At 62.2% G+C, this 57,671-nt stretch carries 45 protein-coding genes, 1 tRNA gene and 1 pseudogene (2 of these 47 running past the window's edge); 37 read left to right on the forward strand and 10 right to left on the reverse strand.

The features are described from left to right. From ACP7DE_RS14440 to ACP7DE_RS14455, 4 genes are all read right to left on the reverse strand, one after another. Positions 1 to 1,340, reverse strand: the 5' portion of a protein-coding gene (locus ACP7DE_RS14440) for an FUSC family protein (protein WP_426072743.1). 808 nt of this gene lie to the left of the window's left edge; the window shows 1,340 of its 2,148 coding nt (coding positions 1-1,340); the start codon lies at positions 1,338 to 1,340; its stop codon lies beyond the left edge, outside the window. 10 nt (positions 1,341 to 1,350) lie between these two features. Further along, entirely contained in the window at positions 1,351 to 1,857 is a 507-nt protein-coding gene (locus ACP7DE_RS14445; RefSeq protein WP_426072744.1) for a MarR family winged helix-turn-helix transcriptional regulator, read from the reverse strand. A 73-nt stretch (positions 1,858 to 1,930) separates the two neighbouring features. After that, positions 1,931 to 3,343, reverse strand: coding sequence for an efflux transporter outer membrane subunit (locus ACP7DE_RS14450; RefSeq protein WP_426072745.1), 1,413 nt, complete (start codon positions 3,341 to 3,343; stop codon positions 1,931 to 1,933). Between the two features lie 138 nt (positions 3,344 to 3,481). Next, entirely contained in the window at positions 3,482 to 3,799 is a 318-nt protein-coding gene (locus ACP7DE_RS14455) for a DUF4148 domain-containing protein (protein WP_426072746.1), read from the reverse strand. 285 nt (positions 3,800 to 4,084) lie between these two features. Here ACP7DE_RS14455 and ACP7DE_RS14460 point away from each other — a divergent pair, with 285 nt between their 5' ends. From ACP7DE_RS14460 to ACP7DE_RS14470, 3 genes are all read left to right on the forward strand, one after another. Continuing rightward, a complete protein-coding gene (locus ACP7DE_RS14460) occupies positions 4,085 to 4,414 on the forward strand; it encodes a hypothetical protein (RefSeq protein WP_426072747.1) in 330 nt (109 codons plus the stop codon). Between the two features lie 125 nt (positions 4,415 to 4,539). Beyond that, positions 4,540 to 4,857 (forward strand): hypothetical protein, encoded by a 318-nt coding sequence (locus tag ACP7DE_RS14465; protein ID WP_426072748.1) that lies wholly within the window; start codon positions 4,540 to 4,542, stop codon positions 4,855 to 4,857. An 85-nt stretch (positions 4,858 to 4,942) separates the two neighbouring features. Continuing rightward, the gene (locus ACP7DE_RS14470; RefSeq protein WP_426072749.1) at positions 4,943 to 5,431 is read left to right on the forward strand and encodes a DUF2244 domain-containing protein; all 489 of its coding nucleotides are present in this window, start codon (positions 4,943 to 4,945) and stop codon (positions 5,429 to 5,431) included. A 5-nt stretch (positions 5,432 to 5,436) separates the two neighbouring features. Here the strand turns inward: ACP7DE_RS14470 and mgrA are convergent, their stop codons facing one another. After that, positions 5,437 to 6,477 (reverse strand): L-glyceraldehyde 3-phosphate reductase, encoded by a 1,041-nt coding sequence (mgrA, locus tag ACP7DE_RS14475; protein WP_426072750.1) that lies wholly within the window; start codon positions 6,475 to 6,477, stop codon positions 5,437 to 5,439. A 123-nt stretch (positions 6,478 to 6,600) separates the two neighbouring features. Here mgrA and ACP7DE_RS14480 point away from each other — a divergent pair, with 123 nt between their 5' ends. Then, positions 6,601 to 8,145, forward strand: coding sequence for a CHAD domain-containing protein (locus ACP7DE_RS14480; RefSeq protein ID WP_426072751.1), 1,545 nt, complete (start codon positions 6,601 to 6,603; stop codon positions 8,143 to 8,145). A 102-nt stretch (positions 8,146 to 8,247) separates the two neighbouring features. On the opposite strand, the pseudogene ACP7DE_RS14485 reads toward ACP7DE_RS14480, so the two are convergent. From ACP7DE_RS14485 to ACP7DE_RS14495, 3 genes and pseudogenes are all read right to left on the reverse strand, one after another. Next, positions 8,248 to 9,606 (reverse strand): annotated as a pseudogene (locus ACP7DE_RS14485) (putative bifunctional diguanylate cyclase/phosphodiesterase); the annotation flags it as partial. A gap of 1,307 nt (positions 9,607 to 10,913) precedes the next feature. Next, positions 10,914 to 11,492, reverse strand: a complete 579-nt coding sequence (gene sodB, locus ACP7DE_RS14490; RefSeq protein ID WP_071078930.1) for a superoxide dismutase [Fe] — start codon at positions 11,490 to 11,492, stop codon at positions 10,914 to 10,916. Between the two features lie 211 nt (positions 11,493 to 11,703). Further along, positions 11,704 to 12,732 (reverse strand): LacI family DNA-binding transcriptional regulator, encoded by a 1,029-nt coding sequence (locus ACP7DE_RS14495; protein ID WP_426072752.1) that lies wholly within the window; start codon positions 12,730 to 12,732, stop codon positions 11,704 to 11,706. Positions 12,733 to 13,138: 406 nt separating this feature from the next. Between ACP7DE_RS14495 and ACP7DE_RS14500 the strand changes: the two genes are divergently transcribed. The 6 genes from ACP7DE_RS14500 (at position 13,139) to ACP7DE_RS14525 (ending at position 21,279) form a co-directional block, all read left to right on the forward strand. Then, positions 13,139 to 14,428, forward strand: coding sequence for an extracellular solute-binding protein (locus tag ACP7DE_RS14500; RefSeq protein ID WP_426072753.1), 1,290 nt, complete (start codon positions 13,139 to 13,141; stop codon positions 14,426 to 14,428). A 7-nt stretch (positions 14,429 to 14,435) separates the two neighbouring features. Continuing rightward, on the forward strand, positions 14,436 to 15,440 hold the full coding sequence (locus tag ACP7DE_RS14505; RefSeq protein WP_426072754.1) for a carbohydrate ABC transporter permease: 1,005 nt from the start codon (positions 14,436 to 14,438) through the stop codon (positions 15,438 to 15,440). Beyond that, complete coding sequence (locus ACP7DE_RS14510) at positions 15,437 to 16,255, forward strand: carbohydrate ABC transporter permease (RefSeq protein ID WP_070282696.1); 819 nt, start codon at positions 15,437 to 15,439, stop codon at positions 16,253 to 16,255. The genes ACP7DE_RS14505 and ACP7DE_RS14510 overlap by 4 nt, the downstream gene beginning before the upstream one ends. A gap of 26 nt (positions 16,256 to 16,281) precedes the next feature. Continuing rightward, positions 16,282 to 17,655 (forward strand): GH1 family beta-glucosidase, encoded by a 1,374-nt coding sequence (locus ACP7DE_RS14515; RefSeq protein ID WP_426072755.1) that lies wholly within the window; start codon positions 16,282 to 16,284, stop codon positions 17,653 to 17,655. Position 17,656: 1 nt separating this feature from the next. Then, a complete protein-coding gene (locus tag ACP7DE_RS14520; protein ID WP_426072756.1) occupies positions 17,657 to 18,709 on the forward strand; it encodes an ABC transporter ATP-binding protein in 1,053 nt (350 codons plus the stop codon). Between the two features lie 107 nt (positions 18,710 to 18,816). After that, complete coding sequence (locus ACP7DE_RS14525) at positions 18,817 to 21,279, forward strand: TonB-dependent receptor (RefSeq protein WP_426072757.1); 2,463 nt, start codon at positions 18,817 to 18,819, stop codon at positions 21,277 to 21,279. 93 nt (positions 21,280 to 21,372) lie between these two features. Here the strand turns inward: ACP7DE_RS14525 and xseA are convergent, their stop codons facing one another. Continuing rightward, complete coding sequence (gene xseA, locus ACP7DE_RS14530) at positions 21,373 to 22,734, reverse strand: exodeoxyribonuclease VII large subunit (protein WP_426072857.1); 1,362 nt, start codon at positions 22,732 to 22,734, stop codon at positions 21,373 to 21,375. Between the two features lie 1,328 nt (positions 22,735 to 24,062). Between xseA and ACP7DE_RS14535 the strand changes: the two genes are divergently transcribed. From ACP7DE_RS14535 to ACP7DE_RS14565, 7 genes are all read left to right on the forward strand, one after another. Beyond that, positions 24,063 to 24,668, forward strand: coding sequence for a MotA/TolQ/ExbB proton channel family protein (locus tag ACP7DE_RS14535; RefSeq protein ID WP_426072758.1), 606 nt, complete (start codon positions 24,063 to 24,065; stop codon positions 24,666 to 24,668). Continuing rightward, positions 24,665 to 25,105, forward strand: a complete 441-nt coding sequence (locus ACP7DE_RS14540) for an ExbD/TolR family protein (protein WP_426072759.1) — start codon at positions 24,665 to 24,667, stop codon at positions 25,103 to 25,105. The genes ACP7DE_RS14535 and ACP7DE_RS14540 overlap by 4 nt, the downstream gene beginning before the upstream one ends. A gap of 85 nt (positions 25,106 to 25,190) precedes the next feature. After that, complete coding sequence (gene lpxK / locus ACP7DE_RS14545; RefSeq protein ID WP_426072760.1) at positions 25,191 to 26,246, forward strand: tetraacyldisaccharide 4'-kinase; 1,056 nt, start codon at positions 25,191 to 25,193, stop codon at positions 26,244 to 26,246. Continuing rightward, complete coding sequence (locus ACP7DE_RS14550; RefSeq protein ID WP_010395789.1) at positions 26,227 to 26,403, forward strand: Trm112 family protein; 177 nt, start codon at positions 26,227 to 26,229, stop codon at positions 26,401 to 26,403. Before lpxK ends, ACP7DE_RS14550 begins: the two co-directional genes overlap by 20 nt. 2 nt (positions 26,404 to 26,405) lie before the next feature. Further along, positions 26,406 to 27,161: a 3-deoxy-manno-octulosonate cytidylyltransferase gene (kdsB, locus tag ACP7DE_RS14555; RefSeq protein WP_426072761.1), complete on the forward strand. Its 756-nt coding sequence runs from the start codon at positions 26,406 to 26,408 to the stop codon at positions 27,159 to 27,161. Positions 27,162 to 27,405: 244 nt separating this feature from the next. Next, on the forward strand, positions 27,406 to 28,062 hold the full coding sequence (adk, locus tag ACP7DE_RS14560) for an adenylate kinase (protein ID WP_426072762.1): 657 nt from the start codon (positions 27,406 to 27,408) through the stop codon (positions 28,060 to 28,062). A gap of 178 nt (positions 28,063 to 28,240) precedes the next feature. Continuing rightward, positions 28,241 to 30,364 carry a sodium-translocating pyrophosphatase gene (locus tag ACP7DE_RS14565; RefSeq protein ID WP_426072763.1) on the forward strand — a complete coding sequence of 708 codons (2,124 nt, stop codon included), beginning with the start codon at positions 28,241 to 28,243 and terminating at the stop codon, positions 30,362 to 30,364. 51 nt (positions 30,365 to 30,415) lie between these two features. On the opposite strand, the gene ACP7DE_RS14570 is transcribed toward ACP7DE_RS14565, so the two are convergent. Further along, a complete protein-coding gene (locus ACP7DE_RS14570; protein ID WP_426072764.1) occupies positions 30,416 to 32,473 on the reverse strand; it encodes a TonB-dependent receptor domain-containing protein in 2,058 nt (685 codons plus the stop codon). 290 nt (positions 32,474 to 32,763) lie between these two features. On the opposite strand from ACP7DE_RS14570, the gene ACP7DE_RS14575 reads away from it, so the two are divergent. The 20 genes from ACP7DE_RS14575 to ACP7DE_RS14670 form a co-directional block, all read left to right on the forward strand. Then, positions 32,764 to 33,198: a hypothetical protein gene (locus tag ACP7DE_RS14575; RefSeq protein ID WP_426072765.1), complete on the forward strand. Its 435-nt coding sequence runs from the start codon at positions 32,764 to 32,766 to the stop codon at positions 33,196 to 33,198. A gap of 177 nt (positions 33,199 to 33,375) precedes the next feature. Next, entirely contained in the window at positions 33,376 to 34,134 is a 759-nt protein-coding gene (locus ACP7DE_RS14580; RefSeq protein ID WP_426072766.1) for a 3-hydroxyacyl-CoA dehydrogenase, read from the forward strand. Between the two features lie 84 nt (positions 34,135 to 34,218). Further along, positions 34,219 to 36,003, forward strand: coding sequence for a gamma-glutamyltransferase (gene ggt / locus ACP7DE_RS14585; protein WP_426072767.1), 1,785 nt, complete (start codon positions 34,219 to 34,221; stop codon positions 36,001 to 36,003). Between the two features lie 51 nt (positions 36,004 to 36,054). Continuing rightward, a complete protein-coding gene (locus ACP7DE_RS14590) occupies positions 36,055 to 37,224 on the forward strand; it encodes a patatin-like phospholipase family protein (RefSeq protein WP_426072768.1) in 1,170 nt (389 codons plus the stop codon). 81 nt (positions 37,225 to 37,305) lie between these two features. Further along, a complete protein-coding gene (locus ACP7DE_RS14595; RefSeq protein ID WP_426072858.1) occupies positions 37,306 to 41,502 on the forward strand; it encodes a two-component regulator propeller domain-containing protein in 4,197 nt (1,398 codons plus the stop codon). 93 nt (positions 41,503 to 41,595) lie between these two features. Next, on the forward strand, positions 41,596 to 42,306 hold the full coding sequence (locus ACP7DE_RS14600) for a response regulator (protein ID WP_426072769.1): 711 nt from the start codon (positions 41,596 to 41,598) through the stop codon (positions 42,304 to 42,306). A 93-nt stretch (positions 42,307 to 42,399) separates the two neighbouring features. Next, complete coding sequence (locus ACP7DE_RS14605; protein WP_426072770.1) at positions 42,400 to 44,019, forward strand: AMP-binding protein; 1,620 nt, start codon at positions 42,400 to 42,402, stop codon at positions 44,017 to 44,019. Next, positions 44,016 to 46,412 carry a bifunctional salicylyl-CoA 5-hydroxylase/oxidoreductase gene (locus tag ACP7DE_RS14610; protein WP_426072771.1) on the forward strand — a complete coding sequence of 799 codons (2,397 nt, stop codon included), beginning with the start codon at positions 44,016 to 44,018 and terminating at the stop codon, positions 46,410 to 46,412. Before ACP7DE_RS14605 ends, ACP7DE_RS14610 begins: the two co-directional genes overlap by 4 nt. A gap of 1 nt (position 46,413) precedes the next feature. Beyond that, positions 46,414 to 47,214 (forward strand): SDR family NAD(P)-dependent oxidoreductase, encoded by an 801-nt coding sequence (locus ACP7DE_RS14615; RefSeq protein ID WP_426072772.1) that lies wholly within the window; start codon positions 46,414 to 46,416, stop codon positions 47,212 to 47,214. Positions 47,215 to 47,226: 12 nt separating this feature from the next. Next, positions 47,227 to 47,739, forward strand: coding sequence for a MarR family winged helix-turn-helix transcriptional regulator (locus ACP7DE_RS14620; protein WP_426072773.1), 513 nt, complete (start codon positions 47,227 to 47,229; stop codon positions 47,737 to 47,739). Between the two features lie 2 nt (positions 47,740 to 47,741). Next, positions 47,742 to 48,596 (forward strand): enoyl-CoA hydratase family protein, encoded by an 855-nt coding sequence (locus ACP7DE_RS14625; RefSeq protein WP_426072774.1) that lies wholly within the window; start codon positions 47,742 to 47,744, stop codon positions 48,594 to 48,596. A gap of 1 nt (position 48,597) precedes the next feature. Then, entirely contained in the window at positions 48,598 to 49,758 is a 1,161-nt protein-coding gene (locus ACP7DE_RS14630) for an acyl-CoA dehydrogenase family protein (RefSeq protein WP_426072775.1), read from the forward strand. Between the two features lie 17 nt (positions 49,759 to 49,775). Next, on the forward strand, positions 49,776 to 50,168 hold the full coding sequence (locus ACP7DE_RS14635; protein WP_426072776.1) for a RidA family protein: 393 nt from the start codon (positions 49,776 to 49,778) through the stop codon (positions 50,166 to 50,168). A 122-nt stretch (positions 50,169 to 50,290) separates the two neighbouring features. Continuing rightward, the gene (locus tag ACP7DE_RS14640; protein ID WP_426072777.1) at positions 50,291 to 51,025 is read left to right on the forward strand and encodes a PEP_CTERM-anchored TLD domain-containing protein; all 735 of its coding nucleotides are present in this window, start codon (positions 50,291 to 50,293) and stop codon (positions 51,023 to 51,025) included. 65 nt (positions 51,026 to 51,090) lie between these two features. Further along, a tRNA-Arg gene (locus tag ACP7DE_RS14645) sits at positions 51,091 to 51,165 on the forward strand. A gap of 172 nt (positions 51,166 to 51,337) precedes the next feature. Continuing rightward, positions 51,338 to 53,230, forward strand: a complete 1,893-nt coding sequence (locus ACP7DE_RS14650; RefSeq protein ID WP_426072778.1) for an ATP-binding cassette domain-containing protein — start codon at positions 51,338 to 51,340, stop codon at positions 53,228 to 53,230. 147 nt (positions 53,231 to 53,377) lie between these two features. Continuing rightward, positions 53,378 to 54,067, forward strand: coding sequence for a CAAX prenyl protease-related protein (locus ACP7DE_RS14655; RefSeq protein WP_426072779.1), 690 nt, complete (start codon positions 53,378 to 53,380; stop codon positions 54,065 to 54,067). 115 nt (positions 54,068 to 54,182) lie between these two features. After that, on the forward strand, positions 54,183 to 55,379 hold the full coding sequence (gene epsL / locus ACP7DE_RS14660) for an XrtB/PEP-CTERM-associated polysaccharide biosynthesis outer membrane protein EpsL (RefSeq protein ID WP_426072780.1): 1,197 nt from the start codon (positions 54,183 to 54,185) through the stop codon (positions 55,377 to 55,379). Positions 55,380 to 55,387: 8 nt separating this feature from the next. Further along, entirely contained in the window at positions 55,388 to 56,770 is a 1,383-nt protein-coding gene (locus ACP7DE_RS14665; protein WP_426072781.1) for an undecaprenyl-phosphate glucose phosphotransferase, read from the forward strand. Between the two features lie 621 nt (positions 56,771 to 57,391). Continuing rightward, on the forward strand, positions 57,392 to 57,671 hold the beginning of the coding sequence (locus tag ACP7DE_RS14670; protein WP_426072782.1) for an EpsD family peptidyl-prolyl cis-trans isomerase. It continues 707 nt past the right edge of the window; the window shows 280 of its 987 coding nt (coding positions 1-280); it begins with the start codon at positions 57,392 to 57,394; its stop codon lies off the right edge, out of view.

Below are 57,671 nucleotides of genomic sequence, written 5' to 3' on the forward strand. Positions count from 1 at the left end.
AGCACTTGCCGGATCATCAGGATGGGGCGCGGCGAGGACGAGGCCAGCGCGCAGAACACGGCCGCCATCAACACCGCCGTGCTGGCATAGGGCCAGGCCAGGAAGTAGGCGCCCACGGCCAGCAGGGCCAGGCTGATGGCCGCGCGCGCGCCGCTGGCGATCACCAGCGCGGGCGGCGTCTTCGGCGCATACGCCTGCGGCGTGCTGATGGCCAAAGGCGTGTCGTGCGCCAGGCTGAAATACACTTCGTGAAAGCGGCTCACGTCGCGCGCGAAGCGTTCCAGCAGTTCGCACACGGTGTCGAAATCGATGCGCTGCGCATGTACGATGGTCGCGCTATCGATGTCCGTGCGCGCCTGCGCCAAGGCCGTTTGCAAATGCCGCTGCATGGTGTCGAGCGAGTCTTGCGAAGGCGTCGCTTGCAGCGCTTCGGCGACGATGGCGTACAGGGGCGCGCAGGCTTGCATAACCTGGGTCTCGCCATCGCGCTGCAGGCGGTCGAACAAGCGGTGGAAGGTATAGAAGGTGGTCAGCGCCGTCATGAAGGTGGCGTTGAAGGCGTGCAGCTTGCGGTTTTGCGCGCGCACGTGGCTCACCTTGCTGGTGACTTCAAACAGGGCGGCCGAGCGGCCCAGTTCCAACGCCGCCACGTCGGCGGCAAACTGCAAATGCGTCAGTTCCACCTGCGCCGGCGTGAGTTTTTGCTGCAGCACGTCCTGGCAAAAGGTGAGGAATTTGCCGTAACGCGCCTGCACCGTGCGCATCACCTGCGTGCCCTGGTGGCGCGGCAGCAGCACGCTGGACACGGCTGCCGAGCAGATGATGCCCAGGCTCACTTCAGCCACGCGCGTGACGGCCAGCGCGAACACCTGCATCGGCTGCTCGATGGCGGGCAAGACGATCATGCAGGCCGTGTAGCCAGCCAGCACATACACATACGACTGGGCGTTGCGGCGCAGGGCCGAGCCGCTCGTGCACAGGCCCACCCACAGGGCCAGGCCGGCGAACAGCAGCACCGGCTGCTGCGGGAACAGGCCGATCAGGGTCAGCGCTGCCGTGCATCCCAGCAGGGTGCCGCAAAGGCGGTAAAAGCTTTTTTCCAGCACCATGCCGCTGCTGGGCAGGGCCAGGATGATGGTGGTGGTCATCGCCGTGCTGGGCGAATCGAGTCCCAGCCGGTAGGCCAGCCACAGGGCGCAGAACGCGGCGATCAGGGTCTTGCCGACGTAGATCCAGCGTTCGCCTTCCGTCGTGCGCCAGTCCTGCAGCGCCAGCGCCAGCCAGTGGGCCGCCCGGGACAGGGGGCCTTGCGTGAATGTTGTTGCTGTGGCTGGCGTCATCGATAGGCTATCAGTTCTGGTGCTGAAGATTGTTGAGGTTGCGCAGCTGGCGCATGTACAGCTTGTCGAGCACTTGCAGCTCTTCTTCCGTAAAGCCTTCGTACAGGGCCGAGGTTTCCTGGTACACGTCGGGTAGCGCCGTTTCGATCAGGGCGCGGCCCTTGTCGGTCAGCGAGATCATCACGGAGCGGCGGTCGCCGGGGCGCGTGCCGCGGTGGATCAGGCCGCGCGTTTCCAGGTCGTTGCACACGCGCGTCAGGTTGGCCGGCTTTTCATGACACGCCATGCCCAGGGTGCAGGCGTTCGAGGTTTCGTCGTCCGTGCCGTACAGCACGGCGAGCACCATGTAGCTGGCATCGACCAGGTCGTGTTTTTTCAGCGCCGCATTGGTCAGATCCTTCATGCCTTTTTGAATGTGGTACGTCATGCGCAACAGGCGCATCAGTTCCATGGGGAAGCCTGGCATGCGCGTGCGGATGTTTTGCAGCCGCTTGGAGGTGGCGTCAAAAGCGGTCATGTCATATTCCTTCATGTGTGAATAAAGTTCCGATTGTATCTTGTTGAGCTAGTGCAATACCAGGATTGCAACACTAGATGCCGCCTCCTAATGCATTCATCAAGGAAACGTACAGATCCAGTTCGCGCGCGCCATTTTGCGCCTGCTGTTGTTCTTCCGCCAGCAGCGCCACTTGCGTGTTGAGCATGGCGATGGCGTCGCTCATGCCCGCCTGGTAAGCCTTTTCCGCCAGGTCGCGCGCACGCTGCGCCGTGGCCAGCGCCTGCACGGTGAGCTGGTGCTGCCTGGCCAGCGACTGGGCGCGGGTGACGGCGTTGGCCACGTCGGACATGGCACTGATGACGGTGGCGTTGTACTGCTCCACGGCGCCGTCGTACACGGCCGTCTGGCTGCCCAGCTGGGCGCGCAGGCGGGCGCCGGCAAAGATGGGCAGGCTCAGCGCGGGCGAGGCGCCGCGCACCTGCGAATTGGCATCGAGAAAATGGCTGAAGCCGAAGGCCTGAAAGCCGGCAAAGGCCACCAGGTTGACGTTCGGGTAAAACTCGGCCTTGGCTGCGTCGATGCGCTGGGCCGCCGCTTCCACGCGCCAGCGCTGGGCGGCGATGTCGGGCCGGCGGCCGATCAGGTCGGCGGGCAGCGCTTGCGGGATGGCCAGCGGCTGGTCCAGGCGCAGCACGGGGCGCGTGAGCGCCGCACCGGCTGCCGGCCCCTTGCCCGCCAGGGCTGCCAGCTGGTTGCGCAGCAGGGCCAGTGACTCGGCCGACTGTTCCAGCTGGCGGCGGCCCGCCGGCAAGGTGGTTTCGATTTGCGCCACGTCAATGTCGGTACCGATGCCGGCCGCCTTGCGCTGGCGCGTGATGTCGAGGATGCGGGCGCGCTGCGCCAGGCTGCATTCGATCACATCCTGCAGCTGGAATTCATACGACAGCTGGATGTAGGTGCGCACCAGCGCCGTTTCCAGGGCCAGGCGGGCCATCTGCGATTCGGCAGAGGCCATCTGCACGTCGCCCAGGGCGGCGGACAGGGCGGCGCGGTTGCGGCCCCACAGGTCCAGGTCGTACGAAGCCGTCACGCTGGCCTGATTGCGCCAGGCGTAATTGCCGGCCAGCGGCGCCGGCGTGCTGCCGTGCTGCGAATACAGTTCGCGGTTGATGGAGACATTTGCGTCCGCCTGCGGGCGGGTCTTGTCTTCAAACGCGCCTGCCAGCGCCTCGGCCTGGCGCACGCGCGCCTGGGTGCCGCGCAGGGTGGGGCTGTCGGCCAGCGCCTGCTCCATCAAGCGGTTCAATTGGGGGTCATGCAAGTCTTGCCACCATTGCGTGCGCGGCCATTGTATGACGGCACTGGCGGCGGCATCCATAGCCTTGCTCGCTTGCAGGACATTGGCGTCGAGCATGGCCGATTGCGGCGCGATATGGCCCATGTCGGCGCAAGCGCTCAAGGCAAGGATCAGGCTGGCGGCAAGCAAACGGCGGTGCAGAGACATGCAGGGACTCCGGGGGCGATAGTGTGGGGGGTGTTGCTGGAGCATCACAGCTCGCCGCGGTGAGCGCCGGGAGTGGCCCGGTATGCTGCGCCGCAACTGAGGTGTTTTACTGACTACTGAAACCGGCTGACTGGTTTCTTATTTCACGACGTGCTTGGTGGTTTGCGCGACATCGAAGTCCGCTTCCGTTTGCGGGATCAGGCCAGCCTTGCGGGCGGCGTAGAACTCGGCCATGACTTGTTCGCGCGTCACCTTGCTGGCGGCGGTGGCCGGCGTTTTCGGGTAGTCGACTTCGCTGGTGGCAATTTCGCCGGCGTTGCGGGCACGGATGTATTCGGCCGTGACGTCGGCGCGCGTCAGTTGCTGGCTGGTGGCGGCTGGGGCGGCGCTTTGTGCGAAAGCCGAGGTAGCGGTGGTGATGGCAAACAATGCTGCGATGAGTGATTTGGCTTGCATGATAAGACTCCAATATGTGCATGATGGCTGGGTGGATGGGCCGGCTCGCCACGTACCGGTCGGTTCGGCGGCAGGGCGCTGGTGGGCGCCGTGCCGCCGATGAAGCAGTTTCTGGATGAGAAGATGCTTACTTGAATTAACTATAGCAATGAATAGTACATTTGTGAAGTAAATTCTGAAAATATTTGTGCGATGCCGCATTTTCCCTGCAGAAAATGCCGTGCAGACGTGCGCCGCTGGCCAAGCCAGGGGAGTAAGCTGGTTTTTTATGAATGGGAGATCGCCATGAGCAGCAGCACACTCGATCCGGATAATTTGCCCGTCACGCCCGACCGCGTACTGGGCAGCGGCCATGGCAAGGGCGCGCTGGGGCCTAGCGACAGTTCCGACAGCGGCAGCGACATGCAGGGCGTGCCTGGCCAGGATGCGGAAGAGCTCGATAATGACAGCGATGCGGCCGGCACGGGCGAGCGGGCCGGGGTGGAGCCCCACAACGCGGCACCCGATGGCGGCGACATCGACGTCCATCATGTGGAGCGCCTGGTGCCCGTGGCGCCGGCAGAGGATAGCGAGGACGCACCGCGCGCTGGGCAGGCGCCGGTGCCGCGTCCCTGATGCCGGGTGGTGGCGAATTGCCGCCACGAATTACTGTTTCTCCTGCGCCATCAGCGTAAAATGCGGGCAAGGCGGCGTACGCGTCGCCATGGCCAGCCGGCCGGCACACGATAGGATGTCAGAGGATGCAAACGCAGATGTCGGAAGAGAAAGAAAAAGACTTGATGTTGATGTACCGCGAGACGCGGCCACGCGAGTTTTTTGGCGAAAAAAGTAACACCAATCACCTGGCCTGGAGTTTGCTGGTGGTGTTGCTGGCGCTGGCGTTCTGGCTGGTCGTGGCGCTGGCGGCGGCGGAAAACCAGCGCTACGCCCTGGCAACGAAGGCTTGCCAAGACCGTGTGTTCCCTGCGGAAATCGACGCGTCTTGCCTGAAGCAAGTCAGGTCGCGCGACCACTGGTGGCAGCATGTGGGCCATGCGCTGGTGCGGATGGGCGCCTGAGCCGGGCGCGATATGGCTGAACTTGGCCGGCGCCGCGAGGGCCGCTGCGGTGATACGGTGATGGAACGATAGTGCGGGAGGTGCCATGCCACGCGATCACTCGCGCGAGCAGCCGCAATGGCTGCTCGCGCGCCGCAGTGCCTTGACGGCGCGCCAGTTGCTGCGCGCCTATGGTTTGCTATGCCTGTTTTCCCTGGCGATCGCCGCCGCCTTTGCGCTGCGCGGGCTCTGGACCATTCTCGTCTTTTCGTTCGCCGAACTTGGCCTGGTGGCCCTCGCCCTGCTGTGTTACCTGCGCCATGCGCGCGACTATGAACATATCGCCCTGCGCGACGGCGAGCTTATCGTCGAACAGGTCAGCGCCGGCCACTGCCGGCGCCACCACTTTTCCCCATGGCGCACGCGCGTCGCGGTGCCGCACTGGCCGCGTCAGTTGATACACATCCATGAGTTCGGCGTTGGCGGCGCGCAGGTGGATGTGGGCGTGTTCGCCACGCCCGAACGGCGCCGGCAAGTGGCGCAGGAATTGCTGGCCCTGTTGCCACCGCCAATATCGCCGCCAGCGCCGCCCTGAACGCCTTACACGGCCCGCGACGGGCCTTCCCACAGATTGATATGACCTTCACGCGCCTGCACGTCGATGGCCGCCAGTTCCTCGGCCGTAAAACTCAGTTGCTGCAGCGCGGCCACGTTTTCGCGGATCTGCGCGCTGCTGCTGGCACCGATCAGGGTCGAGGTGACGCGCGCATCACGCAGCACCCAGGCCAGCGCCATCTGCGCCAGAGTCTGGCCGCGCTGCGCGGCGAGCTGGTTCAGCGCGCGTACCCTGGCCAGGTTTTCCGCGCTCAGATGGTTCTGCGTCAGCGAACCGCCGCCGGGACGGTTGACGCGTGCATCCTGCGGCACGCCATCGAGGTACTTGTCGCTGAGCAAACCCTGCGCCAGCGCCGTGAAGGTGATGCAGCCCATGCCTTGCTCTTGCAGCGTATCGAGCAAGCCGTCTTCCTCGATCCAGCGGTTGAGCATGTTGTAGGCAGGCTGGTGGATCAGGCACGGCACTTTCCACTCTTTCAGCAGCGCTGCCGCCTCGGCCGTCTTTTGCGGCGAGTAGGACGACAGGCCCACGTACAGCGCCTTGCCCTGCTGCACGGCGCTGGCCAGCGCGCCCATGGTTTCTTCCAGCGGCGTGTCGGCGTCGTAGCGGTGCGAGTAAAAGATGTCGACGTAGTCCAGGCCCAGGCGCTGCAAGCTCTGGTCCAGGCTGGCCAGCACATACTTGCGCGAACCGCCGCCCTGGCCGTACGGGCCTGGCCACATGTCCCAGCCTGCCTTGGTGGAAATGATCAGCTCATCGCGGTAAGGCAGGAAATCGTCGCGCAGCAGCTTGCCAAAATTGCTTTCCGCGCTGCCATACGGCGGGCCGTAGTTGTTGGCCAGGTCGAAATGCGTGATGCCCAGGTCGAAGGCCGTGCGCAGCATGTCGCGCTGCGAGGCCAAGTTGTTGCTGTCGCCAAAGTTGTGCCACAGGCCCAGGGACAGCAAGGGCAGTTTCAAGCCGCTGCGCCCGCAGTTGCGGTATGGCATGCTGTCGTAGCGGTTCTCGGCGGCGTGGTAAGTCATGGCATCTCCCGGTTGAATGAATCGCTTATTTTCGCGCAAAATCAAGCTGGGCGTGCGTGCGCCATGCATTGTTGTGGCGATGCGTCTTACAATGCAATGTCCCCTTATTGAGATGGCAAGGCCATGGAAGTCGAACTGAAATTGTTGCTGGACCCCGAGCATGCCCCGGCCTTGCGTGGTCACCCCTTGCTGGCGCAGTACGCCACGGGCGCGCCGGTCGTGCTGTCCATGCACGATATTTACTTTGATACGTCCGATTTGCGCTTGTGTCGCCAGCAGGCGGGCTTGCGCGTGCGCCGGGTGGATGACGACTGGATACAAACCATGAAGGCGGGCGGCACGATCGCCGGGGGCTTGCATAGCCGCAATGAATGGGAGGGGCCGGTCGATGGCCCGGAACCTGACCTGGATGCCTTGCGCAAGCGCATGCGCGGCAAGAATCCCTGGCGCGCGCTGCTGCGCGAGCCCGAGATCCGCGATGGCTTGCGGCCCGTGTTCAGCACCCGCATCGAGCGTAGCGTCTGGCAATTGCGTCTGCCCCAGGGCGATGCCATCGAATGCGTGCTGGACCAGGGGAGCATCATTAGCGGCGAACACAGCATTGCCATCAGCGAAGTGGAACTGGAATTGAAGGCGGGGCGCGCGGACAGCCTGTTCGAGCTGGCGCTGGCGCTGCTGCAAGACCTGCCCTTGCAGGTCGGCCAGATGAGCAAGGCCGAGCGCGGTTACCGGCTGGCGGCCGGCATGCCGCTGGCAGCAGTCAAGGCGCCGGCGCTGGCGCTTGATGCTTTCATGACGGCGCAGCAGGCATTCCAGGCCATCGCCACGCATTGCCTGCAGCACATGCTGGATAACCAGGCGGGCGTGACGGCCGGCGATGTGGAAAGCCTGCACCAGATGCGCGTGGGCTTGCGGCGACTGCGTTCGGCCTTGCAGATGTTCAAGGCCTTGCTGGCGCTGCCCGATGAACTGCGGCGCGAACTCGACTGGCTGGCGCAGGCGCTGAGCGCGGCGCGCGACTGGGATGTGCTGGCCGGCGACACGCTGGCCCGGCTGGAGGAAGGCGAGGGCTGCCTGGCGCCGCTGCAGCAGGCCGCCAGGGTGCTGGCACAAGACTATCATGGGCAGGCTGGGCGGGCCGTCGCGTCGCCGCGGGCCACGCGTCTGTTCCTGTCCTTGACCCGCTGGCTGCAGGCCGCCGGTTGGCGCGACACCATCACTTCCCGGCAGCGGCGCCGGCTCGATGTGCGTGTGCCCCGCTTTGCGCGCCAGGCCTTGCTGCGCAGCCAGCGCCGTTTGTTAACACGCGGAAAATACTTGCTGCGGCTGGCGCCGCCGGCACGCCACCGGGTGCGCATCGCGGCCAAGAAAGCCCGTTATGCCACTGAATTTTTTGCCTCGCTATATGACGCGGACGAGGTCAAGTCCTACGTGAAATGGCTGTCCGTCTTGCAGGACGAGTTGGGGTGGCGCAACGATAACGAGGTAGCGGATGGTTTGCTGCGGGCGCTGGCTGAAATGCAGCCGGACCTGCTGCCCCAGGCCGCCTATGCGCGCGGCTTCCTGGCGGCACAATTGCAGGGCGGCGCAGGCAAGGCGCTGGCGCGGCCGTGGCGGCGCTACGCGGCCGCCCTTTTGCCATCGCATGTCAGCATCGCCGATGCTTGAACCCCGGGCATGGCGCGCTGCGCTGCCGAATGGACGCTTCAGCTCATAATTTGCTGTTCAGGCAAGCGGAACTGGCGCAGTCGCGGATGCGATCCTACGCGACTACAACGGCGCCGTTGCCGCAGTCAGACAACGGCTCTGCACAAATTTTTCCAGGTCCGGTAGTGTCAATGGCTGGCTGAAGAAGTATCCCTGATAGGCGCGGCAGCCATGGCGCGCCAGGAAATCACGCTGCGCCAGCGTCTCGACGCCCTCCGCAATGACCGCAATGTTCAGGCTACGCGCCAGGGCGATGATGGTTTTGGCGATCGATGCATCGCTAGGATCATGGATCACGTCGCGGACAAAAGACTTGTCTATCTTTAACTGATCCAGCGGCAGTCGCTTGAGATAGGCCAACGAGGAATATCCTGTGCCAAAATCGTCGAGCGAAAAACCGACGCCGTGCCCTTTGATCGAGGACATCTTTGCAATCACGCCACCGACGTCGGACACCAGCAGGCTCTCGGTCAGCTCCAGCTTGAGACGATGTGGATCGGCACCGCTGCAGGCCAGGGCGAACAGCACCTGATCGACAAAATCGTCTTGGTTGAACTGGCGCACGCTGACGTTGACCGCGATGGTCAGATGGCGCATGTCGGGGCACCCGGCCCAGGCGACCAATTGCGCGCAGGCCGTTTCAAGCACCCATTGCCCCAGCGGCAAGATCACGCCGATTTCTTCGGCCAAGGGAATGAAGTCGCCCGGCGACACCAGTCCGCGTATCGGATGTTGCCAGCGCACCAGTGCTTCGACTCCGGTAACGCGTCCATCGTGGTCGATTTGAGGCTGGTAATGGAGTATCAACTGGTGGCATAGAACGGCGTCGCGCAAGTCCGTTTCCAGCGCGGCCCGTTCGAGCATGGCTATCTCCATGGCGGGATCGAAGAAGCGCAAGGCATTGCGTCCCACCGCCTTGGATTTGTACATGGCCAGGTCCGCCTGCTTGAGCAGATCGTCGATGCTCGTCAGATTACCCATGAATAGGGTAGCGCCTATACTCGACGTGCTGCGATGGGTAAGCTGGTTGAGCCAGTAGGTCTGGCTCAATTCATGCAGTATCTTGTTGCCGACGATGTCGACCTGTGCCGCCGCCTGTTCCGCATTCACATGCAGGTCCGTTAGCATGACGACGAACTCATCGCCCCCCAGGCGGGCCACGGTGTCGCCCGCGCGTACGCACCCGACCAGGCGCCGCGCGACTTGATTGAGCAACAAGTCGCCCATGTCGTGCCCGAGGGTATCATTGAGCGTCTTAAAGTTGTCGAGATCGATGAACAGTACCGCGCCATAGTTGCCGCTGCGTAGACTGGTCTTCATTGCCTGCTTCAGGCGATCCAGCAGCAAGATGCGGTTTGGCAGCTTGGTGAGTTGATCGAAGAAGGCCAGTTGCTGTATTTGCTTCTCTGTCTTCTTACGCTCTACCCGTCGCAGCCGGTGCCGTTTTTGTATGATCAGTAGCCCGAGCGTGCTGAATATGGCGACCAAACCGAATAGTACGCTTTGCACATACAAGCTGTGGCGCCATGGCGCGAACAAGACCTCGGTATCGCGGCTGACGGCGATGCGTAGCGTCGTCCCGAAGATAGCCGCGCTCGATGGCACCTGGCGCTCGGCGACCATGCGTTTCTTTTTGGTGCCATGCGCCATGCCGGGCAGTAGTCCAGGCGTTTGGGTGCCGCTCTGGCGTGACGAAACCATGTATAACTGGCCGTCTTCGCGTGAGATCGAGCTATGGACATCGCGTGCATAACGCACCGAATCGAGCAGGTCGGAGAAGTATGCCGGCGCCAGGCTGACCATGACTATGCCGCCAAAGCCGCCTTGAAACCCGCTTATGCGGCGGCACAGGCTGATCGCGCCGGGAGCGCCGGTGTTGCCGGGCGGCGCGCTAACGTGCAGCAATCGCGGATCGGCGAGCCGCATGGCTTTCTGGAAGCAATCGTTTTGGTGAAAATTTTCGCCGGCCATGCCGGTGTCGCTGCCGGCCACCACACGCCCTTCAGGATCAATGACCAGGATGGGACGGATGCCGATCAGCGCATTGTTGATCACCTTGAGCGAGTGATTTGCCCGCCGCAGGTGGTCGCCTTGCGCTTGCCAAGCCGCTAGTTCATCGATGACACTGTCGATCACCCGCTTGGTCAAATTCAATTGCGGCGTTAAATTTTTCTCCACGATCTCCGCCTGCATCGTCAGTCGCTCGTGTTCCTGAGTATCGATCCGGTGATATTCCTCGTACTGGGTGAATGCAATGAAGCCGGCCAGTGCGGACAGCACCATGGCGTGGATCAGCCATTGTTGGAAAAAGTGTTCATTTTTAATGTGCTGCGGTGCGGACATGGAAGGTAGGGAAGGTTCTGGCGCGGCAGCCCGTTGCCACTGGCTTGCTTCGGCCCGGATGGCCAAATGCTTTTGTTGCAAATGAGAAAGTGTAGCGGGGCATGCGTAAGCAAAATGTAAATTGCTTAGTCGGGCACGTAAATGTTTCGTAAATTCCGAACATATCGTCCCGCTGCCATTTGCATGAGCAGTGCCAGAAGGAGGGGATTGGTCTGCTGGCCAGGTGCGCCAACTTGGCCAGCGTCACGCGTTGATGTGGATCATGCGTTCACATGTAAAAAAGGAAGTTATTACCTTTCAGTAAAAACTTCCTTTGGGAAAATATGACAATTTTCATGTCATATTTTTATGTCAAAATGTCGTTGACGTTGACAAGAAAAACGCGTTTAAGCGAAGTTCTTGGCAACGAATTCCCAGTTGACCAGGCCCCAGAACGTTTCCACGTACTTGGCGCGCAGGTTGCGGTAATCGATATAGTAAGCGTGTTCCCAGACGTCGCAGGTCAGCAGTGGCTTGTCGCCGGTGGTCAGCGGGCAGCCGGCGTTCGAGGTGTTGACGATGTCGACGGAGCCGTCGGCTTTTTGCACCAGCCAGGTCCAGCCCGAACCGAAGTTGCCCACGCACGACTTGGTGAATTCTTCCTTGAACTTGTCGAACGACGACCATTTGGCGTTGATCGCGTCAGCCACGGCACCGGTAGGCGCGCCGCCGCCGGCCGGCTTCATGCCGTTCCAGTAGAAGGTGTGGTTCCATACTTGCGCTGCATTGTTGAAAATGCCGCCCGACGATTTCTTGATGATCTCTTCCAGCGACAGGTTCTCGAACTCGGTGCCCTTGATCAGGTTGTTCAAGTTGGTGACATACGCCTGGTGATGCTTGGCATAGTGGTATTCCAGGGTTTCTTTCGAAATATGCGGCGCCAGAGCGTCCATTTCATACGGCAGTGGTGGCAGAGTATGTTCCATGTGATGTCCCTTTGTGGTGAGTGTTCGGAGTCTTCCGGCCCGGGGCCGGAGGGTTGAGCCTGCGTGCTTGAACTAAGCATTCTTGCTGATCGAGCCACTATTGTAAAGCGGATGCGCCATTGCTGCAGATTCCCGCATGCGTCGCGGATGTTGGTGGCGTAGTGATTCTCGTTTAGCCTGAATCGGGCGGAAAAGTTCCCAGCCGCAAGCTTCAGCGGATGCGGCGGGTGGTCTCGCGCACGATCAATTCCAGCGGCGGAATGGCCGCCTGCACGGCCTCGCCATTGATCAGGCCCAGCAGCGCTTCGGTGGCGATGCGGCCGATGTCGTACAGGGGCTGGTGGATGGTCGTCAGTGGCGGCGTCGTGTAGGACGAGCCGGGCAAGTCATCGAAACCGACGAGCGAGATATCGTCGGGCACGCGGATGCCCTTGCGGTACAGGCACAGGCGCACGCCATAGGCGGACAGATCGTTGGCGGCGAAGACGGCGCTGAATTGTTGCTGCGTATCGAACAGATGGTTCATGGCCAGCATGCCGCTTGCTTCGTGGAAATCGCCTTCCACCATCAGTTTCGGGTCGATGGCGATATCCGCTTCGCGCAGGGCGCGCTGGTAGCCCGTCAGGCGCTCGGCCGCATCCGTATTGTTGGCCGGGCCGGCCACAAAGGCGATGCGGCGGTGGCCCAGTTCCACCAGGTGACGCACGGCCAGGTAGGCGCCGTATTCGTTGTCGAGCTTGAAGCCGATGGCGCTCTTGGTCGCCAGCGCGCGGCCCGTCGAAACGATGGGCCGCTGCTGCGAGAAATCTAGCACGCTCTGGTCCGAGATGCGCCCCGACAGCAGGATGATGCCGTCGACCTTCCTCGCCAACAGCAAACGGATGCGATCGGCCTCTTCCTGCGCATTCCAGTGCCCGCTGACGATGACGGACGCATAGCCCGTGTCTTTCAAGCCGTCGTCCACGCCGCGCAGGCTTTCGTCGAAGAAGGGGCTGGAAATATCCTGCACCACGATGCCGATGGTCATCGAGCGGCCCTTTTTCAAGCCCTGCGCCATCTGGTTCGGCGCGAATTTCATGTGCGCGATGGCCGCCAGCACGGCGTCGCGTTTGTCGTCGGAGACCCTGGCCGTGCCGTTCAGGATGCGCGAGACGGTGCTGGGCGAGACGCCAGCCTGGCGGGCCACGTCGAGCAGCGTGGAAGGGGGAGCAGCGTGGACGCTATTGTCGCTATCGTTCAAGGTGATTCCTGGGTATCAAGATGGCTGGTTGTCGGTGCTCTGAAAACCTTTTCATCGAAAGATTACCATAAATGCCCACCGGGGCCGTAGGTCGGCTTAGCCCAAGGGACGCAAGCCGACATATTGTTGGCCATGCACGTCGGCTTACGCGCTGGCGCACCTCGGCGGCCCCGCTAACCCGAGGTATGTGTGAAAACGTTTTCATAAAAAACAACAGCCAGCTTGGCAGCCTGTATTTTCTCCTTTCTCATAGTAGAACACGCGCCACGGGGCCCATCTCGCCACGCTGGTCTCAATAAAAATGACAACTTTTTCGGTTGACTTGCATTTCTTTGCGGTGTTAAATGGAGTCATGGTGTGAAAACGTTTTCAAGATAGAAGACGCTCAATAAACGGAGATGAAATAATGAAGTCAAGCATTCTTGTCGCGGCCCCGCTGGCAGCGCTGACCCTGGCCTTTGGCGTGGCCGCCGTGCCCACCGCCGTCCCGCCGGCTGCAGCCCTGCAGGCGCTGGCCCCCGCCACGCTGACCGTCGCCTCGTTCCCCGACCTGGACCGCGCCGTCAAGACGGCCTTGCCCCTGTGGGAAAAGCTGTACCCGCAAGTGAAGGTCAAGCTGGTCAGCCTGCAGATCGATGACCACCATAACTCGATGACGACGGCGCTGGCGGCCGGTGCGCGCCTGCCTGACGTGATGGCCATCGACTTCCGCTATGTCGGCAGTTTCGCCGAATCGAAGGGTATGGAAGACTTGCTGCAGGCGCCTTACGGGGCCGGGCAGTACCGCGCTCAGTTCGTGCCGTTCACCTTTGTGCAGGCCACCAGTTCGCGCGGCACCCTGGGCGCCATGCCGGCCGATCTGGGACCGGGCACCCTGTTCTATCGCAAGGACTTGATGGACAAGGCGGGCATCAAGGAGGCCGACCTGACGCAGTCGTGGGAGTCGTACATTGCCGCCGGCAAGAAGCTCAAGGCGGCCACGGGCACCTATCTGCTGGCCGGCGCCAGCGACCTGGCCGACATCGTTATCCGCGCCAACCTGAAAGACGGCGAAGGCATTTATTTTGGCGACAAGGGGCAAGTGCTGGTCGACTCGCCCCGCTTCGTGAAAGCGTTCGAACTGGCCAAGGCGGCGCGCGTGGCCGGCATCGATGCGCGCACCGTGGCCTGGACGGGCGAGTGGGCTGAAGGCTTCAAGCGCGACAAGGTCGCCAGCCAGATGATGGGATCGTGGCTCAGCGGCCACCTGGCCAAGTGGCTGGCGCCGGCTTCCTCCGGCCAGTGGCGCGCGGCGAACCTGCCGGCCGGCGCGCTGGCATCGTATGGCGGCTCCTTCTACGGCATCCCGAAAAAGGCGGCGAACAAGGCGCAGGCGTGGGAATTCATCAAGTTCATGACCGTGAACAAGGATATCCAGCTGCATTCGCTCAAAGAAATCGGCGCCTTTCCCGCCCTCAAGGCGGCGTATGCGGACCCCATGATGGACGAGCCGCAGCCGTATTTCGGCGGCCAGAAGACGCGCTTGCTGGCGCGCGACACGGCAGCGAAAATTCCCGTCATCCGCGTCGACAAGTTTGACGCCGTGGCGCGCGACATCGTCAACATGGAACTGGAAAGCGTGCTGGCGCAAAACAAGGATATCAAGACGGCGCTGGCCGACGCCAAGGCCCTGATCACCCACCGCGCGCGGCGCTAGGATCAGCATGAGCCACTTGAATCTCCCATCGGCATCGCTGGCGCACGAGGCGCCCGCGTCGGCGCGGTCATCACGCAAACGCTACACCATGAAGCAATGGGCGCCGTATATTTTCATCAGCCCCTTCTTTATCCTGTTCGCCGTCTTCAGCCTGTTCCCGCTGCTGTTTTCCATCTACCTGTCGTTCAACCAGTGGGAAGCGGCCAGCGGCGTGGAAGCCATGCAGTGGGTGGGCCTGGATAACTACAAGTACGCCCTGAGCGATCCGTGGTTTTTGCGTTCGCTGGGCAATACCATCTGGCTGGCGCTGGCCTCGGGCGTGCCGCAGCACCTGGTGGCCATTCCGCTGGCGGCCTTCATCCACAACAGCTTCAAGCGCTCGCGCAACCTGGTGATCGGGATTTACTTTTTACCGTTCATTACCTCCAGCGTGGCTATCGCCATGGTCTTCAACACCCTGTTCTCGCGCGACTATGGCCAGATCAATGTGCTGATCCAATGGTGCGCCGGCCTGCCGCTGGTGGGCGGCCTGTTCCCCGTTGAGTCGATCGACTGGCTGGGCAGCTCGCTGTTCATCAAGCCGGCCGTTGCCTTCGTCATCTTCTGGCGCTACCTGGGCTGGAACCTGGTGTTGTATCTGTCGGCGCTGCAGGTCATCCCGAAAGATTTGTATGAAGCGGCGACCATCGACGGCGCCTCGAAGCGCCAGCAATTCTGGTACATCACGCTGCCGCAGCTGCGCCCCATGATCTATCTGGCCGTCACGCTCACCATCATGGGCAATTTGCAGTTGTTCGAGGAGCCGTTTGTGCTGGTGGCCGAATCGAGTGGCGTGAGCCAATCGGTGATGACGACGGCCATCTTCGTCTACAAGACGGCGTTTTCCTCGGGTGACTTCGGCACGGCGTCAGCCATTTCCTGGCTGCTGTTCCTCATCATCGCCAGCACCACCTGGGTGAACAACCGCATCTTCAGCCGCAATGAACGTCATGAACGCAAGGAGGCCCGATGAAAACTACCCGCTGGACGGCTTACGCCATGGTGGCCATCGGCGCCCTGATCATGGTCGCGCCGTTCTACTTCATGTTCGTCTTCGCCACACATACGAGCGCCGAGATCTACAGCCTGCCGCCGCCGCGCTGGTTTGGCACAGCCCTGCTGAACAACATCGAGCTGCTGCAGGAACGCCTGCCGTTCTGGCGCAATATCGGCATCAGCCTGTACGTGGCCCTGATGACCACCGCCCTGACGTTGTTCTTTTGCTCGCTGGGCGGCTATGCGTTTGCCATGTACGAGTTCCGTTTCAAGCGGCCCTTGTTTACCCTGGTGATGGCATCGATGATCATCCCGTCGTTCATGAACATGATTCCGACCTTCATGTTGATGGATTTCCTCGGATGGCTGGACCAGCCGCGCGCCCTGTACGTGCCGGGAGCGGCCGGCGCGCTGGGCATTTTCCTGATGCGCCAGTACATCGGCACGGCGATTCCGAAAGACTTGATCGAGGCGGCGCGCATCGACGGCTGCGGCGAATTCGCCATCTACTGGCGCGTCGTGCTGCCGCTGATCGGCCCCGCCATGGGCACCCTGGGCCTGATCACCTTCATTAACTCGTGGAACAATTTCATCACGCCGCTGGTCGTCATGCGCTCGGTCGAGAACTACACGATCCCGCTGGCCCTGCGCAGCATGCAGGCGCCGAACAACACGGAGTGGGGCGCACTGATGACGGGTGCCGCCATCGCCGTGCTGCCGCTGCTGCTGATGTTTTTTGTCGCCTCGAAGCGCCTCATAGAAGGCCTCACGCAAGGCGCCGTCAAAGGCTAGCACTCTCTTAATCCACTCACACTGACATGACCACCATGCATAACGACGATACCGACATCAACTTTCCCGCCACCTTTACCTGGGGCGTGGCCACCAGCGCCTACCAGATCGAAGGCGCCGCCGCCATCGACGGCCGCGGCCCGTCCATCTGGGATACCTTCAGCCACGCGGACGGCAAGATCATCGACGGCAGCAATGGCGACGTGGCCTGCGACCATTACCACCGCTACTTTGATGACGTGGAGCTGATCGCCAACCTGGGCGTGAACGCCTACCGTTTTTCCATGTCCTGGTCGAGGGTGCAGCCGACCGGTTCCGGCGCCTGGAACGAAGCCGGCTTCGATTTCTATGCGCGCCTGCTCGACGCCCTGGCCGCCAAGGGACTCGATGCCCATCTGACCCTGTACCACTGGGACTTGCCGCAAGCCTTGCAGGATGAGGGGGGCTGGCTCAATCGCGCCACTTGCTATCACTTCGCCGCCTATGCGGCCGAGGTGGCGCGCCGCTTCGGCCACAAGGTCGCCAGCATCGCCACGCACAATGAGCCGTGGTGCACGGCCGTGCTGGGCCATGGCACGGGCCAATTCGCCCCTGGCATGGCCGACCCGGCCGCCGCCGTGCAAGTGTCGCACCACTTGCTGTTGTCGCACGGGCTGGCCATGCAAGCCATGCGCGCCGTGAATGCGCCGGCCAAACTGGGCATCGTGCTCAATCAATGGACGGCGACGCCGGCCACCGACAGCGCGCAAGACCGCGAGCTGGCCGAACTTGAATATGCGCGCTCGGTGCAGTGGTATATGGATGCCATCTTCAAGGGACGCTACCCGGCCCTGGCCTTGAAACACGTCGACGCTTCTATTTTATCTATTTTTGAAAACGATTTCACAGATATTAAACAGCCCATCGATTTCCTCGGCGTGAATTACTACACGCGCGCTTTCATGAGCGCCGAGACGCCGCCGCGCAAGCCCGAGTGCAAGCTGGGCGTCAACGACATGGGTTGGGAAACCTATCCGCAGGGCTTGACGGAGCTGCTGGTGGGCCTGCACCGCGAATACCGGCTGCCGCCCGTCTACATCACGGAAAATGGCATGGCCGTCGCCGACAAGCCCGTTGACGGCAAGATCCATGACCAGGCGCGCATCGAGTACGTGCGGCTGCACCTGGATGCCTTGCGCGCCGTGATCGCGCAGGGCATCGACGTGCGCGGTTACTTCTACTGGAGCCTGATGGATAACTTCGAGTGGAATTCCGGCTACGCCAAGCGCTTCGGCATGCTGTACGTCGATTACGCCACGCAGCAGCGCAGCTTCAAGGACAGCGCCCTGTGGTACCGCGACTTCATCGCCGCGCAGCGGGCCGCGCATGCCGATGCGCCGGTTTTGGCAGGGGAGCACTGACATGGCCGCCATTTCCCTGCGCGGCATCCGCAAGACCTACGGCGATGGCCCGGAAATCGTCAAGGGCCTCGACCTCGATATCCATGACGGCGAATTCATGGTCTTCGTCGGGCCGTCCGGCTGCGGCAAGTCGACGCTGCTGCGCATGATCGCCGGACTGGAAGACATCAGCGCGGGCCAGCTGCGCATCGGCGATCTGTTGGCCAACGACGTGGCGCCGGCCGAGCGGGGCATCGCCATGGTCTTCCAGAGCTACGCCCTGTATCCGCACATGACGGCGCGCGACAACATGGGCTTTGCCCTCAAATTGGCGGGCAAGCCCGACGCCGAGGTGCGCGCCGCCGTGGGCAAGGTGGCCGAGATTTTGCAGATCACGCACCTGCTTGACCGCAAGCCCAAGGCCCTGTCCGGCGGCGAGCGCCAGCGCGTGGCCATCGGCCGCTCCATCGTGCGCCAGCCCAAGGTATTCCTGTTTGACGAGCCGCTGTCCAACCTCGACGCATCGCTGCGCGTGCAGACGCGCATCGAGCTGGCCAAGCTGCACCAGGAGCTGGGCACCACGATGATCTACGTCACCCATGACCAGGTAGAGGCCATGACTCTGGGCGACCGGGTGGCCGTCTTCCACGGCGGCCACCTGGAGCAGGTGGGCGCGCCCTTGGACCTGTACCGCCATCCGGCCAGCCAGTTCGTGGCCGGTTTCATCGGCGCGCTGCGCATGAATTTCCTGCCGTGCGCCGCTGTGCCTGCCCTGGCCAGCCAGCTCGGTGGCGAGGCCGGCATGCTGGTCGGCATACGCCCCGAACACCTGCGCCTGGTGCCGCGCAATGAAGGCTACGGCGCTACCGTCACCCTGATCGAGCAGCTGGGTGATGCGCAGATCATCCACGCGACGCTTGACGGCCGCATCGATGGCGACACGCATGCGGTGGCCATCAAGCTGCATGGCGAGGCGCGCCACGCGCTGGCGCAGGGCAGCACCATCGGCTTCGCGCCGGAAGAAGGCCATGCCTTTCTGTTTGACACGGCCGGGCGCGCCGTGGCCACCCATTGACCCCGCACGGAGGCGACATGACTTCAGATTGACACTCAAAAAATGTGCAGCAGTAGCCAAAGAGCTATGTGATCATCATTCAACCAGCGGTACAGGAGACAACAACAATGCAACAGCTCAAACGCAATACCATCGCCCTCAGCCTGGCGCATGCGACATTCGCCCAGTGCATTTTGCTCGGCAGCGGTGCCGCCGTGGCGCAGGAGGCGGCCAGTAGCACGACCACCACTGACACGGCAAAACCGGCAGCCGAGCAGATGGACCGCATCGTCGTCACGGCCACGCGGCGCAACACCTTCGTGCAGGAGACGCCACTGGCCGTCACCGCCTTCAACCAGGACACCCTGCAAAACAATCAAGTGAAAGACCTGGCCTCGCTGGCCACCATGGTGCCGAGCCTGGTCGTCGAGCAGCATGGCGATTCGGGCGGCGTGCACGTCTACATGCGCGGCGTCGGTTCGGCCAACCACACGGAGCTGGGCGACCCGGCCGTCGCCTTTTATGTCGATGGCGTGTATTCGCCGCGTCCGCAGGGCGCCACGGCGCTGATGTATGACCTGTCCCACGTCGAGGTGGCGCGCGGACCGCAGGGCACCCTGAATGGCCGCAATTCGACGGCCGGCGCCGTCAACCTGGTATCGGCCGCGCCGAGCACGGCCAAGTTCATGGGTTCGGCCGGCATCACCGTGGGCGACAAGCGCCATCTGCAGACGCAGGGCATGCTCAATATTCCGTTGTCCGACGACGTGGCGCTGCGCATTGCCGCCATCAAGGATAGCCACGACGGCACGGTGGACTTCCGCCGCGGCTCGAACGTCATGCCGGGCACGGCCAAGTATGGCGCCGGCGACCAGATGGGCGTGCGCGCCTCGCTGCTGTGGAAATTCACGCCGCAGCTGCGCGGCACTTTCATCGCCGACTACTTCCTCGACCAGGGCGCCGGCAACGTCTACCTGGCAGCCGAGCCGAAAGGGGGCGAGAAGCTGCGCTCGGCCCTGATCGATACGCCGGGCACCCTGGACCAGTCGATTTTGACCTACAAGGGCAAGCTCAATTACAAGCCGACGGACGCGCTGGACTTTACTTACCTGGGCAGCTGGAGTCGCTACAAGCGCCAGAACAGCAACGATGCCGATGCGGGCCTGTTCCCCGGCTTCAAGTCGGAAAACCGCACCGACTGGGCGCAGTTCGACAGCTATTCGCACGAGCTGCAGGCGCGCTCGGACGACGATGCGCCGTTCCAGTGGGTGGCCGGCCTGTTCCTCTTCAATGAAAAGAACAAGGTGCGCTTCGATATCGACCGCAGCCAGATTTCGCAGGCGGCCGTGCAGCAGGATATCGCCAACGGCGCCGTGATTTTCGTGCAGCCCACCGTCGGCCAGTACGCCTCGTCGATGTCTTTCATCCAGGGCGACCGCCAGCTCAAATCAAAGGCCGTATTCGGCCAGGTCAGCCAGCAGGTGACGGACCAGATCAAGCTGACGGCCGGCGCGCGCTACACGAAAGACCATAAATTCGACATCGGCGGCAAGAATTGGGCATGCCCGAACTGGCCCGCGAACACGCCGCTGGGCACGACCGTGCTCACTGCCGACCAGCTGCGCCAGTTGGTCACGCCGGGCACGGGCCTGGCCAACACGCACAATATCGGGCCGGGCGGCGCCATCACGGCCGCCACCTGCGGCAATACGCCGGGCGACAATACGGCCGACCTGAAATATGGCCAGGCCACCTGGCTGGGACGCATCGAGTACAAGCTGCGCTCCGATATTTTACTGTTCGGTTCCGTGACCACGGGCTTCCATTCGCCGGCCATCGGCGACGGCGGCGCCACCACCAAGCCGGAAAAACTGACCAGCTATGAAATCGGCTTCAAGTCGGACTTGCTGAACCGCGAACTGACCCTGAACCTCGATGCCTTCCTGATGAAGTACAAGGACAAGCTCGAATCGCAGGTGGTCAACAGCGTGCTGGCCAACTTCAATGCGGCCGGCGCCACCGTCAAGGGGCTGGAAGCGGAATGGGTGTGGCGGCCAACATCGGTCGACCGCCTGACGGGCAATGCCACCTGGCTGAAAGCCGTGTACGATGATTTCATGTCGTGCGACGTCGATGCGGCGCGCGCGAATGGCCAGTCCTGCGGCTCGACGGCGCCCTTGGTGAACGTGGGCGGCAGCACCATGAAGCATGCGCCGAAGTTTTCCACGACCGTCCAGTACGAGCATGATTTCGCTGTCGCAGGCGGCCAGCTCACGCCGCGCGCCTCGGTGCATTATGAAACCATGTCGTACGTGGGAGCGGGGGCCTTCAATGGCGACGTGCCTGGCCACGCAGGTGTCAAGCGCCAGGAAGCCTACACCACCCTGGACCTGAGCTTGCGCTTCCAGCCGGCGAACAAGGCCTATACGGTGGAAGCGTTCGTGCAGAACGCCACCGACAAAGCGGTCAAGCTTGACGTCAATGAAATCTGCACGGACGTGGGCATGCCATGCCAGCCCACGCAGCAGATCTACGGCGCCTTCTACAACGCGCCACGCACGTTTGGCGCGCGCGTGTCGATGAAGTTCTGATGGCGTAAGGTGCAGTTGCAATAGCAGTAGCAGTTCACTCAGTAGGGCAGGTGTTGGGCCGGGGAGTTTCCCCGGCCTTTTTTACTCTAACGCTTATTCCAAAGTGGCCTGCACGCTGGCGATGCCGATCTGCGCGCTGCCTTCGGCCAGGCGCACATTGACATTCTGGCGTGCCTGCAACTGCGCCGGCGAGCGCACGATGGCGCCTTTTTCGTCGCGCAGGATGGCATAGCCGCGTTCCAGGGTGCGCTGCGGGTTGAGCAGTTCCAGCTGCGCTGCCAGGCCGTCGAGGCGGTGGCGTCGCTGGCCTAGCTGCTGCGCCATGGCCGCGCCGCCGCGGCGCTGGGCTTCCAGCAGGCGCACGCGCGGCGCCGTGACGTCGGGCCGCAAAGCCGCCCAGCGCGAACGCAGGCGTTCCAGCGCGTACTGCGACTGGTTCACCGGCGCGCGCGCCGCATGCGTCATGGCCGTCGACAGGGCCAGCAGCTGGAAGCGCTGCTGCTGCAGCTGCGCCTTCGGGTTGAGCAGGCGGCGGCTGTGGCGGTCCAGGGTTTGCGCTGCATCATCGAGGCTGCGGCGCATGGCGCGGCGCAAGTCGGCCGCATCGGCGCGCAGGGAGGCCAACCAGTCGGCGCGCGGCGTGGCCGCCAGTTCGGCGGCGGCCGTCGGCGTGGCAGCGCGCAGGTCGGCCGCGAAGTCGGCGATGGTGAAATCCGTCTCGTGACCGACGCCGCTGATCACCGGCATGGAACAATCGGCGATCGCGTATGCCACGGCTTCATCATTGAACGACCATAAATCCTCGATGCTGCCGCCGCCACGGCATACCAGCAGCACATCGCACTCGGCCCTTGTTGATGCCGTGCGGATGGCGTGCGCGATTTTTTCCGCTGCCTGCTGGCCCTGCACTTGTGTGGGATACAGGATGATGGACACATGCGGCGCGCGGCGCTTGAGCGCGATCAAGACGTCGCGCAGGGCGGCGGCCTGCGGGCTGGTGACGATGCCGATGCTGCGCGCGAACATGGGAATGGCGCGCTTGCGCTCCTGGTCGAAGAGGCCCTGCGCGGCCAGCTTTTCCTTCAGGCGTTGGAACGCTTCATACAGGGCGCCCACGCCGGCGCGGCGGATGGCTTCCACGTTGATCTGGTAATCGCCGCGCGCGCCGTACAGGGTGACGAGGGCGCGCACTTCCACCTTGTCGCCTTCGCGCGGCGTGAAGCCGGCAAACTGGGCGCGTCCACGGAACATCACGGCGCGCACCTGGGCAGCATCGTCCTTCAAGGTGAAATACCAGTGGCCGGAAGTGGCGCGCGTGAAGTTGGAAATCTCGCCAGCGATCCAGGTCAGGGGGAACGAGCGTTCGAGCAGGCGCGCGACAGCCTGGTTCAGGGCGCTGACGGTGAGCACGGGTGGGGCGGCAAAGCCGCTGTCAGTGGGGCTGTCGATCATCATCAAGCTGGGGGAGGGGAGGAACTGTCCACATATTATCGGCGAGGTCATGCTTATGTCATATATCGCGCAAAACAACAAGTTTTATTTCTAAGTATTTGATTTCATGCAGAATTCCCGTATGCCTGATTTGCGTGCACAGGTAAAAAAACCTTTAATATCAAGTACATCAGTGCAGCCCCTGCCACTTACGCACAAAGTTATCCACAGAAAGTGTGCGAAACTTTTTGCCTTGGACAACAATTGCCCTGTAAGCCAATTTGACCAATAAAAATGCCTTGCTACATTTTTGCGCATGGAAATAAAGTCCATAGGAATCAAGCGCTTAGTATGCCATGCCTGCCCTTGCACACAATCTTATCCACAAAAAATGTGCAGAACTCTGGCGCGGCGCCGGATTTATCCACTGAAACGTCGATGGCATGGCTTGCCTGAATTTTGCGCAGTAAAAAAATAGCCATATAAATCAATGGTATAGCGTTTAAGTATGGGGCTTGCTCACAATCTTATCCACAGAATGTGTGCAAAACTGCATAAACCGTTGCGTGGTTTGTTCCCGTTTTCCACTGCATGCACAGGCCGCATCGCTGCCTTAATTTTCAGCAGTGAAAGAAATCCCTTTAAAATCAATGCTCTTGCCTGGAGTCAATCGGCTTGCTCACAATCTTATCCACAATTTATGTGTGGAACTGCACTTGGGGTGGAAAAGTGTTGTTTGAGGATGCTTTTTGGCATGAAAAACCCGGCCTTTCCCACCTTGCTACATTTTTATGCAGGGTAATAAAAACGATATAAATCAATGCACTTGGTGCCTATTCTTGCGCTTGCACACAATCTTGTCCACAGATTGTGTGCAGAACTTCGACGGTCATAATGCCACTTGCTTCGCTCCAGCTGCCACTTATTTATGCATTGAGTTAATTTTCTTTAAAATCAATGACTTAATTGAATTCCTCGGCTTTGCGCACAATCTTGTCCACAGTAAATGTGCAGAACTCTTCAAGTATTAATTTATTGACATTGACTACTGTCGATAAGCTGCTATGCCTGTATTTTGCGCAGCACGATAATCTCCATGTGAATCAATGACTTGCGTGCTGGACTTCATGCTTGCTCACAATCTTATCCACACAAAGTGTGCAAAACTGTGTGCTGGCCGCGCCCGCCCGCTGCACCGTGTGGGCAAGTGCGCATGCAGGCGCCACTTGCCGCCGGCGCGGCAACGCGCTACATTGCGCCATTCCTGCGCCGACATGCCATCGGACGCCGGCGCTCGGTACAATACAGGCTGTCCGGGCGGTCCATCGCCTTCCCTTTTCCAGGAGTTTCTTTTGCTCGCTATATTTCAAGCCGCTGGCTGGCCCATCTGGCTGTTGTTGATCGCTTCCATCGTCGCCCTGGCCTTGATCATTGAGCGCCTGCTGTATTTGCGCCGTGCCAAGATCCTGCCCCGCAAGCTGTTTGATGAAGTGGTGCAGGTGTATCGCAGCGGTAAGATCACGCCGGACACGCTGGCCAAGCTGGAAGACAATTCGCCGCTGGGCGTGGTGCTCGCCGCCGCCCTACGCAATGTCGACGCGCCGCGCGAGGTGATGAAGGAATCGATCGAAGAGGCGGGCAGCGGCGTGGCCCACACGCTGGAGCGTTTCCTGACGACCCTGGGCACCATCGCCACTCTCGCGCCGCTGATGGGGTTGTTTGGCACGGTGGTTGGCATGATCGAAATCTTCGGTTCGCAAAACGCCAGCGGCTCGAATCCCGCACAATTGGCCCACGGCATCTCGGTAGCCTTGTATAACACGGGCTTCGGCTTGGCCATCGCCATGCCGGCCCTGATCTTCTACCGCCACTTCCGCGCCCTCGTCGACAGCTTCGTCATTGACATGGAGCAGCAAGCGGTCAAGTTCGTCGATATCGTCCACAGTGGCCGCAAATGAACTTCCGCAAAGGCAAGGGGCGTGAAGACCCCGAAATCAACCTGATCCCGTTCATCGACGTGCTGCTGGTGATCCTGATTTTTTTGATGGTCAGCACCACCTACAGCAAGTTTACGGAATTGCAGATCACCCTGCCGACCGCCGATGCCGAGCAAGCCAAGGACAAGCCGCAGCAGATCGACGTCACCATCGATGCCAAGGGCAACTACACGGTCAACCGCGAACCGGTCTCGTTCCGCGACGTGGCCGGCCTGGCCGACGCCCTGCAGAACGCAGCCAAGGCGGCCAATAGCGGCAAGGCGCCCGCGCAGACACCCGTGGTGGTGGTCAACGCCGACCAGTTCGCCATGCATCAGATGGTCATCCACGTGATGGAAGCGGCACGCCTGGCCGGCTATGAAAAGTTGACGTTCGCGGCGCAGGCTGGCGGCAGATAGTGCTCTAACCCAGGCAACACCGGGGCCGCATCCTCAGGGGCGACCTCGGATGTTTCTTGGGGTTTCCAACTTTACCCCTCACCGCATGCCCACATCCTCCCCCGCCAAGCTTGAATCGACTCTCACCCGCGCCTGGCTGGCGCGCGGCCCGCTGGCGTGCGCGCTGTGGCCCGTTTCCCTGTTGTTCGGCGCCCTGAGTTCCGTGCGGCGCGGCCTGTACCGCGCTGGCGTGCTGCAGTCAAGCCGGCTGCCCGTGCCCGTCGTCGTCGTCGGTAACATTTTTATCGGCGGCACGGGCAAGACGCCGCTGACGATCTGGCTGGTGCAAGCCTTGCGCGACGCGGGCATGCGCCCTGGCGTCATTTCGCGCGGGCATGGCAGCGCCGACCGTTCGCCGCGCGCCGTCACCGCTGCTTCCACGCCGCAGCAGGTGGGCGACGAGCCGCTGCTGATCTTCCAGCGCGGCGGTTGCCCCGTGATGGTGGGGTGCGACCGCGCGCAAGCGGGCAGGGCGCTGCTGGCGGCGCACCCGGACGTCGACGTGTTGGTGACGGACGACGGCTTGCAGCATTACGCCTTGCAGCGCGACGTGGAAATCGTGCTGTTCGACGGTCGCGGCGCCGGCAATGGCTGGCTGCTGCCGGCCGGTCCCTTGCGCGAATCGCCGCGCCGCCGGCGCGATGTGACGGTGATCAATGCGCCTGAGCTGGCGCCGGATCTCGTTGCCGGGGTCGCGCCCGCGGGTTCCTTGGTCGTGCAGATGCTGCTCGATGGCGGCGTGGCCGAGCGCCTGGTCGACCGCAGCGAGCGGCTGCCTTTGGCAACACTGGCAGCTGGCGGCCAGCGCATCGTGGCGGCGGCCGGCATCGGCAACCCGCAGCGTTTCTTTGCCATGCTGCGCGGGGCCGGATTGGACTTCATGGAACTGCCCCTGCCCGATCATCACGACTTCCTCGACCAGCCATTTGCGGCACTGGACACGGATGTGATCTTGATCACCGAGAAGGATGCAGTAAAATGTGCGCAAATTGAACATCTCAAAGATGACCCGAGACTGTGGGTCGTCCCCGTCAGTGCGCGCATCGATAGCGCGCTGGCCCAACAAATTGTGGAGAAATGTCGTGGACGCTCGACTGCTTGATATCCTGGTCTGCCCTGTTTGCAAGGGTCCGCTTGAACACGATAAGAAGGCGCAGGAACTGATTTGCCGCGCCGACCGCCTGGCCTATCCTATCCGCGATGGCATCCCCATCATGTGGGCGGATGAAGCGCGCACCCTGCAAGACGCAGTGGAATAACGATGGCCTTCATCGTCATCATCCCGGCCCGCCTGGCCTCGACGCGCCTGCCGGGCAAGCCGCTGGCTGACCTGGGCGGCAAACCGATGGTGGTGCGCGTGGCCGAGCAGGCGCGGCTCTCGGGCGCCGCGCGCGTCATCGTCGCCACCGATCATGACAGCATCCGCGCCGCCTGCGCCGCGCATGGCGTGGAAGTGTGCATGACGCGTGCCGACCATCCGTCGGGCACGGACCGCATCGCCGAAGTGGCGCGCACGCTCGATTTGCCACCCGACGCCGTCGTCGTCAACCTGCAGGGTGACGAACCCCTGATCGATCCGTCCTTGCTGGCCGCCTGCGCTGCGCTGATCAGCGCCGCCGTTCCCATGGCCACCTGCGCGCATCCGCTGCACGAGGTGGCAGATGCATTCAACCCCAACGTGGTCAAGGTCGTGCTGGACAAGAATGGCCGTGCTTTGTATTTCTCGCGCGCCACGATCCCCTGGCACCGCGACGGCTTCGCGCAGTCCCGTGAAAACTTGCCGCAAGATTATGTGCCGCTGCGCCACATCGGCTTGTATGCGTACAGCAATGCGTTTTTGCAGGAATATCCGCAATTGTCCGCTTCGCCGCTGGAAGCCATCGAGGCGCTGGAGCAGTTGCGCGTGCTGTGGCACGGTGTTGCCATCGCCGTGCATGTCACGGACTCGGCCCCTGCTGCCGGTGTCGACACGCCGCAAGATCTCGAACGCGTGCAAGCGCATTACGGCGCCCTGTAAGCGCTACCCGCAAAACGGCAGGTGTGCAAATATAGTTTTGTGCGTCTGCAGTAAAAACCACATTTTGAAACGTCCGTCTCGCCAATTGCTGGCTTTGATCAATCAGGGCATAGCAAATCGACAGCAAACTGGCGTTTCAGGGATTTTTTGTGGTAAGTTTCGTAGGGAAAGATAGCCATAGCAACATCATCTAAAAATAATTACACATACCACCATCCAAAATCTGCTTTTTAGGAAATTTTCAATGCGTCTGATACTTTTAGGAGCACCCGGTGCCGGCAAGGGCACCCAAGCTAATTTCATCAAAGAAAAATACAACATTCCACAAATCTCCACGGGCGACATGTTGCGCGCGGCGATCAAGGAAGGCACGGAACTGGGCATGGCGGCGAAAAAAGTCATGGATGCGGGCGGCCTCGTGTCGGACGACATCATGATCGGCCTGGTCAAGAACCGCCTGAAGGAAGCCGATTGCGCCAATGGCTACCTGTTCGACGGTTTCCCGCGCACCATCGCGCAAGCGGACGCCATGAAAGATGCTGGCATCAATGTCGACTACGTGCTGGAAATCGATGTGCCTGACGCTTCGATCATCGAGCGCATGGATGGCCGCCGCAGCCATCCCGGTTCGGGCCGTGTGTACCACGTCAAATTCAACCCGCCCAAAGTCGATGGCGTCGATGACATCACGGGCGAACCGCTGATCCAGCGCGACGACGACAAGGCGGAAACCGTCAAGAAACGCCTGGATGTGTACCATAACCAGACCAAGGTCTTGCTCGGTTACTACAACGACTGGGCCAAGTCCGGCTTGCCAGGCGCACCGAAATACCGCCGCATCGCCGGCGTCGGTCCGGTCGAGCAAATCCGCGACAGCGCATTTGCTGCCCTGGCGGAATAAGCAGTTTTTGAAAAGCGGACCTCGGTGTCCGCTTTTTTTGTGCCCGCGTTTCAGCCGGGCGCCGTATCGTTTTCGAGTAGAAGTTTTTTGCAGGTCGTGTTTTCCTGGCTGCGCGTGCCTACCCGGTGCGGTCTGCAGCTGTTGGCAATGACGTCGGATAAAAACAGAAGGGGACGATATGGCAGCCAGTTTGTGGTTTGCGGTAGCCTGCGGCGTGGTCGCAGTCATTTACGGTTTGGTCTCGCGTAGCTGGATACTGAGGCAGGATCCCGGCAACGCGCGCATGCAGGAAATCGCTCTGGCCATCCAGCAAGGCGCGGCCGCCTACCTGGCGCGCCAGTACCGTACCATCGCCATCGTCGGCGTGGTACTGCTGATCGCCATCTATGTGCTGCTTGGCCTGCACACGGCGCTGGGCTTTTTGATCGGCGCCGTGCTGTCGGGCGCCTGCGGTTTCATCGGCATGAATGTCTCTGTGCGGGCCAATGTGCGCACGGCGCAGGCGGCCACCCTGGGCATCAACCAGGCGCTGAACGTGGCCTTCAAGGGCGGGGCGATTACCGGCATGCTGGTGGTGGGATTGGGCTTGCTGGGCGTGACCCTGTTTTACTGGCTGCTGGTGACGACGGGCGCGCCTGGCCTGACGCAGCATGACTTGATCAAGCCCCTGATTGGCCTGGCCTTCGGCGCCTCGCTCATTTCCATCTTCGCGCGGCTCGGTGGCGGCATCTTCACCAAGGGCGCCGACGTGGGTGCGGACCTGGTGGGCAAGGTCGAGGCGGGCATTCCCGAGGATGATCCGCGCAACCCGGCCGTCATCGCCGACAACGTGGGCGACAACGTGGGCGACTGCGCCGGCATGGCGGCCGACCTGTTCGAAACCTATGTCGTGACCTTGATCGCCACCATGCTGCTGGGCGCACTGCTGATGGCCGAAGCCAGCGGCACGGCTATCATCTATCCGCTGCTGCTGGGCGCCGTCTCCATCCTCGCTTCCATCGTCGGCTGCTCGATGGTGAAGACCAAGCCGGGCGCGAAGATCATGTCGGCCTTGTACACGGGGCTGTGGTGGGCGGCCGGCCTCTCCTTGGTCGGCTTTGCCGTGGTGACGTGGCTGCTGTGGCCCGACGACGCCATGCGCTACAAGATGCTGGGCGCCACCGTCGTCGGCATTGTGCTCACGGGCCTGATGGTGTACATCACCGAGTACTACACGGGCACGGATTTCAAGCCCGTGCGCCATATCGCCGAAGCGTCGACGACGGGCCACGGCACTAATATCATCGCCGGCTTGGGGGTGTCGATGAAGTCCACCGCCTACCCGGTGCTGGCCGTCTGCGTCGCCATCCTTGTCTCATACCAGCTGGCCGGCTTGTACGGCATCGCCATTGCCGCCACGGCCATGCTATCGATGGCGGGCATCATCGTCGCACTCGATGCGTATGGCCCGATCACGGATAACGCGGGCGGCATCGCGGAAATGTCGGGCTTGCCCGATTCCGTGCGCGCCATCACCGACCCGCTCGACGCCGTCGGCAACACCACCAAGGCCGTCACCAAGGGCTATGCCATCGGCTCGGCCGGCCTGGCCGCGCTGGTGCTGTTTGCAGACTACACGCATGCGCTCGAATCCGTGGGACAGCACATCACCTTTGATTTGTCGAACCCCATGGTCATCGTCGGCCTCTTCATCGGTGGCCTGATACCGTATCTGTTCGGCGCCATGGCGATGGAGGCAGTCGGCCGCGCGGCCGGTGCCGTGGTGGTCGAGGTGCGGCGCCAGTTCCGCGACATCAAGGGCATCATGGAAGGCACGGCGCGGCCTGAATACGACAAGGCCGTCGACATGCTGACGGCGTCCGCCATCCGTGAAATGATCGTGCCGTCCCTGCTGCCCGTGGTGGTGCCCATCGTCGTCGGCATGCTGCTGGGGCCTGCGGCGCTCGGTGGCCTCTTGATGGGAACCATCGTCACGGGCCTGTTCGTGGCCATTTCCATGACCACGGGTGGCGGCGCCTGGGACAATGCGAAGAAATACATCGAGGATGGCCATTTCGGCGGCAAGGGTTCCGAGGCGCACAAGGCGGCCGTCACGGGCGACACGGTAGGCGACCCGTACAAGGATACGGCCGGTCCGGCCGTCAATCCCTTGATCAAGATCATCAATATCGTGGCCCTGCTGCTGGTGCCGCTGTTGCCGGCTACAGGCTGGCTGGCCGTCAAGGCACCGGCGCCCATCCACGCGCCCGCACCGGCCATTCTGGCGCCAGCGACGCCGGCGCAAGTGTTGCCGGCCCAGTAAGGCCAGGCACTCCCGACAGCCCCGCGGCACATGCTGCGGGGCTGTGTCAGGTCAGAAGCGCGACGTCAGACCGACAAACATACGGCGTCCCGGCACGTAATAGTCGACCAGGCCATCGGCCATCGGCCCTTTCTTGAACAGGTTTTGCACGCCGCCACGCACGGTCCACTGTGGCGTGACCTTGTACGACACGACCGTGTCGACGATGGTGTAGGCTTTGTCGGCCAGCTTGCCCGCATCGAGTTCCTTGCCCGTGTACTGGGCCGATACTTCGCCGAACAGCTGGTCGTTGACTTGCCAGCCCAGCGCCGAGTACCACGACAGTTTTGGCGTCGACAGCAGGTTGGCGCCCGTGGTCAGGTTTTTCGCTTCCGCCATGTAGGTCACGTTGTTACGCCAGTTCAGGTTTTTGCTCAAAGGGATGGTCAGCGTGCCTTCCAGGCCGCTGGTGCGCGCCTTCTGGATATTCGTCATCTTGGTCCACCAGCGCTGTTGGTAAAAGCCCAGCGGCGCATAGTCGATCTTGTTCTTGAAATCCGTGTGGAAATAGGTCAGGCCCACGTCCCAGCCATTCTGTTCCCACGCCACGCCGATCTCGCCTGCCGTGCTCGTTTCCGGCTTCAAGTCCGCATTGCCCGCCATGTAGCAGCCGCCCGTGATGTAGCCCAAGGGGCGCAGGCCATTGCAGCCACCGCCGCGCGACTGGGTGGCGGCACCCGGTGCATTTTCCTTCAGGCTGGGGGCGCGGAAGCCTTGCGAGATGCCGCCCTTGATGGTCCAGGCCGGCGCCGGGTGGTACACCAGGTACAGGCGCGGGCTGTAGTGGTTGCCGAACTTGCTGTGGTGGTCCAGGCGCAGGCCCGCCGTGGCCGTCAAGTTGTCGCGCAGGAACAGCTGATCTTCCGCAAACAGGGCCGAGGTGGTGCCGGACAAGGTCGCGCCGCTCACGGGATTGCCCAGGTAATCGGTGGGAATGGTGCCGATGGTGTCGGTATTCGTCAATTCCTGGTGCTTCCACTGGCCGCCCATCACCAGCATCTGCTCGATGCCGCCCCAGCCGACCCGTTTTTCCAGGTTCGCGTCCAGCGTGCTGTCCTTGGACTTGGCCACCGTGCCGATGAACTGGTTGTCGAAATCATTGTGGTACAGATTGACCTTGGCCTTGCCGAAATCAAAACGGCCTTCATAGCCGAGGCCGATGCTCTTGCGTATCAGCTTGCTGGCGCCCCAGCCGGAGATCACTGCCTCGCCATCCGCATCGCGTGCGGCCGAATCCATCGCTTGCTGCTTGCCATAGCTGGCATCGAGCGACAGGTTTTGTTTCTTGTCCAGCGCCCAGGTCAGCTGGCCCGAGACAGTCTGGTTGCGTTCGCCGCCGATGCCACCCGCTTTGTCGAATTTTTCATCGGGATTCTGACGCGACTGGCTCACGCCCAGGCGCATGCCGACCGTGTCCGACAGGGGGCCGGCCAGGTTCACGCCCAACTGGTGCGCCGTGCCGCGGTCGCTGTCTTGCGGTTGCGTGTAGTTGGCCGTGGCCGAACCGTTCCACTTGCCCGGCACCTTGCGCGTGATGATGTTGATCACGCCGCCCATGGCGTCCGATCCATACAGCGAGGACATGGGTCCCCGCACCACTTCGATGCGCTCGATCATGTCGGGCGAGATCCAATTCAAGTCCTGGCGGCCCAGGTCCGGGCGGTAAGCCGTGTCGGCCGAGCTGCCCACGCGCTTGCCGTCGACCAGGATCAAGGTGTATTTGTCGGGCAGGCCGCGCAGCTTGATCTTCGATTCCTCGCCCACGGGGCTGGTACCGCCCGTCACGCCGGGGATGCGGCGCAGCAGGGTATTCAAGTCATACACGGGCTGGCGTTCGATTTCCTCGCGCGTGATGACGCTGATACTGGCCGGTGCATCCTTGATGTCGATGGCCGTGCCGGACGCGGTGACGACCACCGTGTTCATGGTGGGATCGGCGGCCACATTGCCTTCGGCCCAGGCGTTGCTGACGGCCAGCGAGAGCAGGCAGGGCAGGAGCAGGGCGGCGGAATGCATGGCGCGGGAGGGAGTGGACACGGGGGCTACGAAGGCGGGACTACGCTTGGTCATGGTGAACTTTCCGGATGTTGTTATTTCCTGGCTGCCTTCCGGGTGGCTCGGGTATAAATGAATGAAAAGAAAATAAACTGCGCTCGAATTCTGGCAATGAGAATAAGAATCGTTCTTATTGTAATGCCATACTAGCAAGAAGGAAAGTGCTGAAAGGAAATAAAACACCGTTGCAGTGTCCGCACCTGCGATGTGTATCACGTGCAAACGTGAAAGTGTTACCCCCGCTGGCATCTGGGCCGGCGTGTGCCAATAATGAAAGCTGTGCGATGGATACTGGAGGAAGCGGCATGCTCGAGATGATAAAAACGATACCGGCGCTGGCCTGTGCCCTGCTGCTACTGGCTGGTGGTCATGCCGGCGCGCAGCGGCAGGCGGCTCCCGAGCCATTGCCCGTCTGTCAGCTCGACCCGCGCGACAGCGGCAAGCTGGCCGTGGAGCCATGCCGCCCGGCGCCACCCGTGCAGCCGCGCCGTTCCGTGGCGCAGGTGATTGGCCGCATGCCGGCCCAGCCCGCGCCGCCTATTGTGCCTATTGTGCCTATGGCGCCGTTGCCGCCCAGCCAGGCCGTGCCGATGCCGCGCGCGCCGCAGCCCATCGGTGCCTGCGATACAGGCGGTTGCCGCGATGCGGCCGGCGCGCGCTATAACGGCGCGGGCAATGCCACGCTCGATGCCAACGGCCGCATCTGCCACCGCAACGGCGCTTTCATGCAGTGTTTTTAGCCCTGCCATTCGCTGCCGCTGCAAGTTTTCGCTCGGTGGCTACAAAAGTGGCTACAATTGTCGCCGACATTACGTTTACGTAAACGTAATGATGCGTAATGATGCGTAATGCATGACACCATGCACCATGCAAGCAACGGGCGCCGGGAACACGGCTCTTATCACTCAGGAGATTTCATGCAGATTCAGGACAATGTATTCATCATCACGGGCGGCGCATCGGGTTTGGGCGCGGCCACGGCGCGCATGCTGACGGCGGCGGGCGGCAAGGTCGTGCTGGCCGACGTGCAGACCGAGGCGGGCCAGGCGCTGGCCGCTGAATTGAACGGCGTATTCGTGCAGTGCGACGTCACCTCGGAAGAAGACGGCATGGCCGTGGTGGCCGCGGCGACCAAGCTCGGTCCCTTGCGCGGCCTGGTGAACTGCGCCGGCGTGGCGCCTGCCGTGAAAACAGTGGGCAAGGATGGCCCGCATCCGCTGGCGCTGTTCCAGAAAGTCGTCAACATCAACCTGGTAGGCACTTTCAATATGTGCCGTCTGGCGGCCGATGCCATGGCCAAGCAGGAAGCCACCGCTGAAGGCGAGCGCGGTATTATCATCAACACGGCTTCCGTGGCGGCCTACGATGGCCAGATCGGCCAGGCCGCGTATGCGTCGTCGAAGGCGGCCGTGGTGGGACTGACCCTGCCGATGGCGCGCGACCTGTCGCGCAACGGCATCCGCGTCATGACGGTGGCGCCTGGCATTTTTGAAACGCCGATGCTGCTGGGCATGCCGGCCGAAGTGCAGGACGCGCTGGGCAAGATGGTGCCGTTCCCATCGCGCCTGGGCAAGCCCGGCGAATATGCGCAACTGGTGAAAGCCATCGTGGAAAACGTCATGCTGAATGGCGAAACTATCCGCCTGGACGGCGCGATCCGCATGCAGCCGAAATAAGCCCGGCGTGATTTGATGTAGGATACCCCCGTATGGGGCGTACAGCCTTGCTCGGCTGTGCGCCCTTTTTTTATCGGAGAATCCATGATCACATTGAAGCCGCTGGCGCTGAGCTTGACCTTGCTGGGGGCTCTGGTTGCCATTCCCGCCACCTTTGCCTTTGCCGAAGTGCCGCAAAAGGCGCCGGAAATCGCCACCGCGTATGCGGAAAAATCGGGTTGGGCGGCGCAGAAATTCATGGTCGCTGCGGCCAATCCACTGGCCGCCGATGCCGGCTACCGGATGCTGAAAAAAGGCGGCAGCGCCATCGACGCGGCCATCGCCACGCAGCTGGTGCTGACCCTGGTCGAACCGCAATCGTCGGGCATCGGCGGCGGCGCCTTCCTGCTGTACTCCACGGCGAAGGGCGTGCAAGCGTTCGACGGGCGCGAAACGGCGCCCGCCGCTGCCGACGAACACCTGTTCCAGAATGCCGACGGCAGCCCCGTCTCGCGTGCCACCGGCGTGGTGGGCGGGCGTTCCGTGGGCGCGCCGGGGGTGCTGCGCATGCTGGAACTGGCGCACAAGGAACATGGCAAGCTGCCGTGGGCGACTCTGTTCGGCCCTGCCATCCGCTTGGCGCACGGCGGCTTTCCCGTCAGCCAGCGCCTCAACGGCCTATTAAACTGGGACCAGGCCCTGAAGCGCGACCCCGTCGCCGCCGCGTATTTCTATGACCAGGACGGCAAGGCCTGGCCCGTCGGCCATGTGCTGAAAAACCCGCAACTGGCGCGCACCCTGCGCGAGATCGCCGGTGGTGGCGCCGACGCCTTTTACCAGGGCCGCATCGCGCGCGACATCGCTGCCAAGGTGGCGTCGCATCCGACCAATCCGGGCAAACTGACGGCGACCGACATCGCCGGCTACCGGGCCAAGGTGCGTGAACCCGTCTGCAGCGACTACAATGCCTGGACCGTGTGCGGCATGCCGCCGCCATCGTCGGGCGGCATCGCCATCGCGCAGATGCTGGGCATGCTGGAAGTGAAGGATATCCGCCCGTATGCGCCCGTCGACGGCGTGCTCGATGCGCAGGCCATCCACCTGTTCTCGGAAGCGGGGCGCCTGGCTTACGCGGACCGCAACCGCTACGTGGCCGACACGGACTTCGTGCCGTTGCCGGGCAAGGGCATCGCCTCCATGCTGGATAAAACCTACCTGGCGCAGCGCGCGTCCCTGATCGGCGACAAATCCATGGGCCGTGCCTTGCCCGGCACGCCGCCCGGCATGCAGGTCGCGTGGGGCATGGACAACGCCTTGCAGCGCCCGTCGACCTCGCACCTGGTGGCGGTGGACGCCTTTGGCGGCGGCCTGTCGATGACCACCAGCGTGGAAGACGCCTTCGGTTCGCGCCAGATGGTCGACGGCTTTTTGCTGAATAACCAGTTGACGGATTTCTCTTTCGATTCGCGCGATGCGGATGGCCCGATCGCCAATCGCGTACAAGCTGGCAAGCGTCCGCGCAGCGCCATGTCGCCCACGCTGGTGTTTGAAAAGGGCACGCACAAGCTGGTACTGGCGACGGGATCGCCGGGCGGCTCGTCCATCATCAATTATGTCGCCAAGGTGCTGGTCGGCACCATGGACTGGGGCCTGAACGTGCAGCAAGCCATCAGCCTGCCGAACTTCGGCAGCCGCAATGGCCCGACGGAGCTGGAAAAGGGCCGCGCGCCGGCAGCCCAGGTCGAGGCGCTGCAAACCATGGGCCACGAGGTGCGTGTCATCGAGCAGAATTCCGGCTTGCAGGGCATCATGCGCCTGAATGCGCACGGCAAGGATTTCTGGTTTGGCGGCGCGGACCCACGGCGTGAAGGCATGGTCAGAGGCGATTGATTCACCCCGAAACTTTTCCACAAAGTATCAAGACCCTGCTAATCTGCCGGCATGGGAATGCAAAATAAAACAGGCTTGATACTCACGGGAGGGGGCGCCCGTGCCGCCTACCAGGTGGGCGTGCTGCAGGCGATTTCGGCGATACTGTGGGAAGCGGGCTGGGCGCCTGCGCGCAACCCCTTCGACATCATTTGCGGCACCTCGGCCGGCGCCATCAACGCCACGGCGCTGGCCTGCCGGGCCGACAACTTCGGCGAAGGCGTGCAAAAGCTGCTCGACGTGTGGCAGCACATCCAGGTCGAGCAAGTCTACCGCGCCGATTCGCTGGGCGTGATCCGCTCGGGCGCGCGCTGGCTGTCGCTGCTGTCGTTCGGCTGGCTGCTACGCCAGTGGCATGCCTCGCCGCCCAATTCCCTGCTCGACAATACTCCGCTGGTCAGCCTGCTGCACCGCATGCTCGACCTGCCGCGCCTGGATGCGGCGCTGGCCGATGGTTTGCTGCATGCGCTGGCCGTGACGGCGTCGTCGTATTCAGGCAGCCGCCACATGACGTTTTACCAGACGGCCGCCGAGATCGCGCCCTGGGTGCGCACGCAGCGCCTGGCCTTGCAAGACCAGATCGGCGTGGAACACTTGCTCGCTTCGGCCGCCATCCCTTTTATTTTTCCCGCCGTGCCCCTGTATATAGGTGGCCAGCGCGAGTACTGCGGCGACGGATCGATGCGTCAGCTGGCGCCGATCTCGCCGGCCATTCACCTGGGTGCGAACAAGGTGCTGGTGGTGGGGGCGGGACGCATGACGGAACCGGCGCCTGCCGCGTCCGAAGCGGCGCGCTACCCCAGCCTGGCGCAGATCGCCGGCCACGCGCTTTCGTCGATCTTCCTCGATGGCCTGGCCGTCGACATCGAGCGCCTGAACCGCATCAACCTCACCTTGTCGATGCTGCCGCCTGAATTGATGGGCAAGACGGCATTGAAACCGGTGGAGTTGCTGGTCATCGCACCGTCCGAACGACTCGACGCCATCGCCAGCCGGCATATCGGCAGTTTGCCCCGTCCTATCCGCACCATGTTGTCGGGCATCGGCGCGGCCGAAGCGCGCGGCGCGGCATTGGCATCGTATTTATTGTTCGAATCGACGTATACTAATGAGCTGATCCGTCTTGGACAGCGCGATACGCAGGCCCGCAAGGACGATGTACTGGCGTTTTTTGGTTCTTGAGACGGCCCCCGGAAGAATAACCGGAGTTTTCGCGTTTTTTTTGACAGGACGATTGTGCTGGTATTTCGACGTGCTTGCGAAGTGGTATTGCTGTTGTCTTTACTGCTGCCGGGCGGCCCGGCCGCGGCGGCGCCTGCGCCCACCCTGCGTTTCGACCAGCTCAGCGTCGAACAGGGCCTGGCGCAGGAATCGGTGCTGGCCATCGCCCAGGACCGGCAGGGCTATATGTGGTTCGGCAGCCAGTCTGGCCTGAGCCGTTACGATGGCTACCGCATGGTCGTCTACAAGAATATCGAGGGCGACAAGACCAGCCTGGCCGACAACTGGGTCGGCAAACTGCATGTCGATAGCCAGGGTCAGCTGTGGGTGGGCACCGACAACGGCTTGGACCGCTTCGATGCCGCCAGCCAGACCTTCATTCACTATGTCCCGGCTGAAAAGAGCAAGCGCGGCAACGGCAACCGGCATATCCACGCCATTCTTGACGATGGCGCGCGCGGCTTCTGGATCGCCACCTCGGACGGCTTGCAACATTTCGACCCCGCCACGGGCGCCTTCCGAACCTGGCACCATGAAGAAGGCAATCCGCACAGCCTGGGCGACAATGAAATCAAGGCGTTGGTGCTGGACGCGCAACAGCGCCTGTGGATAGGCACCGTCACGGGCCTGGACATGCTGGCGCCGGGCAGTGACCGCTTCGAGCATTTCGCCGTCGACACGGAGCCCGGTTCAAAGTACAACGTGATCCAGTCGCTGCTGGTGGACCGCCAGCAGAATCTGTGGATCGGCACCATGGCCGGCGCCGAGCGCTGGCGCCTGGGCGGCGCCGGGCAGGCACCGCAGTCGCGCCTGCGCCTGAATGAAAAACAGGGATTTTCCGCCATCCGCGTCGCCAGCCTGTACCAGGATATCGACGCCACCGTCTGGCTGGGCAGCAACGCCGATGGCCTGTTCCGCTGGCTGCCCGAGAGCGACACCTTCCTGCAGTATCGCCACCAGACGGGTGACAAATTCAGCGTCGCCGACAACCAGCTGTCGTCGCTGTACCGCGACCGCGCGGGCACCTTCTGGGTCGGCTCCTGGTACAACGGCGTGAGCCGGGTGGACCTGGGCAGCGGCGGCTTTTCGCGCATGGCGCGTGCGCCCGGCGATGTGGGCGCGCTGGCGGACAAGAAAGTGCGCGCCGTGGCCGATGCGGGCAATGGCAAGTTGTGGCTGGCCACCAAAGGCGGCCTGAAACTGTACGATACGCGCGACGGCAGCTCGCGGCTGTTCGACCTGCGCAGTTCGCCCGGCATGTCGCGCGACGAGCAGGTCACCACCCTGTACAAGGCGCCCGATGGCACCCTGTGGGTGGGCGGCTCGACGGGCTTGCACCGCTTCGATCCGGCACTCGGGCGTTTTTTCACCATGCGCTTTGCCGCCGGCGATCCGAACAGCGACACCATCCGCAATGTCGTGAGTGACCGCAGCGGCATGCTATGGGTCTCGACGCGGGGCGGCGTGCACCGTTTCGACCCCGTTAGCAAACGCTTCACCACCTACCGTCATGATCCGGCCAACCCGAACAGCTTGTCCGACAACATGGTGCGGCCCGTGCTGGAAGACGGCAAGGGGCGGCTGTGGATAGGCTCCTTCCACGGCCTGGATTTGCTGGACCGCGCCAGCGGCCAGTTCCGGCATTTTCGCCATGATCCGCAAAACTTGCATAGCCTGAGCCACGACGAGGTGCATTTCCTGCACGAAGACAAGGGCGGCGTGCTGTGGGTGGGCACGGCCAATGGCTTGAACCGGATGGACATCGATGCGAAGGGCGAGATCCGCTTCCGGCGCTTCGTGCGCAAGGATGGCATGGCCGATGATGCCGTCGCCAGCATCCTGGGCGACGATAACGAGCAGCTGTGGCTGAGCACGAATAGCGGCATCACGCGGCTCGACATGCGCAGTGGCCTGTTCCGCAACTACGACAGCGCCGATGGCACGGTGGAAGGCTCGTACTTCGATGGCGCGGCCCTGCGCGCGGCGGATGGGACCATGTATTTCGGCGGTTTCAACGGCATGACGGCGTTCGTGCCACAGGATATCCACGACAACCGCGTGCCGCCGCTGGTGGCCATCACGGAGCTGCAGATATTCAACAAGCCGGTGTCCATCGGCCGCGGCGAGTTCGCGCACGTGCTCAGGACGGCGATCGACCATACGCGCAAGCTGGTGCTGACCAGCCGCGAAAGCGTCTTTTCGCTGGAATTTGCGGCCCTGCATTTCGCCGCACCCCAGCGCAACATGTTCGCCTACCGGCTCGAAGGCTTCGACCAGGACTGGGTCATGACGGATGCGGGGCGGCGCTTTGCCACCTACACCAACCTCGATGCGGGCAATTATGTGTTTCGCGTCAAGGCGGCCAACAAGGACGGCGTGTGGAACGAGAGCGGCGCCACGCTGGCCATCACGATCCTGCCGCCATTCTGGAAAACCTGGTGGTGCCGCACCCTGATGGCGGCGCTGCTGCTGGGCGCCGTGTATGGCGCTTACCGCCAGCGCGTGCGCGCGCTGCGGCGCCAGCAGAATGAGCTGGAAAAGCAGGTCAGCGAACGCACGGCCGAGTTGCAGAGCAAGGAAATCGAAGTGCTGGCCCAGTCGGAAAAGCTGGCGCAAGTCAACAGCAGCTTGACGAAAAACGAGGAAAGCCTGCGCCAGGCCAAGCGCAAGGCCGAAGACGCGACGCGCCAGAAGTCGGAATTTTTGGCCAACATGAGCCACGAAATGCGCACGCCGCTGGCCGGCGTCATCGGTATGCTGGGCTTTGCCCTGCGCGACGAGCAGCTGCACGACGCCACGCGCGAGCAGATTTTGCGGGGCCAGGCCAATGCCCAGTCGCTGCTGGTGATCATCAATGACTTGCTCGACTTTTCCAAGATCGAGGCGGGCAAGCTGAGTATCGAAAACATCGACTTCGCGCTCGGTGCGGCGATCGAGACGGTCGTCAGCCTGTTCGAGGAGCAGGCGGCAGCGCGCAGCATCGGTTTTGCCATCGATTTCGCGCCGGACCTTCCGCCCTTCGTGGTGGGCGACCCGACCCGTTTGCGCCAGGTGCTGGTCAACCTGGTCGGCAATGCCTTCAAGTTCACCCAGCGCGGCGGCGTCAGTGTGTGCGTCGAGCGGGCCGGCGTGACCAGCGGTAGCGGCGGGCGTCGTGTCAACCTGATCCGCTTTACCGTCAGCGACAGCGGCATCGGCATCGATGCGGACGCGATGGCGCGCCTGTTCCAGAAGTTCGAGCAGGCCGACGCCAGCACCACGCGGCGCTACGGCGGCACGGGGCTGGGCCTGGCGATCTGCCGCCAACTGGTCGAACTGATGGAGGGCGAGATCGAGGTGGCCAGTACGCCGGGGCAGGGCAGCACCTTTGCCTTCACCTTGCCGCTGGCCGATGGCGTGGCGCCGCCGCAGGTGCCACAGGTGGCGCTGGCGCCGCACAGCCACCAGTTGCGCGTGCTATGCGCCGAAGACTTCCCCACCAACCAGATCATCATCCGCGTCATGCTCGAAGAGCTGGGGCACCGAGTCGACGTGGTCGCCAACGGCGCGCTGGCGGTGGCAGCGTGCGTGCATACGCGCTATGACCTGATCCTGATGGACGGGCGCATGCCGGAGATGGATGGCGCCACGGCGACGCGATTGATACGCCTGGGTGGCTGGCCGGACCAGCCCGTGCGTGACCAGGAGCTGATGATCGTGGCCCTGACGGCGAACGCCAGCGAAGAAGACCGCAGCCGCTATCTGGGTGTCGGCATGGATGATTTCCTCAGCAAACCAGTGGACGAGGCGGCGCTGCATGGCTTGCTGGCGCGCGCCATAGAGCGCCAGTTGCAGCGCGGTTTCATGTTGCCGCGCATGCCGTCGAACGTGCCGCACGGCGTCTTGCGGGGGCGGGCCGAGCTCGATGCCTTGTTCGGCATTGCGCCGGCAGTCCCTATCGCGGCGCCGTCCCCATCCGGCAGCAGCGGCGAACTGCAACAGCGCATCCGTGTCGCCTTCGTCGCCGACCTGGAGGGACGCCTGCGCGAACTCGACGCCGCCCTGGCGGCGCAGGACAAGGATAACGCCGGGCGTCTGCTGCATGGCTTGAAGGGCAGCGCCGCCTATCTGGATGAAACGCAGCTGCACATGCTGTGTACGGAACTGGAAGAGGCGGCGGACGGCGGCCGCTGGACGCAGGTGGCCTTGCATTTGCCGCAATTGCGCGCACTGTTGGCGCACATAGCCGTTTCGGGCTAAAAAATGTAAAATAGGCAATGCCGGCAATGGAGCGCGCGGCGAAACTGGGTAGTATACGGCCAGGCCCCGACGCTGCCGGCAATGGAGAAAGCAATGAAAGTACTGGTGGTTGACGATGATGTCGTGTCGCGCATGGTATTGATGCATCTGATCGACAGCTGCGGCGTGCACGATATCGTGGAAGCCGAAGATGGCGCAGCGGCGTGGGAGCAGCTCGAACGGGGGTTGCGCCCGTCGCTGTGCTTCTGCGATTTGCGCATGCCGCGCCTGTCCGGCATGGAGCTGCTGCAGAAAATCCGCGCCGACAGCACGCTCGATGCCATGCCGCTGGTGCTGGTATCGTCGGCGAATGACCAGGACACGGTGCGTGACGCCGTGCAGGCAGGTGCTGCCGGCTATATCGTCAAGCCCTTCCAGCCGGAGCAGGTGCGCCAGCATATCGATGCCTGTTTTGACGTCTCCGCCTTGCCGGCCGAGGCGCCGCGCGACACGCTGCAGCGCCTCGGCATCGACAGCGAACGCCTGCTGGCCTATCTGACCGGCTTCCAGGGGCAGGTCGGCGCCGCCAGCGAACAGGTCGACGCCTTGCTGGCGCGCGGCGAGCCGGCGCAAGCGCGCAAGCAGCTCGAACGACTGCACCTCGGTTGCCGCACCCTGGGTTTGCATGGCGCGGAAGCTGGAATGATGTCCCTGCTGCAGGCATCGGTGCTCGACGGTGACCAGCTGCAAACGGCGCTGGCCGCGCTGGCGCGCAGCGTGGCGCAGCAGGCGCGCCGGCTGCGACAGCAGGACGGCGCCGACTGAATCTGCTGTTTTCCGCTTGCCGGGAAAATACTTTAGGTTTAAAGTATCTGCTTCCGGGCCTTGTGCACACGCCCGTCACCAGCCAGGATGAGCATGAGCAGCGACCCTTCGCCTAGCACCGCATCTCCCGAGGACGATTTTGCGCGCACGCATTTGCCGCCGCGCGCACTCTGGCCGCAGCTATGCCTGGACTTGCCCGAGCTGCAGTATCCGCCGCGTCTCAATTGCGTCGCCGTGCTGCTCGATGCCGCCGTCGCCAGCGGTGGCGGCGAGCGCACCGCCATCCTTGCCGACGGCCAGCGCTGGACTTACGCACAGCTGGCGCGGCAAGTTGACCGCATCGCCCACGTGCTGCAGGCTGATCTGCGCCTGATCCCCGGCAACCGCGTGCTGCTGCGCGGCGCGAATACCCCCATGATGGCTGCCTGCCTGCTGGCCGTGCTGAAGGTCGGCTGCATCGCCGTGCCCACCATGCCGCTGCTGCGTGCGCGCGAACTGTCCGCCATCCTCGCCAAAGCGCAAGTGAACGCCGTGCTGTGCGCGCAGGGTTTGCGTGGAGAACTCGATGGTATGCCAGACTTGCCGCCCATGCTGTGTTTTGGCGACGATGGCGCCGAACTGGAACAGCGCATGGTTGCCCACGATGCGCCATTTTCCGCATGCGACACGGCGGCCGACGACGTCTGCCTGATCAGCTTTACCTCTGGCACGACGGGCGTGCCCAAGGGCACCATGCATATGCACCGCGACCTGCTGGCCATTTGCGACTGCTTTCCCCGCTCCATGCTGCAGGTGCGCGCTGACGATATCTTCATCGGTACGCCGCCGCTGGCGTTTACCTTCGGCTTGGGTGGCTTGCTGCTATTCCCCCTGCGCTTTGGCGCGGCCACCGTGCTGCTGGAAAAACTCACGCCCGAGGCCCTGCTGCGCGCCATCGGTGCATACCAGGCCACCATCTGCTTCACTGCACCGACTTTTTACCGCCAGATGGCGCCGCTGGCCGCTCAGCACGACCTGCGCAGCCTGCGTTTGTGCGTCTCGGCCGGCGAGGCGCTGCCGTTGGCCACGCGCGATGCCTGGCAGGCGGCGACGGGTCTGGCCATGACGGACGGTATCGGCGCCACCGAGATGCTGCACATCTTCATTTCTGCCACGGGCGAGGGCCTACGCCGCGGCGCCATCGGCAAGGCCATCCCCGGCTACCAGGCGTGCATCGTCGACGATGCTGGCGTGCCGCAGCCGCCCGGCGTGACGGGCCGCCTGGCCGTGAAAGGTCCCACCGGTTGCCGCTACCTGTCCGACCCGCGCCAGCGCGAGTATGTGCAGAACGGCTGGAACCTGACGGGCGACACCTTCGAAATGGACGGCGACGGCTATTTCTATTACCGCTCGCGCAGCGACGACATGATCGTCTCGGCCGGCTACAACATCGCCGGCCCGGAGGTGGAAGAGGCGCTGCTGCGCCACCCGGGCGTGGCCGAATGTGGCGTGGTCGGGCGCGCCGATGCCGAACGTGGCCAGATCGTCGAGGCGCACGTGGTGCTGAAGGAGGGTTTTCAGGCCAGCGACTTGCTGGCAGCCGAATTGCAGGACTTCGTGCGCCAGCAGATCGCCCCGTATAAATACCCGCGCGCCATCCGCTTCCTGCCTTCCCTGCCGCGCACGGAAACGGGCAAGCTGCAGCGCTTCAAACTTCGCACGGACACCCCATGAATATTGTCTGCATCGGCGGCGGCCCCGCCGGCCTGTATTTCAGCCTGCTCATGAAAAAGCAGAATCCCGACCACCGCATCACCGTCATCGAGCGCAACCGCCCGTACGACACGTTTGGCTGGGGCGTGGTGTTTTCCGATCAGACCCTGGGCAACCTGGCGAATGCGGACGAGCCGACGGCGCGCACCATCCTGCAAGCGTTCAACCACTGGGACGATATTGAGATCCACTTCAAGGGTGAGACCGTGCGTTCTGGCGGCCATGGTTTTTGCGGCATCGGCCGCAAGCGCCTGCTCAATATCCTGCAAGCGCGCTGCGAGGAACTTGGCGTGCAGCTGGTGTTCGAGACGGAAGTGCAGGACGACCAGGCCATCGCGCGCCAGTACGGTGCCGACCTGGTGATCGCCAGCGATGGCTTGAACAGCCGTATCCGCACGCGCTATGCGGCCAGCTACCAGCCCGAGATCGACCAGCGTCATTGTCGCTTCGTCTGGCTGGGCACGCGCAAGAAATTCGAGGCCTTCACGTTTGCCTTCCGCCAGACGCCATACGGCTGGTTCCAGGCGCATATCTATCAATATGACGGCGATACCTCGACCTTCATCGTCGAAACGCCGGAACACGTGTGGCGTGCGGCGGGGTTAGATGCCATGAGCCAGGAAGAGGGCATCGCCTTTTGCGAAGCGCTGTTCGCCGAGGAACTCGATGGCCAAGGTTTACTGAGCAATTCTCCGCACTTGCGTGGCTCGGCGCAGTGGATCACCTTCCCGCGCATCGTCTGCCGGCAATGGGTGCACCGGCAGAATGGCGTGCCCGTCGTGCTGATGGGCGACGCTGCCCACACGGCGCATTACTCGATCGGTTCCGGCACCAAGCTGGCGCTGGAAGACGCCATCGAGCTGGCGCGCTGCTTTGGCCAGCATGCCGAGACGGCTGCGGCGCTGGCCGCCTACCAGCAGCTGCGCGCCCTCGAGGTGCTGAAAATCCAGAGCGCGGCGCGCAATTCCATGGAGTGGTTTGAAAACGTCGAGCGCTACAGCGCCATGGAAGCGCCGCAGTTCGCCTATTCCATGCTCACGCGCAGCCAGCGCATTTCGCATGAAAACCTGCGCCTGCGCGATCCCGCGTACGTGGCAAACTATGAACTATGGCTGGCGCGGCGCGCGGGCGAGCAGGCTGGCGTTGTGTTTCCGCAAGAACCTTTGCCGCAAGCGGCCTTGCTGCCCATGCTCACGCCCTTCCGGCTGCGCGGCGTGCTGCTGAAAAACCGCATCGCCGTCTCGCCGATGGCGCAGTACAGCGCCGTCGATGGCGTGGCGGGCGATTACCATCTGATGCACCTGGGCGCGCGCGCCATGGGCGGCGCGGGTCTCGTGTTTGCCGAGATGACGTGCGTGTCGGCCGACGCGCGCATCACGCCCGCCTGTCCCGGCATGTACAGCGAAGCGCACACGCAGGCCTGGCGGCGCATCGTCGATTTCGTGCATGCCAACAGCGATGCGAAGATCGCCCTGCAGCTGGGCCACGCGGGGGCGAAAGGTTCGACGCGGCCCATGTGGGATGGCATCGACTTGCCTTTACGAGAGGGTAATTGGCCATTGATCTCGGCTTCGGAACAGCAATACCTGGCCGGCGTGTCGCAGGTGGCGCGAGCGGCCACGGAGGTCGACCTGGCGTGCATCGAGCAGGACTTCGTGCGCGCCACCTTGGCCGCAGCCGTCGCTGGTTTCGACTGGCTGGAACTGCATTGCGCGCATGGTTATTTGCTGTCGAGTTTTATCTCACCGCTGACCAACCGTCGCACGGACGAGTATGGCGGAAGTCTGGAAAACCGCTGCCGTTATCCCTTGCGCGTGTTCCGCGCCATGCGTGCCGCCTGGCCGCAAGATAAACCCATGAGCGTGCGCATCTCGGCCCACGACTGGGTCGAGGGCGGCATCACGCCCGACGATGCGGTCGTCATCGCGCGCCTGTTCAAGCAGGCGGGCGCCGACCTGATCGACTGTTCCTCGGGTCAGGTCAGCAAGCTCGAACAGCCCGTGTATGGGCGCATGTTCCAGGCGCCGTTTGCCGACCGCGTGCGCAACGAGGCGGGCATTGCCAGCATGGCCGTCGGCTCGATTTTCGAGGCCGACCATGCCAACAGCATCATCGCAGCCGGGCGTGCCGACCTGTGCGCCGTGGGCCGCCCGCACCTGGCCAACCCGGCCTGGACCCTGACGGAGACGGCGCGCATCGGCTACAGCGGCGCCGGGGCAGGCGCAACCTGGCCGAAACAGTACCGTCCGGGCCAGCAGCAGCTGGAACGCAATCTGCAGCGCGAGCGCCAACTGGCCGCCGCCAATACGGGCCTCACCCCGCAACAGGTGGCCGCGCGGCTGCTGGAAGGATGACATGAACAAGGAACAACTGGATGGCGCATTGGCCGGCAAGCACGCACTGGTGACGGGCGCCGGCAGCGGCATCGGCCTGGCTTGCGCGGGCGCCTTGCTGGACGCGGGCGCCAGGGTCACCCTGGCCGGGCGCGATGGCGCGCGGCTGGCGCGCGCGCACATGCAACTGGAAGAGGCGGGCCACGCGGGCAGGGTGGCCATCTGCGTGCTCGACGTGAGCGTGGAAGCGTCCGTGCAGGCCGGCTTCGCGCAGGCGGCCGCGCATTTCGGCCGCATCGATATATTGATCAGTAACGCGGGCCAGGCGCATGCGGCGCCGTTCGGCAAGACGGACGCCGCCATCTGGCAGCAGATGCTGGCCGTGAACCTGACAGGCGTGTTCCACTGCTGTCAGGCCGCCATGCCCGGCATGCTCGAAGCGGGCTGGGGCCGCATCGTCAACGTGGCGTCGACGGCGGGCTTGAAAGGTTATCGTTACGTCAGCGCCTATGTCGCCGCCAAGCATGGCGTGATCGGCCTGACGCGCGCACTGGCGCTGGAAGTGGCGCCGCGCGGCGTCACCGTCAACGCCGTTTGCCCCGGCTACACGGAAACGGAAATGGTGGCGCAGGCCGTGCAGAACATCGTGCGCAAGACGGGGCGCGGCGAAGACGCGGCGCGCGCGGAACTGGCGGCTAGCAACCCGCAGCAGCGGCTGGTGCAGCCGCAGGAAGTGGCCGATGCGGTGGCCTGGCTATGCCTGCCCGCGTCGGCCGCCATGAATGGACAATCGATCGCCGTCGCCGGCGGTGAAGTCATGTAGACAATGGATAAAATGGACAATGAACGCGACCTTCCGCAGGCCGAACCGGTGCTGGACCTGGCCAGCCGCCTGACGCAGGATCACCACCAGTCGCTCAAGCTGTGGCTGCGCATGCTCTCGTGCACGGTGAAGATTGAAAACGAGGTGCGCACGCGCTTGCGCGCCACCTTCGGCATCACCTTGCCTCGCTTCGACTTGATGGCGCAGCTCGAGCGCTTTCCCGATGGCTTGCGCATGGGTGAACTGTCCAAGCGCATGATGGTCACGGGCGGCAATATCACGGGCATCACCGACCAGCTGGAGCAGGAAAAACTGGTGGCGCGCGTGGTCGATCCGAAGGATCGCCGCTCGTACAGCGTCAAGCTGACGCCAGCGGGCCGGCGCGCGTTCGACGAGATGGCGCGCGTGCACGAAGGCTGGATCGCCGAACTGCTGCACGGCGTGACGCCGGATGACAAAACCCGATTGATCGACCTGCTGTCGCAGATGAAGCAGCAGTTGAATAACACTACCCTTAAGGATTGAGCATGCGCCATCTACCCGGCCAGCCGCAAGACCTGCCTGGCAACCGCGCCAGCTTGGGCCATTACGCCGCGCGGCATTTTCTGTTTTCCGTCGAAAGCGGCGTCGCCACCTTGACCTTGCACCGGCCCGAGCGCAAGAATCCGCTCACCTTCGATTCGTACGCGGAGCTGCGCGAGTTGTTTCGCGCGCTGGCGCATGCGGACGACGTCAAGGCCGTGGTGATCACGGGCAGCGGCGATAATTTCTGCTCGGGCGGCGACGTGCACGACATCATCGGCCCCCTGACGAAGCTCGACATGCCAGGCTTGCTGGCGTTTACCCGCATGACGGGCGACGTGGTGAAGGCCATGCGCGCCTGCCCGCAACCCATCATCGCCGCCATCGACGGCATTTGCGCGGGCGCCGGCGCCATGCTGGCGCTGGCTTCCGATATCCGCATCGGCACGGCGCGCAGCAAGACGGCCTTCCTGTTTACCCGCGTGGGCCTGGCCGGCTGCGATATGGGCGCCTGCGCCTTGCTGCCGCGCGTGATCGGCCAGGGTCGTGCCGCCGAACTGCTGTACTCGGGGCGCTCCTTGCCGGGTACGGAGGCTGAACGATGGGGCTGGCTTAACCGCCTGGTCGAGCCGGAAGAACTGGCGCAGGCGGCGCAGCTGTTCGCCGCCGGCCTGGCCAGCGGCCCCACCTTCGCGCACGGCATGACGAAAAAAATGCTGCAGCAGGAGTGGAACATGGGCGTCGATGAAGCCATCGAGGCGGAGGCGCAGGCGCAAGCCATTTGCATGGCTACCAATGATTTCCACCGCGCTTATCACGCCTTCGTGGCGAAGGAAAAACCCCAGTTCGAGGGCGATTAAGATGAAAAATACACGCGACACGACTTACCTGGACTGGCCGTTTTTCGAAGCGCGCCATGCCGAACTTGAGCGGGACCTCGATGCCTGGGCGGCGCAGCACCTGGATGGCGCCCATGGCGCCGACGTCGATGCGGCTTGCCGCGCGCTGGTGGCGCAACTGGGGCAGGGCGGCTGGCTCGCGCATGCTACCGGCATCGATGGCAAGATCGACACGCGCGCCATTTGCCTGATGCGTGAAACCCTGGCCCGGCACAACGGCCTGGCCGATTTCGCCTTTGCCATGCAGGGCCTGGGTTCGGGCGCCATCGGCCTGTTCGGCAGCGCGCAGAACAAGGCGCGTTATTTGCCCGACGTGGCCAGCGGCAAGCGCATCGCCGCCTTTGCCCTGTCCGAACCGCAGGCCGGCTCCGACGTGGCGGCCATGCAGTGCGCGGCGCGCCGCGACGGCGACGAATATGTGCTCGACGGCGAAAAGACGTGGATCTCGAACGGCGGCATCGCCGACTTTTACGTAGTGTTCGCCCGCACGGGCGAAGCGCCTGGCGCGCGCGGCATCAGCGCCTTCATCGTCGATGCCGACAATCCTGGCCTGGAAATCGCCGAGCGCATTGCCGTCATCGCGCCGCATCCGCTGGCGCGCCTGCGTTTTGCCAATTGCCGCGTGCCCGTGTCGCAGCGCCTGGGCGAGGCGGGGCAGGGCTTCAAGGTGGCAATGGCGACACTGGACGTGTTCCGCACGTCGGTGGCCGCCGCTGCTCTGGGGTTTGCGCGGCGCGCCTTCGATGAAGCGCTGCGCCACGCCACGGCGCGCAAGATGTTCGGCCAGACCCTGGCGGACTTCCAGCTGACGCAGGCCAAGCTGGCGCAGATGGCCACCGGCATCGACGCGGCCGCGCTGCTCACCTACCGCGCCGCCTGGCAGCGCGACCAAGGCCGCAAGGTGACGAAGGAAGCGGCCATGGCCAAGCTGACGGCCACCGAGACGGCGCAGCAGGTGATCGACGCGGCCGTGCAGATGTTCGGCGGCATGGGCGTGGTCAGTGGGCACCCCGTCGAGCGCCTGTATCGTGAAATTCGCGCCTTGCGCATCTACGAGGGCGCCAGCGAGGTGCAGCAATTGATCATCGCGCGCGAACTGCTGCGCGAGGCGAAACACGAATGAATAACCAGGAGAACACGATGCAAGTGCTGCAACCACCGGGGTGGGCCAGGCCGCGCGGCTATGCAAACGGCGTGGCCGCCAGCGGGCGCACGGTGTATGTCAGCGGCATGATAGGCTGGGATGCACAGGGCCAGTTCCATACGGACGACTTCGCGGGGCAGGTGCGGCAGGCGCTGCAAAATATCGTCGCCGTGCTGGCCGAGGCGGACGCCTTGCCCGAGCACATCGTGCGCATGAACTGGTATGTACTGGATAAGAAGGAATATGTGGCGGCATATCCACAAATCGGCGTTGCTTACAGGGAAATCATCGGCAAGCATTTTCCATCCATGACCGCTGTGCAAGTGGCGGGGCTGATCGAGGATAGGGCGAGGGTCGAGATCGAGGTGACGGCGGTGCTGCCCGGCTGAATTTCTGCTATGAAATATTGTGTATTAGCATCTAAATAATAAATATTAAAACATTATCTATCGTGTTATATTTGGCAACCGGAAAATACGCCGGTTTTAAATACTGACAGTCGAGGTAGAGGATGCTCAATAATTTCAGAACGGCAAGAGGTGTGGTGGTGGCGGTGGCTGGTATGGTTTTTTGCCTGGGTGCGCAGGCGGGGCCTGGTAAGTCGCTACTCTCCCCCGGCTATCAGGCGCGGTTGGAAACTTGGCTCGGTGAAGGCCATCTGGCGCTGACGAACATTTACAGCAAGGCAACGGGTGACACCTCGCTCGATTTTCACAAGGCATCCGATGGCAAGGGGCGCACTTTTTCCGTCATGGAGGCCACGAATTCATCGGGCAAGACGTGGCTGGTGGGCGGCTACAATCCACAAAGCTGGAGTTCCACCGATGGCACGCATGTCACCATGGACGACAGCCAGCGTACCGCCTTTTTGTTCAATTTGACGTCAGACTTCATGCTGCCGCAATTGAAGCAGTATTTTAACGGCGACGGTATCGGCAAGGACCAGACCTACAATCAGGCCAATTACGGCCCCACTTTTGGTTACGGGCACGATTTGTATGTGCCGCAAGACCTTACGCATGGCGGCAGTTCCTTTCTCTATACCTATAATTATCTGGGCCAGCCATCGACCGGCGTCAGCCTGCTCGACGGGTCCGTCTGGCATGGGAATGACGTAGTTTTCGGTGCCATCCAGGTATTTTCCATCAGCGCCGTGCCGGAACCTGCCACCTATGGACTGGTTCTGGCAGGATTGCTTGTGTTGCTGGTGCGCCAGCGCGGCAGGGTGGCGGCACGCGTTGTCTGACGGGGCACTGCTCGCTTGTCACGCTGTTAATGGCAAGCGCTTCCCTGTATAATGCCGCTGCGCGTGTCGCCATCGTACAATGGATAGTACAAGGTCCTCCTAAGACTTAAATGCAGGTTCGATTCCTGCTGGCGACACCACGTTTCCACGCAACGCGCGTCGGCAGCCTGTGATAATCCAGGCGGTAATTACTGGTCGATGGCGATTGAAGTCCAAGTTATCGGTACAATGCGTGCTTCATTCATCTAATCGGCGGCTGTTTTGCACACCACGCGGTGTGCGCGAGACGGCGCCCGAGCACTCTTACTCATTATGGCTGTCATTTCTCTTTCATCGGCGCAACTTGCGTTCGGTCACGTCGCGCTGCTCGATCACGCGGAATTTTCACTGGAAACCACGGAGCGGGTCGGCCTGATCGGCCGCAACGGCACGGGAAAATCTTCGCTGTTGAAGGTTATTTCGGGCAAGTTCAAGCTCGATGACGGCTTGCTGGTGATGCAACAAGGCATCAAGATCGCCTATGTGGAGCAGGAGCCACAATTTGATCCGGACATGTCCGTATTCGACGCCGTCGCCTCCGGCATGGGCGAATCGCAGGCATGGCTGAAGGAATACGATGCGTTGACGGGCCAGTTTGGCCAGGGTAATGACGACGAATTGATGGAGCGCATGCACGATATCCAGGTAAAACTCGATGCGGCCGATGCGTGGAGCTTGCCAAACAAGGTGGAAACCGTGCTCGACCGTTTGAATTTGACGGGCGACATGCTGATGAAAACCCTGTCGGGCGGGATGCAAAAGCGCGTGGCCCTGGCGCGCGCGCTGGTGTCGGCACCCGACGTGTTGCTGCTCGATGAGCCCACCAACCATTTGGACTTCAGCTCCATCCTGTGGCTGGAAGGCTTGTTGCGCGACTTCAAGGGTAGCGTGCTGTTCATTACCCATGACCGATCCTTCCTCGACAACGTTGCCACGCGCATCATCGAGCTCGACCGCGGCCGCTTGCTGTCGTATCCGGGCAACTTCACGGCTTACCAGACCCGCAAGGCGGAGCAGCTGGAAATCGAAGAAGTGGAGAACGCCAAGTTCGACAAGTTCCTGGCGCAGGAAGAAGTGTGGATACGCAAGGGCGTCAAGGCGCGCCGCGTGCGCGACGAAGGCCGCGTGCGCCGCCTGGAAGCGCTGCGCCTGACGCGCAATGCGCGCCGCGACCAGCAGGGACAAGTCAAGCTGGACGTATCGGCCGGCGAACGCTCGGGCAAGATCGTGGCGGATCTGGAAAACGTCTCGAAGATTTATGGCGACAAAGTCATCGTCAAGGATTTCAGCGCTACCATCTTGCGCGGCGACAAGGTCGGCCTGATCGGCGCCAACGGCGCCGGCAAGACCACCTTGCTGAAGATGATCCTGGGCCAGGAAGAGTCGGACACGGGCACCATCCGCCTGGGCACCAAGCTGCAAGTGGCGTATTTCGACCAGATGCGCACGCAGCTAAACGAAGAGGCAAACCTGATGGAAACCATCGCGCCAGGCAGCGACTGGGTTGAGATCAATGGCCAGCGTCGCCACGTGATGACTTACCTGAACGACTTCCTGTTCGCGCCGGAACGTGCCCGTTCGCCCGTCAAGTCGCTGTCCGGTGGCGAGCGTAACCGTTTGCTGCTGGCGCGCCTGTTCGCCAAGCCGGCCAACGTGCTGGTGCTCGATGAGCCGACCAATGACCTGGATATCGATACCCTGGAATTGCTGGAAGAGTTGCTGGAAGAATACACCGGCACCGTCTTCCTCGTCAGCCATGACCGCACCTTCCTCGACAACGTGGTCACGCAAGTGATCGTCGCCGAAGGCGAGGGCAAGTGGCGCGAATTCGTCGGCGGTTACACGGACTGGGAGCGCGTGCGCACCTTGCCTATCGCCACGGCGCCAGCCAGCAAGCCGGTGGTGAAGGTCGATGCTGCCGCACCGGCCGCCAAGCAGAAAAAGCTCAGTTACAAGGAACAGCGCGAGCTGGAAGAGTTGCCTAAACTGATCGCCAAGCTGGAAGATGAGCAATCGGTGCTGGCCGCCGAACTGTCGCACCCGGACTTTTACAAGAAGACGCCGGCCGAAGGCAAGCGCCTGAACGCGCGCGTGGCCGAGATCGAAGGCAAACTGCTGGAAGCGCTGGAAAAGTGGGAACAGATCGAGGCACGCGCCAACGGTTGATGCTTTTTGCCTACCCTGTTGTAATTAAGTTAGAATATTTGCCACGGCAACAGTTCCGCTTGATATAATTATATAATTATATTTATTACATCGGAGGATGCATGTTTGTCATGAAAAACACGCGTTCCGGACCACGGCGTCCGGCGTGTGGTTCCACCTCCGGTGCGCATCAACATGTTTGACCGCGCCGCCTTGCCACGGGTAGCGCCATTCCTGGCCTACCTCTCCTTCATCTTCATCGCCGACATGCTCGGTCGCCTGGGCGTTGCCGCGCAGGATTTGCGCTGGCTGTACGCTGTCAAGATCGGCGTCGTACTGGGCATGTTGTTGTACTGGCGCCGCAGTTACACGGAATTACGGTGGACGCCGCTGGGCGCGCGCGCTATGGCCGTGGCGTTGGCCACCGGGCTTGTTGTTTTTCTGTTGTGGATTAACCTTGATGCAGGCTGGATGATGATCGGCAGTGCCGAGGGCTTTGATCCGCGCAATGATGGTCAGATCGAATGGAGTCTGGTGGTGCTGCGCATCGCTGGTGCGGCCCTGGTGGTGCCCGTGATGGAAGAGCTGTTTTGGCGCTCCTTCCTGTTGCGTTGGATCGACGCCCCTGATTTCCTGAAATTTCAGCCACGCCTGGCCAGCGCCAAGGCAATTGTTGTCAGCGTGGTACTGTTTGGTTTTGAACACAATTTATGGCTGGCTGGCATCGTTGCTGGCGCCGCGTATAGCCTGCTGTACATGCGTAGCCAATCGCTGTGGTCGCCTATTCTTGCGCACGGCGTGACGAATGGCGTACTAGGTCTCTGGATTATTTCTGGTGGATACTGGACTTACTGGTAATATTGCCAACTAACTGTTTGCTCTTTCAAAGACAATACCCATGTTGAATTCCTTGCCTCATAGCCCAGCCTCTGCCGGACAACCTAGAATGCAACGCAAGCGATTGGCCTTGGCCATGGCAAGCATCTTGCCTGCGTCGCTGATGCTGCTTGGTGGCGTGACCTGCAGCGTACCGGTCTGGGCGGCGATCAGCGACACGATTTCCCCCTTCATTGCGACAACTTATTCATATGATAATAATTTGTTCCGGCTGGACGACAGTGCTGCCGGTTTCGACGGTACGCGTTCCGATACTTCGCGCCAGGTGCAAGCGGGATTTCTGATCAGGCGGCCGATCGGGCGGCAACTGTTGACGGGCCAGGTAAAGTGGTCGCGCGTCTATTTCGATCACTTTGATCAGCTCGACTATACGGGCAAAGACTACCTGGCCGACCTGGAATGGCATATTGCCAATCATCTCGAAGGCCATGTGGGCGGCAGTTATTCGCAGACCCTGACACCGTTCAGCGACTTGCAAAGCACGGAGCGCAACTTGCGTACGACACGCCGTGAATATGTCAATGGCGGCTGGCGCTTTCATCCCAGCTGGCGCGTGCGCGGCGGTTTTTCGCGCGACAAATACACCTATGATGCCATCGCGCAGAAATTTTCGGAGCGCCAGGAAGATGCATACGAGCTCGGCCTTGATTACCTGCCGGCCAGCGAGAGCCGCATCGGGGTCCAGTTGCGCCATCTGAAAGGCACGTATCCTAACCGGGCCAGCCTGGCCGCCTTTGGTGTGGAACAAGGGTATGAGCAGGATGAGGTCAAGGCCAATATCTATTGGCGTGTTAGCGGCATTACGCAAGTGCAGTTGCTCGGCGGCTGGGTGAAGCGCAAAAACCAGCTGTTCAGCGGACGCGATTCCAGTGGCGCCAACGGACGCGTGATCGTGTATTGGGCGCCGCTGGGAAAAGTACGGTTTACTGGCAGCCTGTGGCATGAGTTTGCCGCCGTGGAAAATTCATTGATTACCAGCAGCTTGAATAACGGCGCCAGCCTGGCAGCGGCCTGGGATATTTCCGCCAAGGTCAGGATGGATGCCCAGGTGCGGCGCGAGAAGCGCGATTTTTCCGCCGTAAGTGGTCTGTCCTTGCCCGTCGATGTCAGCGATACGACCCGCACCGCGACCGTGGGCCTGACGTATGCGCCACGTCCGAATATCCAGTTGGGCGTGAATGCCTTCCGTGACACACGCCGAGGTGCGCCGCTTATTAATACCAGCAGTTATCACGCTAATGGCATTTCCTTCAATGCCAGTGCGCAGTTCTGAAGAGCATCATGACGGTTAATGATATACCCCTGATTTCGTTTTTCCAGCGCGTGCTTGACCCTGTGATCATCATGGGAACGCTCTATTTGCTGTCAGTACTGTCGGGTACGCCGTTTACTGGCTACTCCCTGGTACTGATGATATTGGCTTTTTTTATTTCCTCGTCGGTATTCCAGTATGTCGATCCGTACCGGACCTGGCGCAGCGGCCGCATGCTAGCTTATGCCCGCGATGTCTTCGTCGGCTGGGCGATCACCGCGCTGATCCTCGTGTTTCTGGGCTCCGCCACGGGCCTGGCGTTCCATTACAGCCACGACCTGGTCATGGCCTGGTTCCTGCTGACGCCGTTCGTGCTGCTGGCTAGCCATCTGGCGGCGCGGCGTGTCGTCGCGGATCCGGGGCGTGATAGCGAGGTGCGTTCCGTGGTGATCATCGGTGCCAATGATGCCAGTTTAAAATTTGCCAGCACGGTGGAGCGCAATCCCAACCTGTTCATGCAGGTGCGGGGCTTCTTTGATGACCGTACCGATGACCGCTGGCCGGAGAAGATGCGTGAACCCATGCTGGGCAAGATGGCCGACATCGCCGTCTATGTCCGCGAACATAATATCAAGATGATATTCATCAGCCAACCAATTTCCGCCCAGCCGCGCATCCGTAAAATGCTCGATGAATTGCAGGATACGACCGCATCCGTGTATTTCTTGCCGGATATCTATATCTTCGACCTGATGCAGGCGCGCTTCGACAATGTAGGCGGCATGCCGGTGATCGCTATTCGCGAGTCGCCGTTCACTGGTTTTAACAGCATGGTCAAGCGTGGGAGCGATATCGTACTGGGCTTGCTGATCCAGATTATGCTGTTGCCGGTGATGCTGGTCATCGCCATCGCCGTCAAGATGACATCGAAGGGGCCCGTGATTTTTCGTCAGCGCCGCTACGGCCTGTATGGCGAGGAAATTATCGTGTATAAATTCCGTTCGATGACGGTCAGCGAGGATGGTGACAAGGTCGTGCAAGCCACCAAGCACGACCAGCGCGTCACGCCCATCGGTGGTTTTTTACGCCGCAGTTCGCTTGACGAATTGCCGCAATTTATTAATGTATTGCAAGGGCGCATGAGTATTGTCGGTCCCCGTCCACATGCGGTGGCGCATAACGAGCAGTACCGTAAATTGATCAAGGGCTACATGTTGCGCCACAAGGTCAAGCCCGGCATCACGGGGTGGGCCCAGGTCAACGGTTTGCGTGGCGAAACGGAGACGTTGGACAAGATGGAAGCGCGCATCCATTTTGACCTCGATTACCTGCGTAACTGGTCACTGTGGCTCGATTTGTGGATCATCATGCGGACCGTGAAAGTCGTGCTGAAGCGTGACAATGCGCATTGATTGCAGTCGGGTGGAAAATGATGTGCGATTTAGTTTGCGCTCAGTCAATACGCGATAAAATATGCCCAGTCAGGTAGCGTTGTGTGCAGTCAGGTATAACCCAGGTGGAGGGTAGCTCGGTGATACGTTCAAACGTCAACGACAGAGTGCACTGGCAATGCATGCTCCCAGTGTCACGGCCGCCCATATGGGGGCAGCCTATCTCATCATTGTCGCTGAGCGGACGTTTCTTGCGACCTGCATGCCCCTTGAATCGGCCTCATCCTCGCCGTCATCCGCTGTTAGCGGCCCCCAAGTTCAGCCGCTTGTGATCAAGATGTATTACGAGCCCAGGCGCTATCGCTCTGAACCGATCCACATTGAAGAGTATTTTCTCTTGTGTAACTTATTTATTGGCTCGACAATGGAAATAGTTGTATTAAAAGCCTCCTAGTAGATTTTTAAGCAAAAATGTTTCCATATTGGCTTGCATCTTGTGTATCATATTTACAATATTAATAATTGTTTGCATAGCTTGCTAGTCGCTGATGACTTGTGTCATTTTGGTAAAACGATATGTCTGTGCTATCGCGCTGCGTTGCAATAAATTGTTTTTTTAATAATGAATCCGAAGGAGTAATCTTGAATCATTTTCACAACTCTCGTTTGACTATGCCCAAGCCAGCCGGCAACACCCGATTGTTGTGCGCTGTGCTGGTGCTTTTTGCTGCTGCCGGGTTGTCCGCTTGCGGAGGTAAGGAAAAAAAGGCCGGTCAGGCATTGGCGAGCGTTAACGGCGAGGAAATTACAGTACTGCAGCTGAATGAGGAATTGCAGCGTGCCAATGTTCCTGCAGTGCAACAGGAAGCGGCCAGCAAACAATTGCTGGAATCGTTGATCGACCGCCAGCTATTGCAGAACG

The sequence above is a fragment of the Janthinobacterium sp. DSP2-3-3 genome, assembly GCF_049897325.1.
GTDB lineage: Bacteria > Pseudomonadota > Gammaproteobacteria > Burkholderiales > Burkholderiaceae_D > Janthinobacterium.

Bases quoted from the DNA above. Each gene is read 5' to 3' on its own strand.
- ACP7DE_RS14615 (WP_426072772.1), top strand. From the start codon at position 46,414: ATGAACAAGGAACAACTGGATGGCGCATTGGCCGGCAAGCACGCACTG.
- ACP7DE_RS14480 (WP_426072751.1), top strand. From the start codon at position 6,601: ATGGAAGTCGAACTGAAATTGTTGCTGGACCCCGAGCATGCCCCGGCC.
- kdsB (WP_426072761.1), top strand. From the start codon at position 26,406: ATGGCCTTCATCGTCATCATCCCGGCCCGCCTGGCCTCGACGCGCCTG.
- ACP7DE_RS14640 (WP_426072777.1), top strand. From the start codon at position 50,291: ATGCTCAATAATTTCAGAACGGCAAGAGGTGTGGTGGTGGCGGTGGCT.
- ACP7DE_RS14600 (WP_426072769.1), top strand. From the start codon at position 41,596: ATGAAAGTACTGGTGGTTGACGATGATGTCGTGTCGCGCATGGTATTG.
- epsL (WP_426072780.1), top strand. From the start codon at position 54,183: ATGGCAAGCATCTTGCCTGCGTCGCTGATGCTGCTTGGTGGCGTGACC.
- ACP7DE_RS14590 (WP_426072768.1), top strand. From the start codon at position 36,055: ATGGGAATGCAAAATAAAACAGGCTTGATACTCACGGGAGGGGGCGCC.
- ACP7DE_RS14505 (WP_426072754.1), top strand. From the start codon at position 14,436: ATGAGCCACTTGAATCTCCCATCGGCATCGCTGGCGCACGAGGCGCCC.
- ACP7DE_RS14540 (WP_426072759.1), top strand. From the start codon at position 24,665: ATGAACTTCCGCAAAGGCAAGGGGCGTGAAGACCCCGAAATCAACCTG.
- adk (WP_426072762.1), top strand. From the start codon at position 27,406: ATGCGTCTGATACTTTTAGGAGCACCCGGTGCCGGCAAGGGCACCCAA.
- ACP7DE_RS14570 (WP_426072764.1), bottom strand. From the start codon at position 32,473: ATGACCAAGCGTAGTCCCGCCTTCGTAGCCCCCGTGTCCACTCCCTCC.
- ACP7DE_RS14510 (WP_070282696.1), top strand. From the start codon at position 15,437: ATGAAAACTACCCGCTGGACGGCTTACGCCATGGTGGCCATCGGCGCC.
- ACP7DE_RS14575 (WP_426072765.1), top strand. From the start codon at position 32,764: ATGCTCGAGATGATAAAAACGATACCGGCGCTGGCCTGTGCCCTGCTG.
- ggt (WP_426072767.1), top strand. From the start codon at position 34,219: ATGATCACATTGAAGCCGCTGGCGCTGAGCTTGACCTTGCTGGGGGCT.
- lpxK (WP_426072760.1), top strand. From the start codon at position 25,191: ATGCCCACATCCTCCCCCGCCAAGCTTGAATCGACTCTCACCCGCGCC.
- ACP7DE_RS14610 (WP_426072771.1), top strand. From the start codon at position 44,016: ATGAATATTGTCTGCATCGGCGGCGGCCCCGCCGGCCTGTATTTCAGC.
- ACP7DE_RS14515 (WP_426072755.1), top strand. From the start codon at position 16,282: ATGACCACCATGCATAACGACGATACCGACATCAACTTTCCCGCCACC.
- ACP7DE_RS14525 (WP_426072757.1), top strand. From the start codon at position 18,817: ATGCAACAGCTCAAACGCAATACCATCGCCCTCAGCCTGGCGCATGCG.
- ACP7DE_RS14635 (WP_426072776.1), top strand. From the start codon at position 49,776: ATGCAAGTGCTGCAACCACCGGGGTGGGCCAGGCCGCGCGGCTATGCA.
- ACP7DE_RS14565 (WP_426072763.1), top strand. From the start codon at position 28,241: ATGGCAGCCAGTTTGTGGTTTGCGGTAGCCTGCGGCGTGGTCGCAGTC.
- ACP7DE_RS14650 (WP_426072778.1), top strand. From the start codon at position 51,338: ATGGCTGTCATTTCTCTTTCATCGGCGCAACTTGCGTTCGGTCACGTC.
- mgrA (WP_426072750.1), bottom strand. From the start codon at position 6,477: ATGACTTACCACGCCGCCGAGAACCGCTACGACAGCATGCCATACCGC.
- xseA (WP_426072857.1), bottom strand. From the start codon at position 22,734: ATGATGATCGACAGCCCCACTGACAGCGGCTTTGCCGCCCCACCCGTG.
- sodB (WP_071078930.1), bottom strand. From the start codon at position 11,492: ATGGAACATACTCTGCCACCACTGCCGTATGAAATGGACGCTCTGGCG.
- ACP7DE_RS14620 (WP_426072773.1), top strand. From the start codon at position 47,227: ATGGACAATGAACGCGACCTTCCGCAGGCCGAACCGGTGCTGGACCTG.
- ACP7DE_RS14520 (WP_426072756.1), top strand. From the start codon at position 17,657: ATGGCCGCCATTTCCCTGCGCGGCATCCGCAAGACCTACGGCGATGGC.
- ACP7DE_RS14630 (WP_426072775.1), top strand. From the start codon at position 48,598: ATGAAAAATACACGCGACACGACTTACCTGGACTGGCCGTTTTTCGAA.
- ACP7DE_RS14605 (WP_426072770.1), top strand. From the start codon at position 42,400: ATGAGCAGCGACCCTTCGCCTAGCACCGCATCTCCCGAGGACGATTTT.
- ACP7DE_RS14470 (WP_426072749.1), top strand. From the start codon at position 4,943: ATGCCACGCGATCACTCGCGCGAGCAGCCGCAATGGCTGCTCGCGCGC.
- ACP7DE_RS14665 (WP_426072781.1), top strand. From the start codon at position 55,388: ATGACGGTTAATGATATACCCCTGATTTCGTTTTTCCAGCGCGTGCTT.
- ACP7DE_RS14580 (WP_426072766.1), top strand. From the start codon at position 33,376: ATGCAGATTCAGGACAATGTATTCATCATCACGGGCGGCGCATCGGGT.
- ACP7DE_RS14445 (WP_426072744.1), bottom strand. From the start codon at position 1,857: ATGACCGCTTTTGACGCCACCTCCAAGCGGCTGCAAAACATCCGCACG.
- ACP7DE_RS14465 (WP_426072748.1), top strand. From the start codon at position 4,540: ATGCAAACGCAGATGTCGGAAGAGAAAGAAAAAGACTTGATGTTGATG.
- ACP7DE_RS14455 (WP_426072746.1), bottom strand. From the start codon at position 3,799: ATGCAAGCCAAATCACTCATCGCAGCATTGTTTGCCATCACCACCGCT.
- ACP7DE_RS14460 (WP_426072747.1), top strand. From the start codon at position 4,085: ATGAGCAGCAGCACACTCGATCCGGATAATTTGCCCGTCACGCCCGAC.
- ACP7DE_RS14625 (WP_426072774.1), top strand. From the start codon at position 47,742: ATGCGCCATCTACCCGGCCAGCCGCAAGACCTGCCTGGCAACCGCGCC.
- ACP7DE_RS14500 (WP_426072753.1), top strand. From the start codon at position 13,139: ATGAAGTCAAGCATTCTTGTCGCGGCCCCGCTGGCAGCGCTGACCCTG.
- ACP7DE_RS14450 (WP_426072745.1), bottom strand. From the start codon at position 3,343: ATGTCTCTGCACCGCCGTTTGCTTGCCGCCAGCCTGATCCTTGCCTTG.